The sequence below is a fragment of the Spiroplasma endosymbiont of Nomada rufipes genome (genome assembly GCF_964277355.1).
Taxonomy (GTDB): domain Bacteria; phylum Bacillota_I; class Bacilli_A; order Mycoplasmatales; family VBWQ01; genus Spiroplasma_E.
The window spans coordinates 57,672-115,342 of sequence record NZ_OZ195517.1 but is presented as its reverse complement, the minus strand read 5'-3'; the positions used below and the strand labels follow the sequence as shown (position 1 = coordinate 115,342).

Sequence of the window (57,671 nt, the reverse complement as noted above, 5' to 3'; positions counted from 1 at the left end):
GATTATCATTAAGGAGTTATTATGACAATAGAAAATACAGAAGTTGAAATTGAAAATGTTACTACTAATGTTGATAATGCTAAAAAATAACCTTATCAGTTAAGTAGTATTATTTCACCTATATTTGGTCTTAATCATCAAAAAATAACTACGATTCCAATTAATATTAAAAAAGCTGATAGCAGTTCTAGCACTATTGAGCAATATGTTGATAAAAAACTAAAGAAAATATTTTTCGTGAAAAAGAAGTAGCGTATAATAATTCTAGTAATCTTGATAATACTAGAATTGCACAAATTAAAAAAAATAGAGAACAACAACAAATATATGATAGTTTACCATCGCGCTATCTAGAATTTCGCGATAAAATATTTAAAGAAACTACATCTATTAATTACAATAATGCAAGTAATAATAACGATACAGTTATTACAACTATTGATTTGTTAGTTGATGATATTTTAGATGAAAATAAATAGGAGATGCTATGAATAATATAATAAAATCCAATATTATTGACGAATTAAAATGACGTAATATCTTAAAAGATATTAGTAGCATAGATAAAGTAATTAATGCAGGAAAATTAGGAAAAGGAATATATTGTGGTTTTGATCCAAGTAATGATTCATTACATTTGGGTAATTTACTACAAATTATTTTATTGCATCGTTTTGCTATATTTGGTTTTCAACCAATTGCTGTTATTGGTGGTACAACGGCAATGATTGGTGATCCAAGTGGTAAAAATAAAGAACGTAATTTATTAGATGAAAATGTGTTACAAACTAATGTTAGAAAAATAAAAGAGCAGTTAGTGACATTATTAAATTATGAAAATATTGATAATTTAACATCATTAAAATTAATTAAAACATGTAATTTATTAAATGATAAAGAATATGAAACATTAGAGATGATTATTAAAAGTATTAATCCAAATAATCAATATCAACAGACTTTAAGTAGTATTTTAAAAACATTGCCCTTACCTTGAGAAGAATTAGGATTATCAGCATCATTACTAAAAACTTTATATGAAATTTGTAATTTTGATCAAAAGTGAATTACTATGAAAAGTGATTTAAATAATCTTTCCTTTAAACAATTGTTAAATTATTGTGATAGTTATGTAGAAACTTGAATTACATTTTTAAAATTACCATTGGGAACATTAAACAATAAAATTAAACCAATTAAAATTATTAATAATCAAACATGATTAGACCCACTAACAATTACAACTTTTTTGCGTGATATTGGTAAGCATTTTAATGTTAATCAAATGTTAGGCAAAGAAATGATTGCTAATCGTTTAAATTCTGGAATTTCTTATACTGAATTTTCTTATATGGTATTACAAGCGTATGATTTTTATCATTTATATGAAAAAGAGCAATGTTATATTCAATCTGGTGGTAGTGATCAATGAGGAAATATTACTTCCGGTTTAGATTTAATTAGAAAACAAAAAGGTGATGAACATCATGCTGCCGGTATTACTATTAATTTATTAACTAAATCTAATGGTGAAAAATTTGGTAAAAGCGAAAAAGGTGCTATATTTTTAAATAGTGAAAAAAATTCGCCTTATGAGTTATATCAATTTTTATTTAATCAAGAAGATAAAGATTTGCCTACTTTTTTTAATTCTTTAACTTTATTTAGTGAAGAACAAATAGCAAAAATTTTAGTAATTCATAACAGTGATGTTAAGCAACATTATGGACAAAAGATTTTAGCAGCTTTATTAACAGTATTTATTCATAAATTAAATGGATATTTTAGTGCTATTAATATTACTAATGCTTTTTTCCACGACCGGATTCATCAAATGAAATCATCTGAGATTTTACAGGTTTTAAAAGATGTACCACATTTTAATCTTAATCATAATGAACAAATAATTGATTTTTTAGTTAATAATCAAATTTGTAATTCAAAAAGAATAGCAAGAGAACTAATTATTCAAGGTTCAATTGTTGTTAATGGTGAAAAAATTACCAATATAAATTTTCTTATTAGTAAAAAAAACGCAATTAATAATCAAGTAACAGTTATTAAAAAAGGTAAGCGTCATTATTTTATAGTTGTTCATAAATAAGGAAGGGTATTTAAATATGATATTTATTAATGTTTCTCCATTATTATGGGATATTATTATTTTTGCTATTATTATTTTTGGTATTGTTACTGGCTTTTTTATTGGGGGAAGAGCATTAACATTTATTAGCGCTGGTAATTTACTTAGTATTTGTTTAATGTTGGCATTTAAACCAATGTTAATAGATTCTTTTAAAAATATGGTATCACCATGGTTTAGTGACCTTAGCGGTAGTTTTGCTTCATTTAAGAATTTATTAACTGATAATATTGGATTTTTGATATATGCTATTGTTTGAATTATTGGTATTAATATTTTATTTTGAATAATCTATATTATTTTATATTTTGTACTTTTTAATAAAAATAAAATTGAACACAAAGCAATAAATGCTACAGCAGGAATTTTAATTAATTTTATTAGAATGAGTATTTTAGGTAGTATCATAATAATTATGATGGGTATTAGTGTTTTCGGTAATAAATTATTAAGTTATGGTGTTATTAAAAATGAAATACAAACAACTTCTGTTACTCATAAAATATTTAGTAGTATTGATAATAATCTTCCTTTTTTAAATGTTAATGTAACAGACATTAACACTGTTATTGATTTATATCAAAATAGTGAAACATTAAAGCAGAGTATAAATGAATTAAAAAATAATACAACTTATGAGGAATGTTACAGTACTGTTGAAAAGTTAAAAATGATAGGTATATTAAGAGTAGATGAAACCGATAAAATTGCTAATGCTCTAAAAGAAATGGAATCAACAGGTGATATCAATGCTAATAAAAAAATAATTATAGAACTCTTGCAACAACACGGAGTTGATAATTTTTTAGATGTTAATTATATGGTATTAGTTTTTAATGCTTATGCTAATATACTTAATTTATATTCGGAAGTAGTACAAGTATTTGATAATAATTTAAAAGATATGCCAAGAATAGATACTACACTTCCAAAAAATATGGGTCGTTATAATCTTTTAAAGCCTAAAATTTCTGCTTTTACTAATTCAATTAAAGATGTAATAGTAAGAGAACATATTATTCAAAATTTAAAAAATATTTATAATCCGTTTTAATAAAAATGCTAAATTGTAAAGGTAAGTGCAACTAAATTATTTTTCTATCCAAATATTCGATTGGTGAAAGATAATTTAATATTTTTCTCGGTCTTTGATTTAAAGACAATATAAATTTATGAACTTCATTTTTATTAGTTTTTGAAAAAATAAATTTTTTAGGAAATTTTTCTCTAATTAAACCATTAGTATTTTCATTAGTACCTCTTTGTCAAGGTTAATATGGATTGGCAAAATAAATTTTTACATCTAAATTTTTTTCAAGTTGTTGTCAATTTGAAAATTCTTTGCCACGATCAAAAGTAATAGTTTTAACAATGTTTTTAGGAAGAATTGATAAATAATAACTGACATTTTTATTAATAACTTTAGTAGTTCTGTTTTTAACTAATATTGCTAAAGTAAATCGTGATACTCTTTCAACTAAAGTTATTAAACATGATTTGCTTTTACCTCGTGATGATACTATAGTATCTCCTTCTCAATGACCAAGTGTTATACGATCATTAACATTTATATCTCGTTCTTTAATTGATTTACCATTAAACTTGCCACGATTTTCTTTAGATTTTCGTTTTTTACCTTTTCTTCTTAAATTTTTACTAGTAACTTTATCAAGCATTCCAAAATAAATTCAAGTATAAATTGTTTTAAAACTAATAACTCATTGTTTATGAAAATTTTTAATTCTGCCATAAATTTGTTCAGGTGATCAACCTAATAGTAATTTTTGTTGTACATATTTTACTAAATTCTTATTTTTAAACTTATGAAAACTAATATGTGATTGTTTTCGATTTTCAGCTTTATTTTGTGCAATTAATGAAAAATAATGATTATTATCTTTATTTCTATTAATTTCTCGAATAATAGTACTAATACTTCGATTAAGATTTTTAGCTATTTCACTAATTTTAAATTTAAATTTCAATTGATTCTCAATATAAATCCTTTCATCTATGCCAAGATGTTTATAACTCATATAAAAACTCCTTACTTTTTTCTAAACTAAATTTAGCATTATGAAATTTTTATATGAGAATTTTTTGCAATTTTATTTACTTGCACTTACAAGTATAATTCAGCAAAATAAAAAAATAGTTGAGGAATTTAATTTTTACTTATAACTGGAGTAGTAATTTTTCTTTGTGTTTTAAAAAAAATATGATATTATTACCTAGTAATTTAATAAATGTTCTTTCCTATTATAGATATTTTCTATATTAGGATTTTTATTAAGTTAATTTTAATAAACAAAGGAAGATAAAGAATATGTTAGATGATTTATTAATAAAAACATTAGAAAACACACCTAAAGAATATAAGAAAAATATGATTGACAGTTTCAGAATAAATATAGGTAAATTAATTAATAATATTAATGACTATATAGACGTTGAAGAGAAAATTTATAATGCAGAAAGTAAAGCAGGATATTCTGTTTCTTATAATCCTTTTTATATGTCACTTCAACATCGAATTAATATCCAACTATTAAAAGAAATAGTAAATGCTCTTAATAATGTTGATGAATTAGAAAAGTTTAAAAAATTAGAAGAAATATATAAAGAATTAGTTACTAGAAAAGAAGAAATTGAAACACCAAATTCAAGATGAAAGAATGCTAATAAATATAAAGAACCTAATAATCCTGACTTACAAACAAGAATTAATCAAATTTTAGAAAATGGTCCATTAACAAGACAACAAAATTTTATTGATGCAGCAAATCAAGAACATATTCCTAATAATGGTAATGGTTCAAATAGTTTTCATAATGTTATATAATATGAACCTATATTAAGTTCATTATTTATAGAGAACATATAAAAGTTACCCCAAAGGGTAACTTTTACAATATTTTATTTTTTATTAAATCAATAGTATTTTCTACTTGTTTATTATTACTTTCTTTTTTGTCTTTTGTTTTAATAAATCGATAAGTACTAATGATTAAAAAACCTATATAAATTAAATAAGATATCGTTAATACTGATATTAGTAAAATATTATCATAATAATTTTTAGTAAAAAATGAAAATATGTTACTAAAAATTAAAGGAATTATAGCTATTCATAAAATTAAATATTTCTTTTTGTTTTTACTAATTCCTAATCAGCCAATAGCTGTTATCATAACAGCTATCACAAAAGTAATACTAACTATTTTTTCAGAAATTTCATTTTTAATCATTTTTATTCTTCCTTTACTCATCTATAATTAAAATTATATCATTTAATTTAATTGACATAGTAGTTGTAGAAAATTAATTGTTACTTTTTTTTTAAGGAAATTGATTAATAGATAATTAATTTATATTTTATTTTTTCAAAAATAAAAAAAATAATAAATGCTTTTATTGATATTTACCATCTAAAAAATAAATCTGTTATCAATTGATAACAGATTTTAAATTAATTATTAATTTTAAGCACGTCCATATGATTCAACAACTAATGCTTCATTAATATCAGTATTTAGTTCGTCACGTAGTGGATGACGTACATATGTACCAATAAATGTTTTTTTATTGAATTCAATAAATGGTAATGTTGAAGCATTAGCGCTTAATGCTTCAATAATTTTTGCATTTTTTTGTGCTTTTTCAGTAATAGTAATTTTATCTCCTATTTTAACACGATATGAAGGAATATTAACTTTTTTACCATTAACTAAAACATGACCATGATTTACTAATTGACGAGCACCTTTTCTTGTTAAAGATAAACCTAAACGAAAAACAATATTATCTAATCTTGATTCTAAGAATACCAACAAGTTAGTACCAGTAACACCATGAGTTTTTTTTGATTCATCAAATAAATTTTTCATTTGACGAGAATTTAAACCATAAGTGAAACGAATTTTTTGTTTTTCTTGTAATTGTAATCCATAGTTAGAAAGTTTAATTCTTTTTTGACCGTGTTGTCCAGGAGCGAATGTTCGCTTTTTTCCTTTTGCAAATTCTTTACCAGATTCAAGAATTGAGAAGTTTAATCTTCTTGATTTTCTAAAAACCGGACCATTATATCTTGACATAATAAAAACCTCCTTGGAATGTATACAAACACAAAGAGACTTTAATAAGTTCTCATTAAGATAGTTTACAATTCGCCAGAACAGCACTGGTTACTATTAAGATTAATAGAAAATTCTACTAATAAAAAGAATAATCTTTGAGGGTAAACTATTTGCAACTTAATAATACTTATTTGCTGCTTTCGTGAATGCTTGTTAATTATAGGATAAGTAATGTTATTTGTCAAATATTATTTTTCATTTTTGCAATTAAATATCATTAAATTTTAGTTATTATTTTTTTAAAAAATAATTTAAATTTATATAATGAAATTTAGTATTTAATTTAAAAAAGTTAGTTATTGAATTTTGGTATTTTTTGTCATCAGTTATTCCTGAATTCCAGAAAAAGTCAATATATTCTATGACTTTTTCTGGAATTCATTGTGAAATATCTTGATTAAATTTTTTTGCGTCATAGAACATAAAATTCATATCTGTTACATTTGAAACATTTCAACCGGAAATGTTTTGATTAAATTTTTCGGCACCAGCAAACATACTACGCATGTCTGTTACTTTTTCTACATTTCATGTTGAAAGCTCTTTATCAAATTCAAGAGCGTTACAAAACATGTAACTCATATCTGTTACTTTAGAAGTATTTCAGTTTGAAATATTTCCATTAAAGTATTTTGCATAGTAAAACATGTAACTAATATTTGTTACATTAGAAGTATTTCACTTTGAAAGATCTTGATTGAATTTTGAAGCACCACCAAACATATTATGCATAGTTGTTACATTTGAAACATTTCATTTTGAAATATTTTGATTGAATGATTGTGTAAGAGAAAACATTGATGTCATGTTTGTCACTTTTGAAGTGTCTCAGTTTGAAATGTCTTGGTTGAATTTTGAGCTACCAGAAAACATTTCTTGCAATGATGTTATTTCTGATGGTAGTTTGTCAGGTACTTTTTCAATTATTCTTGACATTTTAACCACTTGAATTTCACCTTGTTGATTTTTATAAAAACCAATTTGAACAACCTCTTTACTTTCTATATTTGACAAATCTTCTATATTAGTTTTTATTTCTTCTCCATTTTTATTTTTGTAAATTGTATCTTGTTGTGTTTTGTATGTTTTTAATAATATTTTCATTAATAAAACCCCCTTTTTATTTACTTTTAATATTTTTTAGATAAATATAATTGATAGACTTATTATTTTAAACTTATATTTATGAATTTATATAACTTTTTATTATTATCTTAAGATTTATTTAAAAATATTTACTTTTAATTTATAATAATATTTTTATTTAAGTTCATAATTATGATATTAAAGATAAGTAATATAGTTTTGATAAATCTTAATTAAAGTTTATATGTGAAAAAATTAATATACAATAAAAAATATTTAATGTTAATTATTATGAGTAAACTTGATTAAAATTTTTAATTATTTATTTTTAATACCATTTTTTATTTATTGACTAAAAACACCCATACTATCATTTTTATCTCATGAACCAATTCTATTTGTAACAAGTCTTATTCCTTGATCTTCTGGTAGTCTTTTAAAAAAATTATTTATTTCTTGAAAATGATCAATAATAACTTTTATTTTTGTATAAATATCATCTTGACTTATACTACCACCCAATCCAGTATCGTCTTCTTTTGCAAATTTATTGATAATTTTAAAAAATAATTGTTTAAAATTTTCTTGTTTTTCAGTATTATAGATATTTTGGATATGTAAAAAGTTATCATAACTAATTTTTACTTTTATTCAATCATGTGCAGCAGGACGATAATCTACTTCAAATAGATTTTTATTATTAAATTTGTATAAAAATTTGTATAAATCATTAGCAATTTGTTCTTGAACTCATTTTGTTGGATGAAATTGATCTAAAAAAAATAGTTATCAATATTTTGTGAGTTTGCACCAGAAACATATTGAGTTTGTAATATTCCATTTTTTCCAAGAGTATTTATATCAATTTTAGTAGCATTTGAATCTTGGTATTGACTTCCTCTATTTTTGAATTGTTCAAATAGTTTATTAAATTTTGAAAAAACATCATACTCTTTAATATTTGTTTTTTCAAAGTTTTTATTTGCTTTTTTAATTTCTTCAGTTAATTTTAAGTTAAATTTATTTACAAGATTTGTCATTGGTTGTTGATTAATAGTTTCTTTATAGTTAGGAATTAATCCCATATCAGCAATATTTGTTATAACTATTTTTTTAATATTTTTATTAATTAATTCTGTTAAATCTTCATCAATTTTATTAATAATTTTATTAATAGCATTATCAATATCAGTAATGTTATGATCAATTATTCACATTAAATCATTAGTTCCAATGTTTATAAAAACTAAATCATCATTATAAAAATCACTATGTTGTTTTATTAATGATTTTATTTGCTCATCAAGTGAAAATTTATTTAAAAATAAACCTTCAAGACCATAAACTTTTTCTATAAATGTTCCACCAACAGCGTAGTTAGTACCTATTTGTGAAAAATGTTGACCATTTAATGCTATAAAGTCTCATCCAGCTGTAACTTTTTGTTTTAATTTTTTACTAATTAATTCGGTTGCAACAGGGCCATTACATCAAGATCGATTTTGATAATAAGGAGGTTTTAATTGTACATCATGAGATTTCATAAGTTCCTCTGGGAGGGGAATATTTTGAAAAAATTGACTTCCTGCACCAACCAATGCTCCTACATCTGATAAACTGTCTCCTAAAGTATAAAAATTATTTTGAAAATTACTTGTATTATAATTTGCATTACTTAATGTTGAGATTATGTTTGTCATTAGTTTTATTAAATTTTTCATAGTTATTTATTCTCCTTTTAATTTATTTTTAGTTTTTAATTTATTGTTTAAATAATGATATATTTTGGTATATATTTTTTAATTTGTATTTTTGTAGAATTAAATTAAGACTTATTTAAAAAGTATTTTAAATAAGTCTTAATTTAAGTTTATAATTGAAAAAAATAATATATAATAAAAAAATGTTTAATGTAATTATTTTTAGAAAATAATACTATATTTTTAAAAAATAAATATTTTTATAAGAGTTAGTTATAACTTTTAATTATTTATTTTGTAATCGATAATTTTGTGTAAAAATAATTATTAAATCTTTGATAATACTTGTTTTTTTAAATAAGTTTCTATATAATTATTAATGCTTTAAGCAATGTAGTCCCGGTAAAAATTACACTGTAAGGAGAAAAAAATGCGTCAAACAACAATGAATTTCAGTAACATTGAAAAAAAGTGATATGTTATTGATGCCAGTGGTTTAATTTTAGGACGTTTTGCAACTAAAGTTGCAATGATATTGCGTGGTAAAAATAAACCTTCATTTACACCACATTTAGATTGTGGAGATTATATCATTATTATTAATGCAAACAAAATTAAATTAACAGGTAATAAATTACAAGATAAGAAGTATTATAACCATTCACAATATCCTGGTGGATTACGTGTACGTAATGTACAAAGTATGATTGCTAAAGATGCTTCTGAATTAGTAGAGATAGCGATTAAAGGTATGCTACCAAATACTACCTTAGGTCGTAAGCAATTTACACATCTTCATGTTTATAACCATGATCAACATCAACATCAAGCCCAAAACCCCGAAGTTTTAATATTAGGCCAATAGGAGTAGACTTTTATGACAACATCTAATAAAACCGTAACTTATTCAAGTTCAGGCGGACGTAAAACGTCAACTGCCCGTGTTCATTTAAAAAATACTGGTCAATCAAAAATATTAATTAATGGTTTTGATCCTTTAAAATATTTAGAACAAGAAATCTTAGTTCAAGATATGTTATTACCTTTAAAAGTAACTAATACGTTAGAAAACTTTGAAATTAATATCAAAGTTGAAGGTGGCGGAAGAACTGGTCAAGCTGGTGCAGCACGTTTAGCTTTATCTAATGTTTTAGTTAAGGTGTCAGAAGATTATCGAGTATTATTAAGACAATTTGGATTATTAACTCGTGATGCACGTAAAAAAGAACGTAAAAAATATGGTTTAAAAGCAGCCAGAAAAGCACCGCAGTTTTCAAAACGTTAATATAACGCTAAATTGTAAAGGTAAGTGCAACTAAATTATTTTTCTATCCAAATATTCGATTGGTGAAAGATAATTTAATATTTTTCTCGGTCTTTGATTTAAAGACAATATAAATTTATGAACTTCATTTTTATTAGTTTTTGAAAAAATAAATTTTTTAGGAAATTTTTCTCTAATTAAACCATTAGTATTTTCATTAGTACCTCTTTGTCAAGGTTAATATGGATTGGCAAAATAAATTTTTACATCTAAATTTTTTTCAAGTTGTTGTCAATTTGAAAATTCTTTGCCACGATCAAAAGTAATAGTTTTAACAATGTTTTTAGGAAGAATTGATAAATAATAACTGACATTTTTATTAATAACTTTAGTAGTTCTGTTTTTAACTAATATTGCTAAAGTAAATCGTGATACTCTTTCAACTAAAGTTATTAAACATGATTTGCTTTTACCTCGTGATGATACTATAGTATCTCCTTCTCAATGACCAAGTGTTATACGATCATTAACATTTATATCTCGTTCTTTAATTGATTTACCATTAAACTTGCCACGATTTTCTTTAGATTTTCGTTTTTTACCTTTTCTTCTTAAATTTTTACTAGTAACTTTATCAAGCATTCCAAAATAAATTCAAGTATAAATTGTTTTAAAACTAATAACTCATTGTTTATGAAAATTTTTAATTCTGCCATAAATTTGTTCAGGTGATCAACCTAATAGTAATTTTTGTTGTACATATTTTACTAAATTCTTATTTTTAAACTTATGAAAACTAATATGTGATTGTTTTCGATTTTCAGCTTTATTTTGTGCAATTAATGAAAAATAATGATTATTATCTTTATTTCTATTAATTTCTCGAATAATAGTACTAATACTTCGATTAAGATTTTTAGCTATTTCACTAATTTTAAATTTAAATTTCAATTGATTCTCAATATAAATCCTTTCATCTATGCCAAGATGTTTATAACTCATATAAAAACTCCTTACTTTTTTCTAAACTAAATTTAGCATTATGAAATTTTTATATGAGAATTTTTTGCAATTTTATTTACTTGCACTTACAAGTATAATTCAGCATTCTCCTGAACAAAATATTTTGACACAAATATCAGAAATAACAGGAGAAGTTTATAGTTTAGTAGCTATGGGTAATAATGTATATGTTGGAACAAGAACTTCTGATTGTTATGGTAAGTTATTTATGATTGAATCTAATAAAAAAGTATCAGAAATTGAGGATTGAATTGAAACATATGGTGAAGTTAGAAGTTTAGCGGTTATTGATAATGATTTGTATATTGGTACTAAAACTGGTACATATACTGGAAATTTATTAATATTTAAGCCTAATGGAATATTAGAATTGTTAAAAAAATGAAATCAAAATAATGGTGAAGTTTGGAGTTTAATAGTTTTTGGTAATGATTTATATATTGGAAGTAGAAATCAACTATATGAAAGTAGACTATTTAAACTTTCTCTTAAAGGAGAAAAAATAACAGAAACTATTGGTTGAAGAAATAATAAAAATTATGGTGAGATTTGAAGTTTAGCTGTTGTTAATAATGATTTATATGTTGGAAGTAGAGTTAAAGTTATTGATAATAAATTTTTTAAAGGTGGATTATATAAGTCATCTGATGGTGGTATTACTTTTACTGAAGTATTTGGTTGAAATAAAGATTATGGTGCGGTAGTAAGTTTATTACTTGCAGATAATAATTTATATATTGGAAGCAAAAACTATAGTGATAAAACTAATCAAAATTATCAAGGGAAGTTATTTTTTAAAAGAATAAAATAAAATTATTAAAAAAAATAAAAAACATTATAATAAAAATATTATAATATTTAGAAAATATTTAGTTTTTAAATTATTAATAAGATAAAGTATATTAATAAAAATTAATGAACATAGTAATTATTAATAATTTCACAATTTTCGATTGAATCTCAAAAATTATTATTTTTTTCTTTTATTTTAAAAATAAAAATAATTACTATGAATAGAAATACTGTATATAATAAAATTGGAACGATAATTATACAAAAGATAACTCCAATCTGTAATTGAATTCAAGGATAGTAATTATCAGGAAAATGATTTAAGTTACAGAAAGAACTTGCCGAAGTGCTAATAGTATAATTTAAACTAAAATGTTTTAATATTGTATATCCATCTTTAAAATTTGAATGACATTGTTCCTTATTATCGAATTTAAAATAAAAGTTACTAAATCAAATTAAGTATAAACCAGTAATTGTAATTAAAACCGTGATTGCAAATAATATTATAGTTGTTAACTGTAATATTTTAACTTTTTTCATTTTGATACCTCTTTAAATATAAAAAAAAACATTTTTAGATAATAAAAATAATAAGTTAAGAAATATATTATTTTATGTAAAAATGATAACAAATTTATATTGTTTTTACAATTATTGATTGTATAAGCAAAGTTTTAATTAATTATATAAATGAATAATATTAAGAAAATATTTGAATATTTTCTTAATATTATTTTGATTTATTAATTTGATTCAATATTCTACTTGCATCTAAATTAAATGGTATTACAATAATTTCATAGTGAATAATTTCGCGATTAGGATATCCAAATTTTGTCACTATTTCTTTAAAACTTAGATGAAATAGTGTTGCTAATTCTAATGTTTCAAATGCTTTATATTTTATGTCATCACTTTGATTTGTTTTATATTTTAATAAATAAATTTCTTTGAGTTTTATTTTCATTTCATTTTTATTGCCATTCATTTTTTTACCTCTCAAACTTATATAATTTAACAAGTAAATTATATATAAATTATATCATTTTACTTAATTCATATTTAGTATTTTTTATTAAAAAATTTTAATAAATATACAATAAAAATATGATTATGAAAACGTAGGTGATTTTGCAATAATATCATCATTAATTTTCTCTATATTCTCATTCTCATTTATATCTTTTATATCATCATCATTTAGTGTTGCTTCTTTTCCTAAATTTTGATTTCATTTTTCAATTTTTAAGATATGTATTTTAATCTTTGTCATTCTGAATCCCCTCTTAATAAAAAAACTTGTATGAATAAATTATACAAAAAATTTTTTTTACTTTTAAAAATATAAATTTTTATTATAAGAATATTAAATAAAAATTAAATAAAATATTGTTATTATATATTGCAATCGTGCTTGAACAAATATATAATATCTCTGTTGCTCTTTTTGGGACTATAGCTCAGCTGGTTAGAGCGCACGCTTGATAAGCGTGAGGTCGATGGTTCAAGTCCATTTAGTCCCACCATTATATGTGAAATTATGAAATAAACAGTTTTGTTTATTTTTTTTATTTAAATCAAATTAAAAATTATAATAAAGATGTAAATCAATTGATTTATTAATAATATAAAAAGTTATATTAAAAACCTATGATTAATCAGATATTTTAATTAGTGATAGGTTTTTAGTAATTGCTGAATTATACTTGTAAGTGCAAGTAAATAAAATTGCAAAAAATTCTCATATAAAAATTTCATAATGCTAAATTTAGTTTAGAAAAAAGTAAGGAGTTTTTATATGAGTTATAAACATCTTGGCATAGATGAAAGGATTTATATTGAGAATCAATTGAAATTTAAATTTAAAATTAGTGAAATAGCTAAAAATCTTAATCGAATTATTAGTACTATTATTCGATAAATTAATAGAAATAAAGATAATAATCATTATTTTTCATTAATTGCACAAAATAAAGCTGAAAATCGAAAACAATCACATATTAGTTTTCATAAGTTTAAAAATAAGAATTTAGTAAAATATGTACAACAAAAATTACTATTAGGTTGATCACCTGAACAAATTTATGACAGAATTAAAAATTTTCATAAAGAGTGAGTTATTAGTTTTAAAACAATTTATACTTGAATTTATTTTGGAATGCTTGATAAAGTTACTAGTAAAAATTTAAGAAGAAAAGGTAAAAAACGAAAATCTAAAGAAAATCGTGGCAAGTTTAATGGTAAATCAATTAAAGAACGAGATATAAATGTTAATGATCGTATAACACTTGGTCATTGGGAAGGAGATACTATAGTATCATCACGAGGTAAAAGCAAATCATGTTTAATAACTTTAGTTGAAAGAGTATCACGATTTTCTTTAGCAATATTAGTTAAAAACAGAACTACTAAAGTTATTAATAAAAATGTCAGTTATTATTTATCAATTCTTCCTAAAAACATTGTTAAAACTATTACTTTTGATCGTGGCAAAGAATTTTCAAATTGACAACAACTTGAAAAAAATTTAGATGTAAAAATTTATTTTGCCAATCCATATTCACCTTGACAAAGAGGTACTAATGAAAATACTAATGGTTTAATTAGAGAAAAATTTCCTAAAAAATTTATTTTTTCAAAAACTAATAAAAATGAAGTTCATAAATTTATATTGTCTTTAAATCAAAGACCGAGAAAAATATTAAATTATCTTTCACCAATCGAATATTTGGATAGAAAAATAATTTAGTTGCACTTACCTTTACAATTTAGCATTGGATTTGGTATTGCTTCTTCGATGTTAATTGCCAATCGTTTAGGTGCCGATGATTTGATTGGTGCTAAATATAATGCTAAACATTTAATTAAGTTAGGCTTTTTTGTATCATTATTTTTTGCTGGCTTATTAGTTTTATCTTCATTTTTTTTACCACAATTATTATTTAATGCAACAACAGAAGCCTTACGAATTTCTAGTTGAATGATGCGTGTTGATGCTATAGTTTTTAGTGCTTATACTATTTTGTATACTTGTATTTATGCATTTCGTCCTGGTGGCTTAGCAATTACTGTTTTACTTGTTGATAGTTGTTTTACTTGATGTTTTTCAATATTAATTTTATTTATTGAGGTACATTATAGTCCTTTAGATATTGTTTATATTTATGCTATTATGCGTTCTTGTGATGTTATTAAAATGATTATTTCTTTATTTATTTATCATCGTGGTAAATGAGTAAGAAATTTAGCAAGTAGTATGAATAAAGTATATCCAGAATCTCCACCAGTAATTGATATACCAAAAGCAAAAGATAAAGTTGATATTGCTAATTTCTAAATATGTTTAATTTTTAAAATTTTATTATTCTTGAATTAGTTGGCTTTATTCTTTGCTTATAATTTTTTGTTGGAATATCATTTTCATATTTACGTAGTGTTTGTTCTCAAGGGATGTCTTTTTCTTTTTGTTTATTAATAGGGTTAGATATTTGTGGTTTTGGTTGTATTTTTAGAGGTACTGAAATATCTGAATTTAAAAAATCTGTTGATGTAGATTTTGAATTAAAGCCTTCATCACTACTGTTAGATAATAATTGATTTTCCAAATCACAAATTTTTTCACTAAGTTGAAATATTTCTGATTCAAATTGTTCAACCATTTGCTCATTGACTTCGACAATTGTTTCTTTTTCTTGCTGTTCTTTTTGATTTATTAAATCAATTAATAAATTATTATTATTATTTAACAAATTATTTTTATCTTCTAATAATTTGTTTTCATGTTCAGTTATTTGATTAATATTAGTTATTAAATTTGCGTATTTTGTTTGTTTTTCAATATAATTTGAATTTAAAATATTAATTTTTTGTTGATTATTTAATTTTGTTTTTTTAAATAATTCACAATTTATTTCTTCTGTTTCAATTAAATTATTAATACTTTTATTTTTATTTATTTTTCCAAATGAAAAAAGATTAATAAAAAAATTTTTAATTTTGTTAATTTTTTGTTCCTTTAATTTATAGATTTGAATATTAAATTGAAATACTTTATCTTCTATTTCTTTATTTTGTTTAATTCAAAATTGAATAGTTTTTTGATAATTATTAATTTCTTTTTCAATTTTCTCACTTTTTTCAATAAGTTTTATTTTTTCTCCTTTTAAATTTAGTAATTGTTTTTTAATTTTTTCTACAGTTTCATAATTTATTAAATATGCTTTGTTAGTAAATATTTGTTCTTTTTTAATTGTTTTCATTTTGTCCCCCTTTTAAAATAAAAACCTATTTGTTAAAAAATAAAACAATAGGTCAAAAACTATATCTTTAGTTTACAAGTATTATATCTAATATTTTTTTGTAAACGAGAAATTACTTTATTTGTAATATTTATTACAAGAAATTATTTTAGTAATAAAATGAAATGCTGAATTATACTTGTAAGTGCAAGTAAATAAAATTGCAAAAAATTCTCATATAAAAATTTCATAATGCTAAATTTAGTTTAGAAAAAAGTAAGGAGTTTTTATATTAGTTATAAACATCTTGGCATAGATGAAAGGATTTATATTGAGAATCAATTGAAATTTAAATTTAAAATTAGTGAAATAGCTAAAAATCTTAATCGAAGTATTAGTACTATTATTCGAGAAATTAATAGAAATAAAGATAATAATCATTATTTTTCATTAATTGCACAAAATAAAGCTGAAAATCGAAAACAATCACATATTAGTTTTCATAAGTTTAAAAATAAGAATTTAGTAAAATATGTACAACAAAAATTACTATTAGGTTGATCACCTGAACAAATTTATGGCAGAATTAAAAATTTTCATAAAGAGTGAGTTATTAGTTTTAAAACAATTTATACTTGAATTTATTTTGGAATGCTTGATAAAGTTACTAGTAAAAATTTAAGAAGAAAAGGTAAAAAACGAAAATCTAAAGAAAATCGTGGCAAGTTTAATGGTAAATCAATTAAAGAATGAGATATAAATGTTAATGATCGTATAACACTTGGTCATTGAGAAGGAGATACTATAGTATCATCACGAGGTAAAAGCAAATCATGTTTAATAACTTTAGTTGAAAGAGTATCACGATTTACTTTAGCAATATTAGTTAAAAACAGAACTACTAAAGTTATTAATAAAAATGTCAGTTATTATTTATCAATTCTTCCTAAAAACATTGTTAAAAATATTACTTTTGATCGTGGCAAATAATTTTCAAATTGACAACCACTTGAAAAAAATTTAGATGTAAAAATTTATTTTGCCAATCCATATTCACCTTGACAAAGAGGTACTAATGAAAATACTAATGGTTTAATTAGAGAAAAATTTCCTAAAAAATTTATTTTTTCAAAAACTAATAAAAATGAAGTTCATAAATTTATATTGTCTTTAAACCAAAGACCGAGAAAAATATTAAATTATCTTTCACCAATCGAATATTTGGATAGAAAAATAATTTAGTTGCACTTACCTTTACAATTTAGCATTTCATAATTGTCGTTAAACATGTTAATCATCATTTATGATAGAATTTAATATATGAGATTTTAGAGTTGTGAGGTTTTAGTATGGAAGTGTCAGCAGAGAATTATAGAAACATTAATTCTCATAATCGTTGAGGAATTGTTGTTAGTTCGGGATTAATGGCAATAACTTTGATTATAAGTTGAGTATTATGACTTATACTTTATCGTACTAATGTTAATGAGATTTTAGCAATTTTAACTGAAGTAATTAATAGTAAAGGCATTACATTTACTCTTACTTTTCAGATTTTAACAATTTTTACTTTAATTTTTTCGGTTATTACTCTAGTGTTTATTACAATTCCATTTATTTTTTTAAATAAATATGGAATAATAACTTTAGTATGAGCATTAATAGTAGTAGTAATTTCGCTTGTCTTACTTATTGGTTCAGGATTATTAATAAGTTATGGTTATAAAAAAATTTATAGTTATGTTATGGACAAAAAAATTATTAATGTTTTATTTTTTATTTTACCTTGAGGTTTTGCATTAATTTGTAGTTTCTTTTTAGTACTTTTTTCTTTATGATTAATAATGGCTAATTTAAGAAATAAATCAAAAAAAGCATTATCATTGACAAATAATAATGCTTTATCAGCAACAGAAATACCCGCAAGTGTTGAACAAAATTCTCTTTTTGGTGAACAAACTATTGGACCATCATTTACAGATCGATTTTTTAATGAAGATGATAAATCAATACAAGGTATAAATATAGTTATTAATAATACTGGTGGAGGTGCACTTCCACAATCAAAATTACTTGATAATCAAGTAACTAGTAATCCAAATCCTGTTCAAACTAATAACAGTAGTAATAACAGTAGTAATGTTGTTAATAGTGAAGTAACTTGAACACCACAACAAATTGAAGAAGTATGAAATAAAGGAGAAATTATTGATGATTATAATCCACAGTTATATCGAAAAGACTATGCGGGTGCGCTAATGTTTAAAAATAACTTTATTAGTAATGTTAAACTTAATGATGATCCTAAAAGTTATAATTGAACTATTATACATCAACGACCTTTATTTCATGGAGGCACTTCTGATATTAGTAATTTACAACCAATGAATAATACTAATGCTATTACTAAAGGTAATAATTATCCACGTTGAAAAACAGCTATTACTTTTAATGGAAAACAAAATTTTTTAAAACAAAAATCATGAAAAGATAAAAAATAGAGTATTAATCATTAATTTAACTGAAGATGATATTAAGCATATTATAAATATAATTGGTATTTTGCTTAGTTGTTAATAATTTAAATTTAATTACACTATTATCTTTTAAAATTTATTTGTTTATGGGAAAATGTATATAATAATTAAAAGATAGGAGCAATTAATCATGCAAGTTATTGTCCATGGAAAAAATATTAATATTACTTATGAAATTAAAAATGCTGTTGATAAAAATTTTAATTATTTACAAGAAAAGTATTCTAAATATATTAAAAAAGATATGATTGCTAAAGTTGGTATTGAAAGAAATAGTAATCATACATATAATATTTCCGTTCATATTCAGTTATTAAATAATAATTTTTTACAGTGTTTAGTAGAAAATAACGATCTTTATGTTGGCATTAATAAAACATTAGTTCCGTTGGAAAAACAATTAAGTCGTTTAAAAACGGTTGCTGATAAAACTGGTGCTGAAAGCGTTGGTCAATTTATAACTAAAGAAATTCTTGATGATAATAGTGAAGTTATTATTGACGTAACAGAAAATAAAGATTAAAGAAAACGTTTATGAAAGTATACAATTATTAGCATTAGTTTTTTTATGTAAATATGATGCATCATATTTTTCATTTTCTGCATCTTGTGCTTTTTTTTGTAAATTTTCTTCTGGTGTTATTTTTAAATTTCGCTTATAAATATTTGTATCAATTTTGTTTATTATTAAAATGGCATATTCAAGACTTTTTTTTATTTATTTAATTAATTGTATATTTAAATTATCTTGATATTTTTTTGTTGAAATATGTTTCTTTTTTTTGTTATCTCTAATTCTAAAATGTTTGATATAGTTATAGTAATAAAAAATATAATAGAGATTTTTAAAAGTATTAATAATTTTTTTTGTATATTTTTCAATAAAAAAATCACTAATATCACTATTAGTTGCGTTATCTTTTATACAAATTTTATAAAAAATTATAGTTAAAGTAGTTGTATTATTAAATACTTCACTTACTTCTTTTTCAATTTCTTTTGTTAATTTTTTATTTATTGTTATTAGTGGAATTTTAATTTTATGATGTGTATCATAAAATTCTTTTATTAATGTTTATAAATCCATATTTTTTGTTTTATTAAATTCATTAGCAATTTTTTCATTAGTCAAAAATGTAATAAATTTTTGATCTAGAAACCCATTGACTGTTGTATAAAAATATATAATTTTTTCTATTAAAGTTTTGAATATATATTCACAAAAAACTTTAGCATATTCAGTGGGATCTGGTAAATAATTAGTAGATATTTTTAACATATTATTGTTCCTTTCAAAATCATTAAATTTTATGTATATAAAATTTCAATACTTATTATATTTAACACTTTTGAATGTTAACAATTAAATATTATTTTATATTATATAAAATTACAATTGTTAATAAGTGATTGAACATTAAATTTAGTTATTAAGAAGTTAATATATTTTCGTTATCATTAAATTAATTTTTATTTTAAAAAGTGATAATCTTTTTATATAAAATAGGAGGTAATTTATTGAAATATGTAATTGTTATTATGAAAATTGTAATTGAAATTTCTGCAAAAAATAAGATTACGATTAAAAACACAAAAATTCCTAAAATTTATATAGTAAATTTTTGAAGTATAGTTTAATTATTAATTATACTTTTGGTTAGTTAGTATTTTATATATTTTAAATTTTATTATTTTCTATTATATAATGTTTAAGTATAAAAATAAGACAGTTAAGAATAAGTAATTATTTAATTATTATTGTATTACTTTACTAAAAGTAATATTAATATTACTTTTTAAAATTATAGATAGTATTTTATATTTAATAATTAGGTAGTTTAGTTTTTCTTAATTATGTTTTTATATAGAAAAAACCATTATCAATATATAATATCTTTATCTTTAAGATTATTATTGTCTTGATATATTATATTAGGTATAATATAAAAGATTATAAAAATTATAAGAGATTTTATTTTATATAAATTTAATTTATTATTAATATAATAGGGGTGATTATGTGGAGAAAGATAAAGATATTATGAACATTATTAAAAAAGCATTATCAGAAAGTATTTTATCTGTACCAGGTGTTGCCAATATTTATGAAAAAGATAATAATTATGGAATTAAAGTTAACAAGTCTGATTTAGGTTGAATTATTGATATTAATATAGTTTGTTTTTTTAATAATAATATTTGAAATATTATGAATCAAACTCAGAAAAATTTAAAATATATTGTTGAAAAGATTATTAAACATCAAGACTATATAGTACTTAACATTTTTGTTCATGATTTAATTGAAGAATAAAAGAAAATATAAGGTGAAATTAAATGAAAAAAATTGATATTAAAACCTTAAAAGTTATGCTTATTAGCGGTGCTAATAATCTTTATAATCATCATTTTGAAGTTGATAAATTAAATGTTTTCCCAGTACCTGATGGTGATACTGGAACAAATATGAATTTAACAATGATGAATGGTATAAAAGAATTAAATGGCAAAGAATATGATAGTTTAAAAACATTTGCTACTACTTTTTCTCGTGGTTTAATGATGGGTGCGCGTGGTAATTCTGGAGTTATTTTATCTCAAATTTTTCGTGGTTTTTTTCAAACTATAAAAACAAAAGATTTAAAAAATGATTTCATTAATAATGAGGATTTATTAAAATTTTGAAAAAGTGCGCAAGATTATGCATATCGTGCAGTTATGAAACCAGTAGAAGGTACTATTCTTACTATTATTAAAGATGGTGCTAATTATATTAATGAATTAGAAATAACAGGCAAAGATTCGCTTTATATTTTTGAAAAATTACTAGAAGGAATGAATGAATCATTAAAAAGAACACCTGATTTATTGCCAATTTTAAAAAAAGTAGGAGTTGTTGATTCGGGTGGTGCTGGTTTAGTTTATATTGTTGAAGGTATGGTGTATGGTTTAAAGCATGGTAAAGCTATTTCACCAAAGAAAAAATTAGAACAACAAGATACAGCAAAATTAGAAATGGTTTTAAATCAAGAAAACTTTGGTTATTGTTCAGAAGTGATTGTAAAACTAAATAAAGTTAGTAAGTTAGACTTTAATTTAAGCAAAACACGAACTGATTTAGAAACAATGGATGGTCAATCAATAGTTTTAGTAGATGATGAAGATTTAATCAAAGTTCATGTTCATACTTTAAAACCAGGTCAAATTTTAAATTATTTTCAGAAATTTGGTGAAATTTTAAAAGTAAAAATTGAAAATATGACCGAACAGGCAAAAGCACATACACAAACTATTAAACCAATTCGTAAATTAAATAATAAATTTGCTTTAATTGCTGCTGTTCCTGGTAGAGGAATTGAAGCCTTTTTTAGAGATGAATTAAAGGTTAACAATATTATTATGTATTCAAAAAGAATTAATCCATCAACAGATGACTTTTTAAAGGCAATTGAAATTGTCGATGCAAAAAATGTCTTTATTTTGCCAAATGATAGTAATTTATTTTTAGCAGCAGAACAAGCAAGAAAATTAGAAAAAAAATCAAAAGTTTTTGTATTACCTGCTAAAAATATTGCTCAAGGTATGCGTGCCGCTTTAAATTTCAATCCTGAATTAAGTGCAAAAGAAAATAATAAAAATATGTGAAGTGAAATTAAATATGCTGCTTTTGGTTATGTAACAGTTGCTGATCGTGATGTTGAAATAGATGGTATTAAAATTGGAAAAAAACACTTTTTTTCTGCTGTTAGTTTTCGTAATAAAGATGGTAAAGAAAAAATTATTGCTTCAAATGAAAATTTATTTAATGTAATTAAAGTATTGTTTACTAAATTAATTTGAGATGGTGCAGAAATAATTACTATTTTTAAAGGTAAAGGTTATTCAAAAGATCAAATTAATTTTATGAAAAAAATTTTAGATGAAGATTATGATATTGAATATGAAATTGTTGATGGTGATCAAGAAGTTTATAACTTTCTTTTCGTGGTGGAATAATACTATGTTATAATATTGTAGACTCTATTCAAATAGTTAGAAAGGATAAGATTATGACTAATTTATTATTATCCTCAGTTAATCCAAATGATCCAACTAGTTTAATTGTTTTAGCAAGCTTATTAGCTATTGTTGGTGTAATTTTGTTTGTTGTTACTATGATTTGATTTTTCACTTGAATTAAGTATTCTTGATTCCATCGTGAAAATAGTGCTAATTTAACTGGTGGCGAGTTATCTCAAAAATATTTAAAAACATACGGTATTAATGCAAAAAGAATAAAATTTAAGGGATTTGGTAATATTAATAGTATTACTGTTGAACCTAGGTTTTTTTATTTAAGGCCATATTTATTTAATAATGGTAATTTTACTTTAAGACTATTACCATGAACTTATCACCGTCGTTCTATTTATACTTTAGCAATGGCAATGGAAAGTACTTGGACAGTAAGTAGTTCAAATAGTAGTCGTTTTAATACTTTTTGATGAGATTTTTCTCGTAAAATAACATTATTTTTTGTTTTAATTCCTTTTGCACTTGCTATTCTATTTGCTCTTTCACCTGCTAATTCTTGAATTACTTTATCAGCAGCGAGCGCAAATATACTTTCAATTGTTTTATCAATTTTAGGTAGTATTTTATTAATTCTTTTTTCTTCAATGCAAATAATTTTTTATGCTAAATCAAGAAAAGAAATTTGTCAAAATCTTGTTGGTATTTTAAATGAAAAAGAAATACGTGCTATTAGTTGAATTTTCCAAATTAAGTTTATTTATTACTTGATTCGTATGATTTATGAAATATTACAACTTATTTTACGTATTGTGATGTACACACAGCAAAATGAGAAATAATAAAAATTTGTACCTAAATTATAGGTACAAATTTTAAATTTAAAATTATATTAAGTTTTATTGATAAAACATTATTTTCAAAACTTTTATAAAATATTCTATTTTAGTAAGTTTTAAAGTTTTGTTTTTTTAATTTTACATTTAATTACTAAACTAATATTTTTCATTTTCATTTATTATTGTATATTTAAAATTTTATTTTGATAGTTTTAAATTTTAAATATACAATAAAATACACTTATTAATTTAATATATACATATTCATTAGTAATTTTTTGTATATTTATTGCAAAAATATAAAAAAAGGTTTTAAATGTTAACTATGAGAGAGAAAAAAGAATATTTTAAGTTAAGGAGAATACTGAATGCAAAGTAAGTCTGCTATTAATATATATTCAGAAATTAATAAATTAAAAATAGTTTTATTACTTGCTAAAATTTTTATCAGAAATGGTATTGGAGTATTTTATATTAAAAAGTTTGTTGTAATGAGTATTATCCAAGATAAAAAAATATGTTCTTACTTAATCAATCAAATTTTAAAAGAATGGAATTCTAAAAAAGAATATATTATTTCACTAGAAAAATATTTAAAACAACTTTCAGTTCAATAATTTATTAACAAAATAATTACTTGCTGTTAATAAATTTGAGTTAAAAATTAAATATAATAATACATATCCATGTTTATGAAATTACTAATTCTGAATTGTCATGTGGCCAGAGTGTTGCCCATATTGTATATTAATGTTAAATTAAATAAAGATATTAGGAACTGAAAGGAAGAAAACATATCATGGCTATTAATTTAAAAGGCAGAAATTTTATTTGTTTATTAGATTTTACTTCAGAAGAAATTTATTACTTATTAGAATTAGCTGCTACTTTAAAAATTGCAAAACAAAAAGGAATAGAAAAACAGCCATTAAAAGGCTATAGTGTTGCTTTATTATATCGAAAAGATTCATTAAGAACAAGAAGCGCGTTTGAAGTTGCTGCTTGTGATTTAGGAATGCATTCAACATATTTTGATCCAACTAGTAGTAAATTAGGAGTTAAAGAATCAATTATTGATACCGCTAAATTTCTTGGTAGAATTTATAATGGTATTCAATTTCGTGGATATAAACAAACTGATGTTGAAGAATTAGCTGAAAATGCCGGTGTTCCGATATGAAATGGCTTAACTGAATTATATCATCCAACACAAATGCTAGCTGATATTATGACAATTCAAGAGTGTAAAAAAAATAAAGATGTTAAAGGTATTAAATTTGTTTATTTTGGAGATGCTCGTTTTAATATGGCTAATAGTTATATGATTATTAGTGCAAAATTAGGAATGAATTTAGTAATCTGTACTAATAAAAATTTATGACCATATCCTCAACTATTAAAACAATGTCAAGAAATTGCTCAAGAAACGGGTGGTTCTATTATTTTAACAGAAGATTATAAAACAGCAAGTAAAGATGCTGATGTAGTTGCTACTGATGTTTGAACATCTGTATGTGAAGATAAAATTTTATTAAAACAACGAATTAAAGAATTAATGCCATATCAAGTTAATGATGAAAAAATGAAAATTGCAAAATCAGATGTTATATTTTTACATTCTTTACCAAGTTTTAATGATGGTAATACACAAATTACTCAAGATATTGTTAAACAATATGGTGGAACAGGTGAATTAGAAGTTACTGATGAAGTATTTCGATCTTCTGCATCAAAGGTATTTCAACAATCAGAAAATTGTTTACATACTATTAAAGCTGTAATGTTAGCAACTTTGAAAGGATAATATATGAGAGTATATTAATAATGAAAAGAAGCTTTAATTATTTTATTATTTAATAAACTTATTTACATTAATTAGTTTTTATTATTCTTATTTTAGAATATTAAATATATTAATTAATTGTTTAATAAAATATTAATGTTAGTTTTTATGTGCTAAATTGTAAAGGTAAGTGCAACTAAATTATTTTTCTATCCAAATATTCGATTGGTGAAAGATAATTTAATATTTTTCTCGGTCTTTGATTTAAAGACAATATAAATTTATGAACTTCATTTTTATTAGTTTTTGAAAAAATAAATTTTTTAGGAAATTTTTCTCTAATTAAACCATTAGTATTTTCATTAGTACCTCTTTGTCAAGGTGAATATGGATTGGCAAAATAAATTTTTACATCTAAATTTTTTTCAAGTTGTTGTCAATTTGAAAATTCTTTGCCACGATCAAAAGTAATAGTTTTAACAATGTTTTTAGGAAGAATTGATAAATAATAACTGACATTTTTATTAATAACTTTAGTAGTTCTGTTTTTAACTAATATTGCTAAAGTAAATCGTGATACTCTTTCAACTAAAGTTATTAAACATGATTTGCTTTTACCTCGTGATGATACTATAGTATCTCCTTCTCAATGACCAAGTGTTATACGATCATTAACATTTATATCTCGTTCTTTAATTGATTTACCATTAAACTTGTCACGATTTTCTTTAGATTTTCGTTTTTTACCTTTTCTTCTTAAATTTTTACTAGTAACTTTATCAAGCATTCCAAAATAAATTCAAGTATAAATTGTTTTAAAACTAATAAATCACTCTTTATGAAAATTTTTAATTCTGCCATAAATTTGTTCAGGTGATCAACCTAATAGTAATTTTTGTTGTACATATTTTACTAAATTCTTATTTTTAAACTTATGAAAAATAATATGTGATTGTTTTCGATTTTCAGCTTTATTTTGTGCAATTGCTAAATTGTAAAGGTAAGTGCAACTAAATTATTTTTCTATCCAAATATTCGATTGGTGAAAGATAATTTAATATTTTTCTCGGTCTTTGATTTAAAGACAATATAAATTTATGAACTTCATTTTTATTAGTTTTTGAAAAAATAAATTTTTTAGGAAATTTTTCTCTAATTAAACCATTAGTATTTTCATTAGTACCTCTTTGTCAAGGTGAATATGGATTGGCAAAATAAATTTTTACATCTAAATTTTTTTCAAGTTGTTGTCAATTTGAAAATTCTTTGCCACGATCAAAAGTAATAGTTTTAACAATGTTTTTAGGAAGAATTGATAAATAATAACTGACATTTTTATTAATAACTTTAGTAGTTCTGTTTTTAACTAATATTGCTAAAGTAAATCGTGATACTCTTTCAACTAAAGTTATTAAACATGATTTGCTTTTACCTCGTGATGATACTATAGTATCTCCTTCTCAATAACCAAGTGTTATACGATCATTAACATTTATATCTCGTTCTTTAATTGATTTACCATTAAACTTGTCACGATTTTCTTTAGATTTTCGTTTTTTACCTTTTCTTCTTAAATTTTTACTAGTAACTTTATCAAGCATTCCAAAATAAATTCAAGTATAAATTGTTTTAAAACTAATAAATCACTCTTTATGAAAATTTTTAATTCTGCCATAAATTTGTTCAGGTGATCAACCTAATAGTAATTTTTGTTGTACATATTTTACTAAATTCTTATTTTTAAACTTATGAAAAATAATATGTGATTGTTTTCGATTTTCAGCTTTATTTTGTGCAATTAATGAAAAATAATGATTATTATCTTTATTTCTATTAATTTCTCGAATAATAGTACTAATACTTCGATTAAGATTTTTAGCTATTTCACTAATTTTAAATTTAAATTTCAATTGATTCTCAATATAAATCCTTTCATCTATGCCAAGATGTTTATAACTCATATAAAAACTCCTTACTTTTTTCTAAAATAAATTTAGCATTATGAAATTTTTATATGAGAATTTTTTGCAATTTTATTTACTTGCACTTACAAGTATAATTCAGCAATTTAAATATTATCAAAAAATATAGGTTCTTAAAATTTACGATAATTTTAACGTTTCAACGTAAATATAGTTTGCAATAATACCACAAGCAACGCTAGCATTAAATGATTCTATTTTTGGATTTATTGGTATTTGAACAATATAATCTGTATGTTTTAATAACTTTGGACTTATCCCTTCACCTTCATTACCAATAATTAATGCTAAGTTGCTACTACAATCAATAGTAAAATAATCAATTGCTTTTGCTGTTTTAGCAGCAGCCAAAATTCAAAATTTATATTTTTCTTGTAAATTATTAATTGCGGAAGTTAAGTTATTAACTTGACAAATTGGAATAATACTTAGAGCACCGGCTGCAGCCTTTGCAACTGCACCGTTTATTTCAGATTGATTACGATTTAAAACAATTACACCATCAAAGTCATTACCCGCTGCAATTCTTAACATTGAACCAAAATTATGTGGATCAGAAATACGATCTAAAATTAAAATTCTTAAAAATCTAGATGTTGAACCAATATTAATTAATTCATCAAAAGAAAAATATTGATAGTCTTTAACATTAGCAGCAATATTTTGATGTTTAGTAGTACCTAATAGATTATTCATGGCTTGTAAACTAATAATTTCATAAGGAATATTTACGCTTTTTAAATCTTTTTTCAATTCTTGGTACTTATCTTGAACTAAAAAAACTTTTTTAATTTTTATTAATGATGATGTTGATAATGCAGCAATAATAGGGTGATAACCATAAATATATTGTAATGCCATAATTTTGCTCCTTTAAATAATATTCAAATCTTTTAATTCTTGACGAATTTTATCAGCTTCTTGGTATTGTTTTTCCTTTTTTAGTTGTTCTCATATTTTAATTTTATTTTTAATCTTTTCAGAATAATTACCAACTTTAAAATCAAATCCTAATATTTTTAAAGCAAAGGTAAAAGTATAAAAAATTTCTTGAAATTCTTCATTAAAATTTTTTTTAATAAGTGCTTCATTTAATTTTTTAATCATATTTTCAATTAAAGTAATAGTATTAGTTGTATCAATATTATTTGATAAATTTTTAATAATTTGTTTATAATAAATTGAATGATGATTATTATTACATATTATATTGTTAATAAATATTTGATATGTTCATTGTTTTAAAACATTTTCATATTTTTTTGTTGACACTAATCCATTTTCAATTGTTTCATTATTGAAATCAATTGGTTGTTGATGATCACGATTTAATATTAAATATCGCAATACATTCGGGTGATGTTGCTGACAAAATTCTTTAACCAGAATAAAATTATTTAAAGATTTTGACATTTTTTCATTAGCAATATTAACATGACCATTATGTCATCAAATATTTGACATTTTTTTATTATTAGCTGCAACAAATTGAGCTCGTTCATTTTCATGATGAGGAAATTTTAAATCAACACCACCACCATGTAAATCAATAGTTTGACCATTAAATAAATCCTCAACAAAACAAGCACACTCAGTATGTCAACCAGGTCTTCCTTTTCCTCACGGACTATTTCAACTAATACCTATTGTTGTTGATTTTCACAAAGCAAAATCTAGATTATTTTCTTTAGTAACTAAATTTTTAATTCTAAAATTTGGAATTAAATCTTCAATATTTTTATGTGTCAAACTTCCATAATCTTTTAACTTATTAACTTTAAAATAAACATCACCAGCCGTAAAATATGCATAATCTTTAATAATTAATTTATTAATAAATTCAATAATCTTTGAAATATATTCACTTACTTTTGGTAATTTTGTAGGAAAAATAATATTTAATTTTTCTAAATCTTCATAATATGCTAACGTATATTTTTCAGTAACTTGTTGTTCTGTTATTTTTAAATCCGCAGCTTTCTTAATAATTTTATCATCAATATCAGTAATATTATGAACATAATTTATTTTATAATTTTGATGAATTAACAAACGATGTAAAACATCAAAAACAAGCACACCACGAATATTGCCAACATGAATATAGTTATAAACAGTAGGACCACATAAATACATATTAACTTGCTTTTTATTAGGGGCAAGCAGCTGCAATCTTTGTGAAAAACTATCATAAATTTTAATCATTTAATTAACCCTTCTTAATAAAGTTTAGTTTTCATATACTCTATTATACTGTAAAGAATATCAATCTGTAACAAAATAATTTTTTAAATTTAAAACTCTCTTTAACAAAGAAAATGCTAAATTGTAAAGGTAAGTGCAACTAAATTATTTTTCTATCCAAATATTCGATTGGTGAAAGATAATTTAATATTTTTCTCGGTCTTTGATTTAAAGACAATATAAATTTATGAACTTCATTTTTATTAGTTTTTGAAAAAATAAATTTTTTAGGAAATTTTTCTCTAATTAAACCATTAGTATTTTCATTAGTACCTCTTTGTCAAGGTTAATATGGATTGGCAAAATAAATTTTTACATCTAAATTTTTTTCAAGTTGTTGTCAATTTGAAAATTCTTTGCCACGATTAAAAGTAATAGTTTTAACAATGTTTTTAGGAAGAATTGATAAATAATAACTGACATTTTTATTAATAACTTTAGTAGTTCTGTTTTTAACTAATATTGTTAAAGTAAATCGTGATACTCTTTCAACTAAAGTTATTAAACATGATTTGCTTTTACCTCGTGATGATACTATAGTATCTCCTTCTCAATGACCAAGTGTTATACGATCATTAACATTTATATCTCGTTCTTTAATTGATTTACCATTAAACTTGTCACGATTTTCTTTAGATTTTCGTTTTTTACCTTTTCTTCTTAAATTTTTACTAGTAACTTTATCAAGCATTCCAAAATAAATTCAAGTATAAATTGTTTTAAAACTAATAAATCACTCTTTATGAAAATTTTTAATTCTGCCATAAATTTGTTCAGGTGATCAACCTAATAGTAATTTTTGTTGTACATATTTTACTAAATTCTTATTTTTAAACTTATGAAAAATAATATGTGATTGTTTTCGATTTTCAGCTTTATTTTGTGCAATTAATGAAAAATAATGATTATTATCTTTATTTCTATTAATTTCTCGAATAATAGTACTAATACTTCGATTAAGATTTTTAGCTATTTCACTAATTTTAAATTTAAATTTCAATTGATTCTCAATATAAATCCTTTCATCTATGCCAAGATGTTTATAACTCATATAAAAACTCCTTACTTTTTTCTAAAATAAATTTAGCATTATGAAATTTTTATATGAGAATTTTTTGCAATTTTATTTACTTGCACTTACAAGTATAATTCAGCATATTTATCAAAAAAAAATAAAAAAGAAGTAAAATTTAACAAATAAAAGTTGCTTTGTTTTGAAAGTAAATATAAAAATATTTACTTTCAAAGGAGAACAAAATTATGAAATATTTTAGTCCAAGTTATTGATTTAAATTGTGAGTATTAACTGCTCCACTTTTAAATAATAAAATACAAGGTATTAATGGTAAGTCAATTGATAATTCAAATATTAAAAATTGAGTTAGAAAAAATACGACTAGTTTAGATTTAGTAAATCAACAATTAAATTTTGCAAGTAATAATCAAACAGATTTTATTATTAACAACCCAACAACAAATAGCAAAATAAATATGAATAAACATCGTCATGAAAAACACAGAAATCGATTAAAAAGAACATTAAATGGTAAAAACGAAATAAGGGGTAGTTGAGGTAAAGTAACTTGTTCATTTACACCAAAAACTTTTGAAGGAATAATAGCTGATTATCATTATTGAAAAGATAATCCTGCATGAGAACTTGGCGAAAAATTTAAAGAGGATATGATGCAACGATATAATTCTAATGATATTTCAATTACTGCAATTTTTCCATGAACATGAAAAGAAATACAACAAGTAGGTAAAACAATTTGAGATAATTTTTCAAAAATTGAAAAAGTATATACAGATAGTTCTAGAAAAGAACGTATAGAAATTGTACTTTATGAAAAACCATTTAATTGATTTGATTTTGAATCAGTAAGAATAATAACAGAAGATGAGAAATATTATCCAAATAATCGTCTTGATAATTTAGAAAATGATTTTCCAGATTGAAATAAAGATATAAAAATTAATTTAGGAAAAATTAATCATAACGTTGATAACGAAATTAAAAGTGCCATAAAGAAAAAATATCATAATTTTAAATTATCAGAAGTTTATTTATTGGATAAATCTAATTACTCACACTTTATTGGCTATTTTGAAAAAAAATAATTGTTGGTACTTTTAGTCCCTATTCTTATGGTTTGACAAAACCAACTTTTACCTATGTAACACAAGATAAATTTAATGAAATTTCAAATATTATAGCAAATGATTCAAAAGTTAAACAATGATTTGCACATATAAATGAATGAAATTCTACTTTACCACAAGCAATCAATAATTCTAAAACATTTAATTCTCAAGCATTATATAATTGAAAAAGACAAGAAAAAGAAATAATAAAAGGTTATATAAGAGATTGAAGTTATATTTCAACTTTAATTGAACATGAATTAAAGTTAGATGAATTAAACAAAAATATTCAAGGAATCAAAGCAGATTTTGAAACTTTAAAAAAACAAGTTAATGAACTTGACAAAAGACTTCTAAATCTAGAAAATAAATAAAATTTAAATTGTGAAAACACATTAACTATTGTTAATGGTGCTTTAAATACTATTCCCATAATTGGTAATGTTGTTGGTGGTATTACAACAATGGCTTCTGGTGCTTGTGCTATTGGTGGTGTATAATTTTATTTTTTTATATCTTTAAAATCAATTTTAAGGCATCAACTTTGCTGCTCGACAAACGATTTAAAATTTTATATAGTTAATTATTCACAAAAATAATCTTTTATAAAAAGAATTTTATCTAATTTTAATTTGGTATTATTAGTATCCATATCTTCAAGGATGGTTTTTATTTGGTATATAAACCTTTTTAGTTTTTATCAACTCTTCTTTGATAATTGGTTTTGGTGCTATTTCTTTTAATTCATATATTTGATGATTATAACTAAGATATAACTCATTAATAAACGATTTAAGTACAATTACATCAGTTCTAGGTTGTATGTATTGAACTTTGCTATTTTTATAAGGAAAATACTTTTTACCATAATATGTTATAGTTGAACCACTATCCGTTTTTCTTTTAGAAAATCTTGAAAGATAAATATTTATTTCTTCTTGGTTTGGAGCTTTAATCATAGCAGATTTATTATTATCAATAGGTAAGGCAAATTGCTTATTAAAAATACTTATATATATTTTAAGAAATTGATTAGCTTCTTCTAAATTTTTAATTTTATTAAGTCTAAGTTCACTAATTAAGCGACTTTGAAGTGTTCCAAATAAGCGTTCGATTCTACCCTTAGCTTGTGGAATGGAAGTTCTAATAATTTCAACACCTAAATCATTACAAGACTTTTGGAATTGAGTATAAGTATCATTTTCCGTGTTTATTTTGCCAGCATCGATTTGTTTTTTATATCCAAAAACTGTTCTGTTATCAGTATAAAATGTTTTTGGTATGCCATATTTAGTTAAAATTTGATAAAAAACATTATAATAACCATCTAATGTTTCTTGATGATCAAATCATAGTCCGACAATATTGCCTGTAGCATCATCAATTGCAGCATGTAAAAAAGCTTTTGATTTATCCTTACCAAATCAATGATGATTACTTACATCCATTTGAATTAATTCACCAAAATTTGTTCTTCGGTTTCTTGTAGGATGCAAGTTATTTTTCTTATTTTTATGTCTTTTTGGTGAAGTAATTTTTTCTTTAATTAATATAGTATAAAGTGTACTATATGAAATTTTAATTTTTTCTTCATTGTTTAATTTCTCATGGAAATGTTGAAAATTAAAATTATAATATTTGGTTTTATATAAATTCATAATCTTAATTTTGATTTCAAAATTTGTTGTTTTATTAGAAATTTTATTTCGGGATTTATGAATAAAACCAACTTTACCTTCTCTATTGAAAATTTGAATTAATTGGTTAATTCTTCTAATAGTTAGTGTAAATATTTTTAAAAAGCATTGTATTGATTTAAAAAGAGATTATATAAATATTTTTTTACCTTATACAAAAACTGTTACAAGTAAATATTCATTACGATTATATGAATATTTGCGTAGTTATTTGTATATGAATGCAAAAACTAAAGGTACCCCAACTTATGCACATGAATGAAATTTTGAAAAGTTTGCTAAAATTTTAAATTTAAGTTTAAAAAGTAGTTATTTTAAGTATGTTTCAAAACTTAAAAATAATATTTTAGAACCAGTGAAAAAAGACTTAGAAAATACTGATATTATTTTTACTTATGAATTAATTAAGGTAGGTAGAAAATATAACAAAATAATTTTAAATACACATTTGGATTTAGAAAAATTTAATGCTCAAAATCCTGAACTTGAAAAAGTACCAACTAAAAAAGAATATAAAAAGTATGCTAATAAACCAAAATTAATGGCAAATAATTTTAAAAAACATTTTGTAAATCAAGTAATTGAAAAATCAATTTTAAGTGATGAACAAGTACAAAGTATTTTAGATAATATTGATAATAATTAAAATATCATATTTTATTAATTTTACATATTTTGCAAATATAAAATAAAGTTATATTTATTATTGTAAAATATATTTTACTAATAAAATATATAAAATAATATACAATCAATATATAAAGGAGTGAAAAGAATGCCAATTGAAACCAAAAATGGTATAAAAAATAAAATATTGGAACGTGTAGAAAATACTGCAGCTTTTTCAAAAGAAAATTCAAAAGTGAAAGATAAAAGAATTACAACAGATATGATACCTAATATTTATTGTGAAAAAGAACTTGTTGAAGCTTTTAGAAAAGAAGCAAAAGAAAAAAAGTGACTATATACAACTCTAATGAATGAAATTCTTAGAGAACGTTATGGGAAAGGAAACAAAAAAATGAAAATGATTAGTTTTTGTAACAAAAAAGGTGGGGTTGGTAAAACTACCCTTTGTAAAAACATTGCTTATAAATTGGCTTTAGAAAATAAAAAAGTTTTGGTTATTGATTTAGATAGTCAAGATACTATAACATTAGAATTACAACAAGATAATACAGACATTAAGAAAACAATGGCGAAAATAATTGCTTCTGTTGAAGATATAAGTATTGATAAAATTATTCAAAAATCTAAGTATAAAAATATAGATATTATTGCTTCTAGTGAAAATGTTAGAAAATCAATTTTTTTAATAAAAGATTTATATAAAGAAAAAGAAAAATATTTAATTGGAGACTTAATATATAAAATTAATAAAAATATTTTTGATAATTATGATTATGTGTTAATTGATTATCCACCAACAGTAGATGAATTAAGTTTAAATTATTTATTAATTAGTGATTTAATATTAATTCCAATAAATAGTGGTATAGGTAGTTATAAAGGTATAGTTGATTTAAAAAATACTTTGAATTATATTACTAATATTGATAAAAGAGATATGCCTGTAATTAAATTAGTTTTTAATAATATAAAGGATAATGAAAATACATCTAATATATTAGATTGACTAAAAGAAAAAAAATATAGCAATTATTTAGTAACTACCAATATTAAGAATTCTGATACATTTATTAAAACTGAAAATGATTTAAGTAGTATTTGAGATAGTCAATACTATTGACGTCAAAAACAAGCATATGAAGAACTTATTAAAGAAATTATATAAAATAATAATGTATCTTCATTTCAATAAGTTAGTTAAGTAGCAATTAAAACTACAATATTATGTATTGTAGTGGAAAGTGTTATCAAAATTTATACATGATTTTACAAATTTTTAAAAAAATAAAATGTTAAAAAATAATTTAAAAAATATTAATTTAAAGGAAAACATAATGTCAAAATTTAATCTTGAATTTATTAAAGAACAAGTTTCAAACTCTATTTTTAATCGTGGCTTAATTATGTATAAAAATAACAGTATTAAAATAATAAACAAAAAGATAAATAATATTGCAAAAAATCAATCATTAATAATTGAATGTAAAGTATTATCTTCACAAAGTCAGGAAGAATACGAAGTAAATTTATATTTTGACTTTTATGATGGTGATATTATTTTTACTAACAAATATTGTGATTGCATGTATTTTCAAATTAATAATGCAACTTGTAAACATATCATTGCTTCGTTAATTTATTGTTATCATAAATCATCAAATCAATTTTTAATTTGATCAGGTTTAGAAAATGAACACAAAAATTTAATTTCTTTTTTTAAAAACCAAGAAAAACAAAACGAAAATCCAATGATGCCTATAGTAAAATGTAATATTAGAATTACTATTGAAAATATGTCATTAGCAAAATTACAACTTAAAGTTGGTATTAATCAATTATTTGAAGTTAAAAATATTTTTGAATTTATTAAATTGATTACTGATACTAACCCTACTATTTTTGAACAAAAAACATTTTTTAAAAAATATGGCTTTTCATTAAATAAACAAGAACAAAAATTATCTATTAATTTAGAAAAAATTGTTAATTTTTTGTATGATGAATTTGAAATATTTAATATGAAATTACCTAATGGTAACATTATTAATTTTTATAATTTTGAGGATAATAATAGTAAATTTAGGTTATTATCAGTTCAATTGGAACGCCTTTTAAAAAAAATAAAAGGCGAAACAATAGACTTAATATATTTAAGAACAATATATAATGACATTTTAATTACTGAAGAAAACTATGAATCAAAATTAAATATTAATTTAGTTAATAACCAGATAATTATTAGTAATCAAAAAGAAAAACCTTTATTTTTAACCTCAAAACTACAAAGTATTTTAGAAAATAAAAAAGTTTTATTTTTAGCAAATAATCAAAAAAATAATTGTAAAATTTTACAAACTATGAATTCTCAAAATCAAATATCATTTGATGAAAATGATAAACAAGATGTTATACAATACATAATTTCACCGTTATTAAAACGTAATAATAATATTGTTATTGATCCAATAATCACTAATAATATTATTAATACTAAACTAATTATTGAAAGTTATTTTGATTTTGATGGAGAATATATTATTTTAAAATCTGTTTTCAAATATGATGATATTATTTTTGATATTAATGATAATAGTAGTAATCCAAATAAAATTGTTCTTCGGGATTACATAAAAGAGAAAAATTATTTATATCTTTTTTCTACACTACCTTTTGAAAAAAATGGTGATAAATTGGTATTAAATGATTTAGAATCAATTATTAAATTGGTATCTAACCTTTTACCTGTAATAGAACAGCAATCAATTATTTACTATACTGAAAATTTTCAAAATGTGCGATTAATAAAAACAAAAATCAATAATTCAAATATTAGTATTAATGAAAATCAACAACTTTTAGAATTTAATTTTAGTTTAGAAAATATTGCACAAGATGAACTTAAATCAATTTTTATTTCAATAAAAAATGAAAAAAAATATCACCGTTTTGAAAATGGCAATATTTTTGATTTACAAAATAAAACATTAATAAACTTCGTTAAATTATCAGATAAATTTGATATACCATTAGAAAATTTTGCAACTGGTAAATTTTTAATTCCTAAATATCATGCTCCTTTTTTGAATGAAGAACTTTCTAATTTTAAAGATGTATCTCTTAATAAGAGTTTATACTTTACTGAGTTAATTACAAAAATTACAAATTTTAATGATAATGATATTACTGTTTCGTCTTCATTAAATGCTGTTCTTCGTGATTATCAAATTAAAGGACATAAATGATTAAAAACATTAGCATTATTTGGTTTTGGTGGTATTTTAGCTGATGAAATGGGTCTTGGAAAGACTTTACAAACCATTAGTTATATTGTTAAAGAATATGAGTTAAATTCACATATGGAGCCAATCCTTATTATCGCTCCTGCTTCGATTATTTATAATTGAAAAAATGAATTTAAAAAGTTTGCTCCACAATTAAAAAAAATTATCGTTGATGGAACTAAACAAATACGTAAAGAAATTTTGAAAAATTATAAAAATTACCAAATATTAATTACTTCATATCCGTTATTACGTCGTGATTTTATTGAATATGATAGTTTATCATTTTCACATTGTTTTATTGATGAAGCTCAACATATTAAAAATCCTGCTTCATTAAATGCTAAAGTAATAAAAGGTATTAATTCTACAATTAAATTCGCTTTAACTGGAACCCCAATTGAAAATAATTTAACCGAATTATGATCAATTTTTGATTTTGTACTACCAGGGTTATTACTTTCACACCATAAATTTCAAAAACAATATGAAATACCTATCACTCGTAAACAAGATAAAGTATTATTAACACAATTAATTAAAAAAATAAAACCATTTATTTTACGTCGTTTAAAAAATGAAGTTATTACTGAATTACCTAACAAAATAGAAAATAAAGTTATTATTGAAATGACTTCTCGTCAAAAAAAGATCTATGCGGCTTATGCTATGGCAGCACGTAAGGAATTAGAAGATTCTATTAATAATAAAAATTTTAATAAAAACAAAATTCAATTTCTTACTGCATTAATGCGCTTGCGACAAATTTGCTGTGATCCAAGCATTATTGATAACAATTATGAACAAGAAAGTGCTAAACTTAATATTTTACATGATATTTTAGAAGAACTTATTTCTTTTAAACATAAAATTTTAATTTTTTCTCAATTTACTAAAATCTTAAAAAAAATAATACCAATTTTAAAAAAATTAAAAATTAATTATTTATATTTAGATGGTAAAACGGATTCTAAATCACGAGTATTATTGGTTGAAGAATTTAATAATAATAGTAATATTAGTGTTTTTTTAATTTCTTTAAAAGCTGGGGGAGTTGGTTTAAATTTAACATCAGCAGATGTTGTTATTCATTTTGATCCTTGATGAAATCCTTCCATTGAAAATCAAGCAACAGACCGTGCTCATCGTATTGGACAGAAAAAGGTTGTTCAAGTAATAAAATTAATTACTAAAGGAACAATTGAAGAAAAAATCATTACTATTCAAAATCAAAAATTAGACATTATTAATTCAGTATTTGATGGTAATAATGATACACAATTAATTACTAATTTAACAGAAACGGAATTAATGAATTTATTAACACCTATTTAAATTTAAGAAATATGAAACATTTAAAATTATATAAAAAAGCCCAACAGCTAGGGTTGGTAATTCGAGAGCTATACTCTCTTGCACAGCGTTAACTGTACTAACAAATTAATTATATAATTAATTTATAAATATGTCAAATTTGAAAGTGGAAAAAATATGCAACAAAAGTACTGATGAAAGTTACAAAAAGGAACTGGCATTAAAGTTCAAATTCCTGATGATATTGATAAAGTGACTGGTAAGCAAAAGTATCGTCCAGCAATAGTTATTAAGTCCTATCCAAGTCATGTAAAAGTTCAGTTAATGACTACTTAATCTAGTAGTCATGATTATTTTAAAATAAAAATTGATAATCAAATTCAATATATAAGACCAATTTATTATAGGACTATACCGATTGGGTGAGTTAATAGGAATTGAAAAGATAAAAATAATAAATTGATAGTACTTAATAAAACAAATAAGTTTTTTCAAAATATTGCTGAAAAAGAATATATAGAAATTCTTGGTCAAAAATTAAATTTTGCAAAAATTAAACAGTTAAAAAAAGAAAATCAGGAACTTAAAAAACATATTTGTATGCAATCATTAAAGTTGAAAAATCGTAATCGCGGATAATTTTTATATTTGGTTAAGTGAATTTTCAAATTAATTATATTAAAAATTAATTGCAAAAATATTAGCTAAATTGTAAAGGTAAGTGCAACTAAATTATTTTTCTATCCAAATATTCGATTGGTGAAAGATAATTTAATATTTTTCTCGGTCTTTGATTTAAAGACAATATAAATTTATGAACTTCATTTTTATTAGTTTTTGAAAAAATAAATTTTTTAGGAAATTTTTCTCTAATTAAACCATTAGTATTTTCATTAGTACCTCTTTGTCAAGGTGAATATGGATTGGCAAAATAAATTTTTACATCTAAATTTTTTTCAAGTTGTTGTCAATTTGAAAATTCTTTGCCACGATCAAAAGTAATAGTTTTAACAATGTTTTTAGGAAGAATTGATAAATAATAACTGACATTTTTATTAATAACTTTAGTAGTTCTGTTTTTAACTAATATTGCTAAAGTAAATCGTGATACTCTTTCAACTAAAGTTATTAAACATGATTTGCTTTTACCTCGTGATGATACTATAGTATCTCCTTCTCAATGACCAAGTGTTATACGATCATTAACATTTATATCTCGTTCTTTAATTGATTTACCATTAAACTTGCCACGATTTTCTTTAGATTTTCGTTTTTTACCTTTTCTTCTTAAATTTTTACTAGTAACTTTATCAAGCATTCCAAAATAAATTCAAGTATAAATTGTTTTAAAACTAATAACTCACTCTTTATGAAAATTTTTAATTCTGTCATAAATTTGTTCAGGTGATCAACCTAATAGTAATTTTTGTTGTACATATTTTACTAAATTCTTATTTTTAAACTTATGAAAACTAATATGTGATTGTTTTCGATTTTCAGCTTTATTTTGTGCAATTAATGAAAAATAATGATTATTATCTTTATTTCTATTAATTTCTCGAATAATAGTACTAATACTTCGATTAAGATTTTTAGCTATTTCACTAATTTTAAATTTAAATTTCAATTGATTCTCAATATAAATCCTTTCATCTATGCCAAGATGTTTATAACTCATATAAAAACTCCTTACTTTTTTCTAAACTAAATTTAGCATTATGAAATTTTTATATGAGAATTTTTTGCAATTTTATTTACTTGCACTTACAAGTATAATTCAGCAAATGAAAAAAATATTTTATAAAAATATTGGTTTATACAAATTACATCGTTCTAATTAATTAGACCATGAACATGGTAGACCTGCAATCTTATTAAAGTATAAATTTAAAAAATCATGAATTTGATGTGGCACTAGTAAAAAAGATTTAGTTACAAAAGAAAAACCTTTAACAATTAATTTGAGTAAAACTAAAACATACTTTTATTCTACTGGAATAGAAAGAGTAAATACAATTGATTTAAAAGATAAATGAGTTAATTATTCAACAAACAACGTTTATGAACTTTCTTCGTTTGAACAACAAGAATTAATTTCTAAATTTGTTAGTTTTACTTTAGAACAAAATCCATATGTAAAAATTAAAAATTTAGAAATTAATAACAAAGAATTAGAAACAAAAATACAAAAATTAGAAACAGAAATTCAACAACTGAAAAAGAAATTAGTGCAAGATTTAAAGTTAAAAAATCGTAATCATGGATAAATTTAATTAATTATGGAATAAGTCTTATGAAAAAATATATGAAAGTGAAACTCAAAAATAAGTATCTTAAATTTACTTAAAAAAAGCCTAATTAGGCTTGTTTATTTTTTGAATACTTATAAAAAACATATAAATTTTTAAATCGTTTGTATATGACCTAATTAGGAGTCTTAAAAATTGATTTTAAAAAGATAAGATATTATACTTGCAATATCTTATCTTTTTTTTACATTTGTGATGAACTTCGTTTATATCCGCTTGTTGAAGGTTGATTTTGCAAATCTATAGAATTGATTTCATTTTTTTCAAATATTAACTTAGGTAATTTTGAACTTGTTGAATTAATTAATTCGTTTTCAAAAAACTTTCTTTTGATATTTTTCATATCACTTGGGTTGTCAGAAACATATACAAAATTCAATTGTTTGAATAATAATTCACTTATTTCTCAACTAATATCATATTTTTTTAATACCACATCTAAAGGAATAAACCCTCCAACATCTTTAATATTTGGATCTGCACCATTTTCAAGTAATAATTTAACCATTTCAATATTATTTGTATATATAGAAAGATATAAGGTAGTAGCCAAATTTTCATCTTGTGCATTAATATCAGCACCATTTTCAAGTAATAATTTAACCATTTCAATATTATTACATTCTACAGCTCAATGTAAAGGTGTACATCCATTTATATCTTTTAAATTTACATCAGCATGATTTTCAAGTAATAATTTAACCATTTCAATATTATTACATTCTACAACTAAATGTAAAGGTGTACATCCATCTACATCTTGTGCATCAATATCAGCATGATTTTCAAGTAATAATTTAACCATTTCAATATTATTATTTTTTACTGCAATTTGTAAAGGAGTATAACGACTTTTTTTATCTTCAATATTAGCATTAATTTTAAAATTTTCATTTAATCACCTAAATGACAATATGTCATTATATTTTGAAAAATAAATCAAAAGTATGTCAATATATATTTTTTTATTAATATCATTAATATTATCATATTTTAATATTTCCTTAATAATTTCAATTCGATTATTATTAAATGCATAATCTAAGATTGTACAATTATTTTCATCTTGTACATTAATATCAGCACCATTTTCAATAAGCAATTTTACTATTTCAATATCATTATCAGAATTTGCTACAGCAATTTGTAAAGGTGTACATCCATTTATATCTTTTAAATTTACATCAGCATCATGTTGAAGTAAATATTCAACTATTTCAAAATAACCATTATCTACTGCATAATGTAGAAGAAAAACTAAAGGTTCATTCTTATTATATTTTTCATTTTTTTCATTATTTTTTATCAAGCAATCATCGATATTTTTATGTTCAAAAAAATTTTTTAATTTTTGTTCTTTATTTCAAAGTATTGATTCATTTATATTTTGAATTTTATTTTTAAAATTATTGAAATGAAAATCATTTATTTCTTTTTTAATTGTTGCTTTTCCTTTAATAGAAATAGATAGTAAATCATTAGAATTGATTAATGATTCGTTAGTAACAAATTTACCATGAATTCCTTTTTCAAAATTAGTACCATCTCCACCTTTTCCATAATAAATTTTATTGATATCTAAATTTAAATTAGTTAAATTAATGGCATATAAAAATCATTTTTTATTGCTTGATTTATTTGAAAAAGAATGATTAAATCTATTAATTAATACATTATTTCCACTAATATCAATGCCTACTTCTTCTCACATTTCTTTTACAACTGTTGTATAATAATCCATACTCTCAAGTCCACCGGTAATAGTACTATACTGACTAATTTTAGATACTATTTCATGAGCTGGGTTTTTTTCTTTATGTATTTGCAAATAATAATATTGATTGTCTTTTAAAACATAGGGCAAAATGGCAACTCCTTGGTTGTTACATCAAGGTTCTTCAACATAGATAAAACCATTCTTTATTTTTACTCCAATAAATTTAGAATCAAACAATACTTTTTCGTTATTTATATTTAACATAATTTATTTTACTTCCTTTTAAAAATAGAAATCCGTAATGAATTATAAAATTTAATATAAAATTTTATAAATTGATTATACAATAAATTTTATTTTTGTTTAAATTTTCGGAAGTGAAAATATGTCAAATAAAATCAAAAGACCAATGAATGTGCTTATATGCTTTTTAGTAAAGAAAAGAGAGCAGAAATTATTCAACAAAAACCAGAACTTAAATCAAAAGTTGCAGAAATTGCAAAATTGATTGGTAATCATTGAAAAAATGCTTATTACGATACAATTATCTAGTTACCGGTGTGGTCTTGGACGATGGCGCTGGTAACGATTATATTTAATTTAAAGATTTGTAAGGTAGTACAAACATTTTGGACTATTTTCCATATAATAAAAGTTTATCAAAATAATCCATAGGAGTCATTAATCCTAATGATTTATGTGGTTTAGAATTGTTATAATATTCTTGAAAAGAATTCACTAATTTTTGAAATAAACTAAAATCACTATTTAAATATGGTTTTATTTCAAATAAATTACTTCCATTTCTGTGAAATCTTTCAATCTTACCATTACTCTGTGGTGATCTAAACGGTGTAGTTTCATATTTATTGATAAAATTACAATTAGTGCTTTTTTAGTTACAATCGGTATTGGAAGTAAAATATTTTCATCATTATTTTCACCTATAACAAAAAAAGTTGAATCATGAATTTCTAACAAAATATATAAAAATGAAGAACTTAAAGAAAAAAACAAAAAAGAACGTGATTCAATAATTAAAAATTTAATAAGTGATAAACTAAAAACTAAATTACAAACTCAATATGATATTTTAAAACAAGAATTAGACAATAGAAAAGATAAAACTATAAATGAACTCTTAAATAATAAAACCATAAATAATAGTTCAAATATTGAACCATTAAACGTCAGTGATTTTGATTCAGATATAAAAAATACAGTAAATAATCAAGGTCCACAATCTTCAATAAGTTCAAATCATAACTGAAATAAAGTAAAATGTTTATTAACATAAACAATAAAGTTCTAATCGCTATTTTCAAAAAATAGCGATTTTTTATTATTTTTTACACATTTTTCGTTTTAAAAATATATAATTTTTCTTGGATATTTTAAGGATAGAAAAAAATATTCAAAAAAATTGAGAGGAATTTTATAATATGGAAAAATGAAGCCAAGCAGATAAAGACAAGTGAAACAAAAGAGTTGATGAAACAAATAAAGTTTGAGGAGAAAAAAACGAACGTGAAAGACGAGAAAGAGTTGCTAATGCTCTTGGATTTGAAAAAGAAAAATCAAAAGTAAATAGCGAAGCTTCAACAAGCAAAGGACAAAGTTCTAGTAGTAAATCACAAAAAATGTAAATTTTAATACATGACTATTGTAATAACTAAATTTTTATTTTAAAATTTTTAATATTTATGCTAAATTGTAAAGGTAAGTGCAACTAAATTATTTTTCTATCCAAATATTCGATTGGTGAAAGATAATTTAATATTTTTCTCGGTCTTTGATTTAAAGACAATATAAATTTATGAACTTCATTTTTATTAGTTTTTGAAAAAATAAATTTTTTAGGAAATTTTTCTCTAATTAAACCATTAGTATTTTCATTAGTACCTCTTTGTCAAGGTGAATATGGATTGGCAAAATAAATTTTTACATCTAAATTTTTTTCAAGTTGTTGTCAATTTGAAAATTATTTGCCACGATCAAAAGTAATAGTTTTAACAATGTTTTTAGGAAGAATTGATAAATAATAACTGACATTTTTATTAATAACTTTAGTAGTTCTGTTTTTAACTAATATTGCTAAAGTAAATCGTGATACTCTTTCAACTAAAGTTATTAAACATGATTTGCTTTTACCTCGTGATGATACTATAGTATCTCCTTCTCAATGACCAAGTGTTATACGATCATTAACATTTATATCTCGTTCTTTAATTGATTTACCATTAAACTTGCCACGATTTTCTTTAGATTTTCGTTTTTTACCTTTTCTTCTTAAATTTTTACTAGTAACTTTATCAAGCATTCCAAAATAAATTCAAGTATAAATTGTTTTAAAACTAATAACTCACTCTTTATGAAAATTTTTAATTCTGCCATAAATTTGTTCAGGTGATCAACCTAATAGTAATTTTTGTTGTACATATTTTACTAAATTCTTATTTTTAAACTTATGAAAACTAATATGTGATTGTTTTCGATTTTCAGCTTTATTTTGTGCAATTAATGAAAAATAATGATTATTATCTTTATTTCTATTAATTTCTCGAATAATAGTACTAATACTTCGATTAAGATTTTTAGCTATTTCACTAATTTTAAATTTAAATTTCAATTGATTCTCAATATAAATCCTTTCATCTATGCCAAGATGTTTATAACTCATATAAAAACTCCTTACTTTTTTCTAAACTAAATTTAGCATTATGAAATTTTTATATGAGAATTTTTTGCAATTTTATTTACTTGCACTTACAAGTATAATTCAGCAATTTTTAAATTCTTCAATTGTAATAAACATTAATGGGTCTTTAATAGCTATAATAATTTACTCCTTAATGTAAAATAAAGGGTATTTAAACCCTTTAAATTTTAACTTTAGTTGCTTTTTTCTTATCTTTTTCAGTTAATTCTTTTCTAGATGCTCTTTGACTAATAATAGTATTTTTAAATACTTCATCTTTTTCTTCATCATTATTAAAACTATCAAGTAATTTTGCAACTGATGTAGTTTCTAATTGTAATTGAGAATTTATTTGTTTAATATTTGCTTTAATAAATTCTAATTCTTTATTATTTTTTAATTCTTTTGCTAAATTTGATTGTTTTGTTTTTTTAATAATTTTTGATAAAAATAATAAAACAATAGTAACAATTACTCCACTAGCAACTGCTCCACTTAATACTGATGAAATTACTGTTGTAGATAAATTCATTTTTTATTCCTCCAATTGAATTTTATTTGAATGTTGTTTACATAATTGACATTCTTTTTTATGTTTTTTAATATTTTTATATTGATATATTAAATATGGACTTGTAATAATAATTGGTATTTTTATTAATACATATTTAATCAATTTTCCATAATTACCTAATTTAGTTACTAAATTTAGTCCAATATGACCAAACATAGGAAATAAAGTTAATATTAAATGGTCAGGTCAAGTAAAATTATATTGATTATTATAACTACCTATTCCCATTTCTATTGGTATTTTAGGTATTAATCATGGTGTTATTGTAAAAAATAATGTTATTAACATAACAAGACTATGACTTGTTATTTTTAAAATATTTGATATTAAAATTTTAATTTTATCAATATGAGTACTATTTTTATTAAATCAAATCTTATTTAATCTTTTATATTATTTATTATCTTTACTTAATGGATTAATAGTATTTCATATACCAATTGGTTTAATTGGTTTATCTAATTCAATAATAATTATCACCTACTTTCATGTTTTATAAAAATTAGAATTTTGTTTAATTTTTATATATTTATTTGTATGTAAAGAATTTTTTAATAATTGTTTTCTTTCATATCTTCATTGATTACTTCCTATTTCATTTTTAGATAAAGTTTTATATTCTTTTAATTTAAAAAAACCTTTTTCTAATCTATTAATAAAATTCATAGTTTTTTGTACATTAATATTATTTGGATAAATTACATTTGTATCTTGTGAACCATAATATTTACCTTTTTTTGCTAATTCACTTTTAACATATTTTCTTAATTGACTTGGTAATCATTTTCTATTTCAAAATTTTCAAAATATAGTTCCAGCACCAGTACCATTTTTACCTTTTGCTTGTGTCATTAATATTCATATTTCTTGTGGAAATGCTGGATAAGTATAAGGACCATATCATATTTTTCTTTTATCATTATCACTTTGAAATAATGTTGTTAATGTTCCAATTTTTAAATTTTTATTGTCAACAGTAAATCTACCTTTTTTAAATCATGAACTTGATAATACTTCTCATGCATTATTTGATATTTCTTCTTCATTTTCTTTAAATAAATTATTAAATTTATTTACATAATTTTTAACTGTTCTAATTTCTGTTGGCATAATAGATTTTTTTAAACTATTTACTGGCTTTTTAAATTTATTAATTTCATGTTGAAGTATACTTAATTCATTTGGTTTTAATATACTTATTAATTTTTTAAGTATATTTGGATTTAAAAATGAATAAGGTTGATGTATTTCATTTTCATTAACATTTTCACTATCAAATACTGCTTTTAATGATTGATTTTTATAATATTGTTTTAAAACATTTATTAATGCTAATTTAATATCATTAGTTGCTAAAGCATAGTATATTCATTCAATAATTAAAGGGTTCATATGGCTTACAAACCGTTATATACAGTTGCTCTATATATTGGTTGTGTTCTCTCTAAAACATCATTAATTAATCTTCTATTTTCGCTAGTAAATGTTGTTTCTTGCATTTCTTCACTATTATGATTTGTTTCCATAGGTAATAAATTATGAATAATTTCAGATGCACCAGCAACAATAGTCGGAACTGCATAAGCATTCATAAAATCATTATTAATACCCATTGCAACACCACTTGAAATCAAACATCCACCAGTAGCCATATTTGCTATTTTACGTATATTTTCAAACTTGCTAGGTATTAATTCAGTAATACCAGCAAGTAAATTGGCAATACCATATTAATTTAAAGATATATAAGTATCTCAATCCATTAAATGATTATTATCAATATTAGTAGTATTTAATAATAAATCTGGAAAAGGATTAACTGTAGTTGTACTAGTAGTAGTTATAGGAATAGGTGTAGTTGTTGGTTCTATAGGATTTATATTATTAGTAAATTTAGCATAATTAACTAAACCTATTGTTCCTAATCCTAGTAATATTTTTTTAGAACTATTTAATAATTTAGTTTTAGTATTTGGCATTTGATTTAAATTTCAAATATCAATCCCTAATTTTTTTGAAAAAAATAAAGCATTTATACTTCCTAAAATAGGATTACCTATTAATTGGCGATAATAAGCACTTGTACCTATCATTGCTGATAATGGTGATAATCCAGTTCTTATTAATTTTAATAAAGTATAATTACTCAATTGTGTAGTCTCAGCATGTTGTGGCATGTTTATTTTCTCCTTTTAATAATTTAGTAACTTTTTTAATTTGAATAAGTATTTTACCTTTGTAATGAATATTATCTCCAACACAAACAGCAAAACTTTCATGTGGATTTGATACAATAACATAATTTGGATTTAAATTAGGATATTCATAAAGTAATATTGCTAATATATCTTTTTCAGCACTACAACCAATATTTCAAATAGCATTTTGATTTCTAATTCCTTCTTTATTATTTTTAAAATATTCATATATTTTTTCATCAGCATTATTTTCTTTTAAATAATCTAATAATTTATAATAACAACCATTTGAAAATAATTCATAATAAGCGTAATTTAATTTTTTATTATTTTCTTTTGTTCTTTTACCTTTTCCTACAATAAATACTTGTTTTAATTTTTGTAATGGATGTCATTTATCTACAGCATAATCAATTTTTAAATAATTAGCAGTAGATTTAAGATAAGTTGCACCATCACCAGTTAATTTTAAATTTCTATTATTATAACCAATAAAAAGATTATCTAAATTAGTTATTATTGATTTAGCAAATTCTTTTTTACTAATTCTTTGACCTTTTCTAGTTGATAAAACATAAATATATTTATTTTCTAAAACATGTCTGTTATCAGTAGATTTTTCTAAATCAAAACCTAAACTAATACTTACTGTTCGATGTCTAAATTTTCTTTTTTTCTTATTATCAATTAAATTATTATATGATTCATCTGATTGAATATAAATAAAATCAGTAGGTAATATTTGCCTTTTTTCTTGTGGTAAATCTTGTACAAATATAGTTGTTTTCTTTACTCTTCTACAAATAGTTGATAAAGATATATCAATTTTTAAATTATGTTTAATTATAGGATATGTAATATTATTTAAATCTGCTTCATAAATTATTAATTTATTAACTCAATTTGTATAATTTTTATATTTATCAATATCAATATATGTTCTTGTTGGATTTATAATTTCATTTGTTAATTTATTTTTATATGTTCTTAATGGTAAATAAGATACTCCAAATTCGCTTTTTATTAAATATTTTCTACGTTTTATTACTTTATATTTGCTTCTATCATATTGATTTAAAAATCAATCATTATCATATTTTAATATTTTATTATCGTAATCTAATAACATTTGTTTTTCATGATTAATTTTATGTTGATAATTATCAAGTTTTTCGGACATTAAAATCATAATATTACTAATCCCTTCTTTAAACTACAAATGATTATATATAGATACATTAGGAAATGTTATAATATACTTAATGATAATAATGATTTTAAAGGTGATAATATGCCAAAACAAAGAAAAGAATTAGGAAATTATGATGTTACAATTAGTAATTATTTAAGAACTAAAAATAAAACATTAACACCACAAGGATTAAATAATGAACTTGGAATTGATAGAAAATTTATATTTGATTGCCGACGCAGAAGCAATCCATGACAACGTAATTTTTTAAAAAGTTATGATAAAGCACGTAGTATTATTTCAACTCATATGTTAGAAAAAGCATTAGTAAAACCAGAATTAATTTATACACATTGATTAAAATCTCATCCAAATGAATTTGATATTAATGAAGAAGATAATACTATACAAAGTAATATAATTATTAATATTTGTGAACCAAGAAAAATAGAAAATAATGATTAAAGGTCTATATTATATATAGATTTTTTCTTTATTTTAAAGGATAAAAATGATATAATTAAGTAAAGTGAATATGTTAAATAACATATATAAAAGTGACCTATTAACCAAGTTAATTATCAAAAATTAATAAAGGGAGATTAAAAGTATGAGCGATTTTACTTTTGATGAAAAATAGAATTATAGTTTAGATGATGTTAAAAATTTATTAAAACAACATAGAAATGTAGTATATGCTGAAAGTAAAAAAGATATTGAACCTAAATTAAATGAATATCAAACTAAATTAAAAGAATATGAAATAAAAGTAAATGAATATCAAGAAAAAGAATTATTTACTAATTTTAATGATAAACAAGTAAAACTTGCTAAATTATTAATGAATAGTGAATATAAATAATTTGATAAACATTCTGCTTTAAATAAAATAAAAGAAGATTATGCAGAATTATTTAATAATAATGAAATTAAACCAGAAATAAAACAAGAAGAAATTAAAATATTTAATCCAAAAATTATTTCTGATTTAGACAAAATAGCAGATACTAATAAAATTAATCAACTTAAAGAAAAAGCAAAAACTACTGGTATTACTGACCAAAGAGAATTAGCTACTTTAATTAGTGTTGCACGTGGTAATAAATAATATAAATTAAATAATTAAATATTTTCTGCTTAATTTTTATTAAGGAGAGAAAATAATGGCTTTACCAGATTTACCAAAGGCTTTAGTTACTGGTGGTAATAGTTCAACAGAAAAAGCAATTTTAAGTGTAATGGAAGCACAAATACGTGGTGTTTTAACTAATGAAATGACATCAGTATATTTAAGAACAACTATTACACCAAATCAAATTAGTAATTTAACTGGTGTAGGAATCGCTATTTATCGAGCAATAGCACGATTAGTATGAGTTTCTATATGAGATGATAATACTGGAACTAAAAAACAAGTAGGAACAGTAAAAACAACTAGTGTTATTTTAGACCAAATATTAGTTATTGATTGAAAAGTAACCGAATTTGATATTGAAAGATTTTTAAGTTCAACACCAGAGGTTGCAGCATCTATGGTTAGTGGATGAGTTTCAAGTATGACAGATAATTTATTTTATAATTTAGAATTAAGTTTTTTACAAGGTATTAAAGATTATGCTATTGCTAAATCATTAGTATTACCTATTAATTTATTAAATTTAACTCCAGAAACTGCAAAAGAAGCATTTTATAAAATTGGTTATAAAAATAATAAACAATTAATTAAAAAAATTACAGATATTATGGTTGGTGGTAATAAATCAGATATTACTGGTGTATTTGGAATTGATGGAACATTACAAATGACAAAAGCATTTGCATTATTAAATTATTCACAAATTGCTGCTGATACTGTAAAAACTGGAAAATTGTATAAAACATCAGTAATGGGTGTAGAAATATATGAAAGTTTCTTTTTAGAACAAGATTTTATTCATAGTACAGAAGAACAAAAATCATTAACTGCTATGCATTTAGAAAAAGATTATATTTTAAATGATATGTTAGGTGCAATGATTAATAGATATATGTTAGGTATGCCTATTTCATTTGAAAAAATTAGACAAATTCTTGACCCAAATACTGGAAATATGAAATGATTAGGAAAATGTTTATATTCAGCACCTACTGCTATTAGACCAGATTTAATGTATATTATTATGTCTAAAATGCCTACTGTACTACTGTACAAGAAATTCAAAGTGCACGTGCTAAAGAATGAAGTAAAGTTGAGAAAAAAACTGATGCTACTTTTAAAAAGACTGATTATGATGATTTTCTTTTAGATTTAGAAAATGTAATTTATTATAAAGATTTAGGAAAAATTACTATGGCTGGTGATAAACCTACTAATGCTGAATTGGATACTGCAATAGTAAAGGCTGGTAATGTTGGATTTGCTGCAACTAAAGCAAAATATGATGTTATTACCGATACATCTGCTACTATGACTGGTAATGGTACTGATTATATTGGAATAGTTAAATTAACTTATACTAAGGCGTAATTATGAATTATATTTATGAAGTTTTTAATAATAAATCACATATTATTATAAATTCACAAAAACCAGAAGATTTAAATAGTTCAAGTGATGTATATCATTTAATAAAATCTATATCTAATAATAATGCTAAAATTTATTCAAAAGAAGCATTTTTTAATTTATTAAAATTAAAACAAGCAAGAATTAATAAATTAAAAGTGTTTGTTTAAATTTATAAAATTTAATAAATCTAAACCTAAGTAGTTAGGAATTTTTGTTGTAAAATAGTAAAAATAAAAAATATATTTTGTTGAAAAAAATATAGAAAAGATATATAATAATAGCAACAATTAATAATTTATTTTATCTTTTATTTAAAGAAAATTAAATTATATCCACATTTGAAATACGTCCAATATTCGATTGGTGAAAGATAATTTAATATTTTTCTCGGTCTTTGATTTAAAGACAATATAAATTTATGAACTTCATTTTTATTAGTTTTTGAAAAAATAAATTTTTTAGGAAATTTTTCTCTAATTAAACCATTAGTATTTTCATTAGTACCTCTTTGTCAAGGTGAATATGGATTGGCAAAATAAATTTTTACATCTAAATTTTTTTCAAGTTGTTGTCAATTTGAAAATTCTTTGCCACGATCAAAAGTAATAGTTTTAACAATGTTTTTAGGAAGAATTGATAAATAATAACTGACATTTTTATTAATAACTTTAGTAGTTCTGTTTTTAACTAATATTGCTAAAGTAAATCGTGATACTCTTTCAACTAAAGTTATTAAACATTATTTGCTTTTACCTCGTGATGATACTATAGTATCTCCTTCTCAATGACCAAGTGTTATACGATCATTAACATTTATATCTCGTTCTTTAATTGATTTACCATTAAACTTGCCACGATTTTCTTTAGATTTTAGTTTTTTACCTTTTCTTCTTAAATTTTTACTAGTAACTTTATCAAGCATTCCAAAATAAATTCAAGTATAAATTGTTTTAAAACTAATAACTCACTCTTTATGAAAATTTTTAATTCTGCCATAAATTTGTTCAGGTGATCAACCTAATAGTAATTTTTGTTGTACATATTTTACTAAATTCTTATTTTTAAACTTATGAAAACTAATATGTGATTGTTTTCGATTTTCAGCTTTATTTTGTGCAATTAATGAAAAATAATGATTATTATCTTTATTTCTATTAATTTCTCGAATAATAGTACTAATAATTCGATTAAGATTTTTAGCTATTTCACTAATTTTAAATTTAAATTTCAATTGATTCTCAATATAAATCCTTTCATCTATGCCAAGATGTTTATAACTCATATAAAAACTCCTTACTTTTTTCTAAACTAAATTTAGCATTATGAAATTTTTATATGAGAATTTTTTGCAATTTTATTTACTTGCACTTACAAGTATAATTCAGCATTTTGTTAGAAATTCATGATTCAATTTTTTTTGTTATAGGTGAAAATAATGATGAAAATATTTTACTTCCAATACCGATTGGAAGTAAAAAAGCACTAATTGTAATTTTATCAATAAATATGAAACTACACCGTTTAGATCACCACAGAGTAATGGTAAGATTGAAAGATTTCACAGAAATTGAAGTAATTTATTTGAAATAAAACCATATTTAAATAGTGATTTTAGTTTATTTCAAAAATTAGTGAATTCTTTTCAAGAATATTATAACAATTCTAAACCACATAAATCATTATGATTAATGACTCCTATGGATTATTTTGATAAACTTTTATTATATGGAAAATAGTCCAAAATGTTTGTACTACCTTACAAATCTTTAAATTAAATATAATCGTTACCAGCGCCATCGTCCAAGACCACACCGGTAACTAGATAATTGTATCGTAATAAGCATTTTTTCAATGATTACCAATCAATTTTGCAATTTCTGCAACTTTTGATTTAAGTTCTGGTTTTTGTTGAATAATTTCTGCTCTCTTTTCTTTACTAAAAAGCATATAAGCACATTCATTGGTCTTTTGATTTTATTTGACATATTTTCACTTCCGAAAATTTAAACAAAAATAAAATTTATTGTATAATCAATTTATAAAATTTTATATTAAATTTTATAATTCATTACGGATTTCTATTTTTAAAAGGAAGTAAAATAAATTATGTTAAATATAAATAACGAAAAAGTATTGTTTGATTCTAAATTTATTGGAGTAAAAATAAAGAATGGTTTTATCTATGTTGAAGAACCTTGATGTAACAACCAAGGAGTTGCCATTTTGCCCTATGTTTTAAAAGACAATCAATATTATTATTTGCAAATACATAAAGAAAAAAACCCAGCTCATGAAATAGTATCTAAAATTAGTCAGTATAGTACTATTACCGGTGGACTTGAGAGTATGGATTATTATACAACAGTTGTAAAAGAAATGTGAGAAGAAGTAGGCATTGATATTAGTGGAAATAATGTATTAATTAATAGATTTAATCATTCTTTTTCAAATAAATCAAGCAATAAAAAATGATTTTTATATGCCATTAATTTAACTAATTTAAATTTAGATATCAATAAAATTTATTATGGAAAAGGTGGAGATGGTACTAATTTTGAAAAAGGAATTCATGGTAAATTTGTTACTAACGAATCATTAATCAATTCTAATGATTTACTATCTATTTCTATTAAAGGAAAAGCAACAATTAAAAAAGAAATAAATGATTTTCATTTCAATAATTTTAAAAATAAAATTCAAAATATAAATGAATCAATACTTTGAAATAAAGAACAAAAATTAAAAAATTTTTTTGAACATAAAAATATCGATGATTGCTTGATAAAAAATAATGAAAAAAATGAAAAATATAATAAGAATGAACCTTTAGTTTTTCTTCTACATTATGCAGTAGATAATGGTTATTTTGAAATAGTTGAATATTTACTTCAACATGATGCTGATGTAAATTTAAAAGATATAAATGGATGTACACCTTTACAAATTGCTGTAGCAAATTCTGATAATGATATTGAAATAGTAAAATTGCTTATTGAAAATGGTGCTGATATTAATGCACAAGATGAAAATAATTGTACAATCTTAGATTATGCATTTAATAATAATCGAATTGAAATTATTAAGGAAATATTAAAATATGATAATATTAATGATATTAATAAAAAAAAATATATTGACATACTTTTGATTTATTTTTCAAAATATAATGACATATTGTCATTTAGGTGATTAAATGAAAATTTTAAAATTAATGCTAATATTGAAGATAAAAAAAGTCGTTATACTCCTTTACAAATTGCAGTAAAAAATAATAATATTGAAATGGTTAAATTATTACTTGAAAATCATGCTGATATTGATGCACAAGATGTAGATGGATGTACACCTTTACATTTAGTTGTAGAATGTAATAATATTGAAATGGTTAAATTATTACTTGAAAATCATGCTGATGTAAATTTAAAAGATATAAATGGATGTACACCTTTACATTTAGTTGTAGAATGTAATAATATTGAAATGGTTAAATTATTACTTGAAAATCATGCTGATTTAAATTTAAAAGATATAAATGGATGTACACCTTTACATTGAGCTGTAGAATGTAATAATATTGAAATAGTAAAATTGTTTATTGAAAATGGTGCTGATATTAATGCACAAGATGAAAATTTGGCTACTACCTTATATCTTTCTATATATACAAATAATATTGAAATGGTTAAATTATTACTTGAAAATGGTGCAGATCCAAATATTAAAGATGTTGGAGGGTTTATTCCTTTAGATGTGGTATTAAAAAAATATGATATTAGTTGAGAAATAAGTGAATTATTATTCAAACAATTGAATTTTGTATATGTTTCTGACAACCCAAGTGATATGAAAAATATCAAAAGAAAGTTTTTTGAAAACGAATTAATTAATTCAACAAGTTCAAAATTACCTAAGTTAATATTTGAAAAAAATGAAATAAATTCTATAGATTTGCAAAATCAACCTTCAACAAGCGGATATAAACGAAGTTCATCACAAATGCTGAATTATAATTGTAAGTGCAAGTAAATAAAATTGCAAAAAATTCTCATATAAAAATTTCATAATGCTAAATTTAGTTTAGAAAAAAGTAAGGAGTTTTTATATGAGTTATAAACATCTTGGCATAGATGAAAGGATTTATATTGAGAATCAATTGAAATTTAAATTTAAAATTAGTGAAATAGCTAAAAATCTTAATCGAATTATTAGTACTATTATTCGAGAAATTAATAGAAATAAAGATAATAATCATTATTTTTCATTAATTGCACAAAATAAAGCTGAAAATCGAAAACAATCACATATTAGTTTTCATAAGTTTAAAAATAAGAATTTAGTAAAATATGTACAACAAAAATTACTATTAGTTTGATCACCTGAACAAATTTATGGCAGAATTAAAAATTTTCATAAAGAGTGAGTTATTAGTTTTAAAACAATTTATACTTGAATTTCTTTTGGAATGCTTGATAAAGTTACTAGTAAAAATTTAAGAAGAAAAGGTAAAAAACGAAAATCTAAAGAAAATCGTGGCAAGTTTAATGGTAAATCAATTAAAGAACGAGATATAAATGTTAATGATCGTATAACACTTGGTCATTGGGAAGGAGATACTATAGTATCATCACGAGGTAAAAGCAAATCATGTTTAATAACTTTAGTTGAAAGAGTATCACGATTTACTTTAGCAATATTAGTTAAAAACAGAACTACTAAAGTTTTTAATAAAAATGTCAGTTATTATTTATCAATTTTTCCTAAAAACATTGTTAAAACTATTACTTTTGATCGTGGCAAAGAATTTTCAAATTGACAACAACTTGAAAAAAATTTAGATGTAAAAATTTATTTTGCCAATCCATATTGACCTTGACAAAGAGGTACTAATGAAAATACTAATGGTTTAATTAGAGAAAAATTTCCTAAAAAATTTATTTTTTCAAAAACTAATAAAAATGAAGTTCATAAATTTATATTGTCTTTAAATCAAAGACCGAGAAAAATATTAAATTATCTTTCACCAATCGAATATTTGGATAGAAAAATAATTTAGTTGCACTTACCTTTACAATTTAGCAAATCAACAAGAAAGTTTAGGACAATTTTGTAAGTTAATAGGTCATATGTTTAATGGTACTATGTATTTGATTGAACAACATCCTAATAGAATAACAGTACAAGCAAAAGAAAAAGTAGAGTATGTTGTGCAAGTTAAAAGAATGCGTTTTTTGGGCTTTGTTGTTATATTTAATCTTAATTTATATACTAATATTGATGATTATAATAAAGTAGTGTTTTCACGACGTAGAACAAAGAAAATGATTAAAAAGGCATTATGCCTCCAAGTTATAGTGGTGAAGCAATGGCTATGACTTTATTTTTTCCTAGACACTGGTTAAAAAGGTATAATTCACGTGCTTTACATTATGTGCATGAACTTAAAAGTGAATTGTCACCTAGAAAATACCTTAAAGAAGCAAGTAGTATTGATATGACTTATACTGATATTAAGTCTGCTGGTTTAGATAAATTAGATAATATTTTAAAGAAAAAAGATAAACCTAAAAATAAAGATAAATAAAAATAG

General features: G+C 22.3%; 63 protein-coding genes, 1 tRNA gene and 2 pseudogenes. 36 read left to right on the top strand and 30 right to left on the bottom strand.

Annotation, left to right across the window (positions count from 1 at the left end; genetic code table 4):
- Nucleotides 1–487 precede the first annotated feature (487 nt).
- Nucleotides 488–2,104, top strand: a complete 1,617-nt coding sequence (gene tyrS / locus ACICQF_RS00625) for a tyrosine--tRNA ligase (RefSeq protein ID WP_395473298.1) — start codon at nucleotides 488–490, stop codon at nucleotides 2,102–2,104.
- Nucleotides 2,105–2,120: 16 nt separating this feature from the next.
- Nucleotides 2,121–3,197 (top strand): hypothetical protein, encoded by a 1,077-nt coding sequence (locus ACICQF_RS00620; RefSeq protein WP_395473297.1) that lies wholly within the window; start codon nucleotides 2,121–2,123, stop codon nucleotides 3,195–3,197.
- 217 nt (nucleotides 3,198–3,414) lie between these two features.
- On the opposite strand, the gene ACICQF_RS00615 is transcribed toward ACICQF_RS00620, so the two are convergent.
- On the bottom strand, nucleotides 3,415–4,179 hold the full coding sequence (locus ACICQF_RS00615; protein ID WP_395473289.1) for an IS30 family transposase: 765 nt from the start codon (nucleotides 4,177–4,179) through the stop codon (nucleotides 3,415–3,417).
- A gap of 290 nt (nucleotides 4,180–4,469) precedes the next feature.
- On the opposite strand from ACICQF_RS00615, the gene ACICQF_RS00610 reads away from it, so the two are divergent.
- On the top strand, nucleotides 4,470–4,985 hold the full coding sequence (locus tag ACICQF_RS00610; RefSeq protein WP_395473296.1) for a hypothetical protein: 516 nt from the start codon (nucleotides 4,470–4,472) through the stop codon (nucleotides 4,983–4,985).
- A 64-nt stretch (nucleotides 4,986–5,049) separates the two neighbouring features.
- Here ACICQF_RS00610 and ACICQF_RS00605 read toward each other — a convergent pair whose 3' ends face one another.
- From ACICQF_RS00605 to ACICQF_RS00585, 5 genes are all read right to left on the bottom strand, one after another.
- The gene (locus ACICQF_RS00605; protein ID WP_338958972.1) at nucleotides 5,050–5,391 is read right to left on the bottom strand and encodes a hypothetical protein; all 342 of its coding nucleotides are present in this window, start codon (nucleotides 5,389–5,391) and stop codon (nucleotides 5,050–5,052) included.
- A 234-nt stretch (nucleotides 5,392–5,625) separates the two neighbouring features.
- Nucleotides 5,626–6,237: a 30S ribosomal protein S4 gene (rpsD, locus tag ACICQF_RS00600; RefSeq protein WP_395473295.1), complete on the bottom strand. Its 612-nt coding sequence runs from the start codon at nucleotides 6,235–6,237 to the stop codon at nucleotides 5,626–5,628.
- 273 nt (nucleotides 6,238–6,510) lie between these two features.
- Entirely contained in the window at nucleotides 6,511–7,383 is an 873-nt protein-coding gene (locus ACICQF_RS00595; protein ID WP_395473294.1) for a BspA family leucine-rich repeat surface protein, read from the bottom strand.
- 327 nt (nucleotides 7,384–7,710) lie between these two features.
- The gene (locus ACICQF_RS00590; protein WP_395473293.1) at nucleotides 7,711–7,887 is read right to left on the bottom strand and encodes a hypothetical protein; all 177 of its coding nucleotides are present in this window, start codon (nucleotides 7,885–7,887) and stop codon (nucleotides 7,711–7,713) included.
- Between the two features lie 251 nt (nucleotides 7,888–8,138).
- Nucleotides 8,139–9,086 carry an SGNH/GDSL hydrolase family protein gene (locus ACICQF_RS00585; protein ID WP_395473292.1) on the bottom strand — a complete coding sequence of 316 codons (948 nt, stop codon included), beginning with the start codon at nucleotides 9,084–9,086 and terminating at the stop codon, nucleotides 8,139–8,141.
- A gap of 409 nt (nucleotides 9,087–9,495) precedes the next feature.
- Here ACICQF_RS00585 and rplM point away from each other — a divergent pair, with 409 nt between their 5' ends.
- Both rplM and rpsI read left to right on the top strand, forming a co-directional pair.
- Nucleotides 9,496–9,930 carry a 50S ribosomal protein L13 gene (gene rplM, locus ACICQF_RS00580; protein WP_395473291.1) on the top strand — a complete coding sequence of 145 codons (435 nt, stop codon included), beginning with the start codon at nucleotides 9,496–9,498 and terminating at the stop codon, nucleotides 9,928–9,930.
- A 12-nt stretch (nucleotides 9,931–9,942) separates the two neighbouring features.
- The gene (gene rpsI / locus ACICQF_RS00575) at nucleotides 9,943–10,350 is read left to right on the top strand and encodes a 30S ribosomal protein S9 (RefSeq protein ID WP_395473290.1); all 408 of its coding nucleotides are present in this window, start codon (nucleotides 9,943–9,945) and stop codon (nucleotides 10,348–10,350) included.
- 216 nt (nucleotides 10,351–10,566) lie between these two features.
- On the opposite strand, the gene ACICQF_RS00570 is transcribed toward rpsI, so the two are convergent.
- A complete protein-coding gene (locus tag ACICQF_RS00570; RefSeq protein ID WP_395473289.1) occupies nucleotides 10,567–11,331 on the bottom strand; it encodes an IS30 family transposase in 765 nt (254 codons plus the stop codon).
- Nucleotides 11,332–11,371: 40 nt separating this feature from the next.
- Between ACICQF_RS00570 and ACICQF_RS00565 the strand changes: the two genes are divergently transcribed.
- The gene (locus ACICQF_RS00565; RefSeq protein WP_395473288.1) at nucleotides 11,372–12,163 is read left to right on the top strand and encodes a hypothetical protein; all 792 of its coding nucleotides are present in this window, start codon (nucleotides 11,372–11,374) and stop codon (nucleotides 12,161–12,163) included.
- A 714-nt stretch (nucleotides 12,164–12,877) separates the two neighbouring features.
- On the opposite strand, the gene ACICQF_RS00560 is transcribed toward ACICQF_RS00565, so the two are convergent.
- Both ACICQF_RS00560 and ACICQF_RS00555 read right to left on the bottom strand, forming a co-directional pair.
- Nucleotides 12,878–13,135, bottom strand: coding sequence for a hypothetical protein (locus tag ACICQF_RS00560; protein ID WP_281748997.1), 258 nt, complete (start codon nucleotides 13,133–13,135; stop codon nucleotides 12,878–12,880).
- A 123-nt stretch (nucleotides 13,136–13,258) separates the two neighbouring features.
- Nucleotides 13,259–13,420: a hypothetical protein gene (locus ACICQF_RS00555; RefSeq protein WP_252319474.1), complete on the bottom strand. Its 162-nt coding sequence runs from the start codon at nucleotides 13,418–13,420 to the stop codon at nucleotides 13,259–13,261.
- A 176-nt stretch (nucleotides 13,421–13,596) separates the two neighbouring features.
- Here ACICQF_RS00555 and ACICQF_RS00550 point away from each other — a divergent pair.
- The 4 genes from ACICQF_RS00550 to ACICQF_RS00535 all read left to right on the top strand — a co-directional run bounded on the left by ACICQF_RS00550 (nucleotide 13,597) and on the right by ACICQF_RS00535 (nucleotide 15,484).
- Nucleotides 13,597–13,673 (top strand) — tRNA-Ile (locus ACICQF_RS00550).
- A 272-nt stretch (nucleotides 13,674–13,945) separates the two neighbouring features.
- Complete coding sequence (locus ACICQF_RS00545; RefSeq protein WP_395473096.1) at nucleotides 13,946–14,068, top strand: hypothetical protein; 123 nt, start codon at nucleotides 13,946–13,948, stop codon at nucleotides 14,066–14,068.
- The gene (locus ACICQF_RS00540) at nucleotides 14,069–14,896 is read left to right on the top strand and encodes an IS30 family transposase (RefSeq protein WP_395473682.1); all 828 of its coding nucleotides are present in this window, start codon (nucleotides 14,069–14,071) and stop codon (nucleotides 14,894–14,896) included. It begins immediately after the preceding gene.
- Between the two features lie 48 nt (nucleotides 14,897–14,944).
- Entirely contained in the window at nucleotides 14,945–15,484 is a 540-nt protein-coding gene (locus ACICQF_RS00535) for a hypothetical protein (RefSeq protein ID WP_395473287.1), read from the top strand.
- A gap of 13 nt (nucleotides 15,485–15,497) precedes the next feature.
- On the opposite strand, the gene ACICQF_RS00530 is transcribed toward ACICQF_RS00535, so the two are convergent.
- Both ACICQF_RS00530 and ACICQF_RS00510 read right to left on the bottom strand, forming a co-directional pair.
- Complete coding sequence (locus ACICQF_RS00530) at nucleotides 15,498–16,406, bottom strand: hypothetical protein (protein WP_395473286.1); 909 nt, start codon at nucleotides 16,404–16,406, stop codon at nucleotides 15,498–15,500.
- A gap of 3,591 nt (nucleotides 16,407–19,997) precedes the next feature.
- Nucleotides 19,998–20,201 carry a hypothetical protein gene (locus tag ACICQF_RS00510; RefSeq protein ID WP_395473285.1) on the bottom strand — a complete coding sequence of 68 codons (204 nt, stop codon included), beginning with the start codon at nucleotides 20,199–20,201 and terminating at the stop codon, nucleotides 19,998–20,000.
- A gap of 741 nt (nucleotides 20,202–20,942) precedes the next feature.
- Here ACICQF_RS00510 and ACICQF_RS00505 point away from each other — a divergent pair.
- The 5 genes from ACICQF_RS00505 to argF all read left to right on the top strand — a co-directional run bounded on the left by ACICQF_RS00505 (nucleotide 20,943) and on the right by argF (nucleotide 25,576).
- Nucleotides 20,943–21,236, top strand: a complete 294-nt coding sequence (locus ACICQF_RS00505; protein ID WP_174481144.1) for a hypothetical protein — start codon at nucleotides 20,943–20,945, stop codon at nucleotides 21,234–21,236.
- A 23-nt stretch (nucleotides 21,237–21,259) separates the two neighbouring features.
- Nucleotides 21,260–22,918, top strand: coding sequence for a DAK2 domain-containing protein (locus ACICQF_RS00500; protein ID WP_395473284.1), 1,659 nt, complete (start codon nucleotides 21,260–21,262; stop codon nucleotides 22,916–22,918).
- Between the two features lie 53 nt (nucleotides 22,919–22,971).
- The gene (locus ACICQF_RS00495) at nucleotides 22,972–23,775 is read left to right on the top strand and encodes a hypothetical protein (protein ID WP_395473283.1); all 804 of its coding nucleotides are present in this window, start codon (nucleotides 22,972–22,974) and stop codon (nucleotides 23,773–23,775) included.
- A gap of 365 nt (nucleotides 23,776–24,140) precedes the next feature.
- Nucleotides 24,141–24,389, top strand: a complete 249-nt coding sequence (locus ACICQF_RS00490) for a hypothetical protein (protein ID WP_174481147.1) — start codon at nucleotides 24,141–24,143, stop codon at nucleotides 24,387–24,389.
- A 182-nt stretch (nucleotides 24,390–24,571) separates the two neighbouring features.
- Nucleotides 24,572–25,576, top strand: coding sequence for an ornithine carbamoyltransferase (gene argF / locus ACICQF_RS00485; RefSeq protein ID WP_395473282.1), 1,005 nt, complete (start codon nucleotides 24,572–24,574; stop codon nucleotides 25,574–25,576).
- 175 nt (nucleotides 25,577–25,751) lie between these two features.
- On the opposite strand, the gene ACICQF_RS00480 is transcribed toward argF, so the two are convergent.
- The 5 genes from ACICQF_RS00480 to ACICQF_RS00460 all read right to left on the bottom strand — a co-directional run bounded on the left by ACICQF_RS00480 (nucleotide 25,752) and on the right by ACICQF_RS00460 (nucleotide 30,832).
- Nucleotides 25,752–26,540, bottom strand: a complete 789-nt coding sequence (locus ACICQF_RS00480) for an IS30 family transposase (RefSeq protein ID WP_395473681.1) — start codon at nucleotides 26,538–26,540, stop codon at nucleotides 25,752–25,754.
- Nucleotides 26,541–26,565: 25 nt separating this feature from the next.
- A complete protein-coding gene (locus tag ACICQF_RS00475; RefSeq protein ID WP_395473281.1) occupies nucleotides 26,566–27,516 on the bottom strand; it encodes an IS30 family transposase in 951 nt (316 codons plus the stop codon).
- Nucleotides 27,517–27,657: 141 nt separating this feature from the next.
- A complete protein-coding gene (rlmB, locus tag ACICQF_RS00470) occupies nucleotides 27,658–28,398 on the bottom strand; it encodes a 23S rRNA (guanosine(2251)-2'-O)-methyltransferase RlmB (RefSeq protein ID WP_395473280.1) in 741 nt (246 codons plus the stop codon).
- A 12-nt stretch (nucleotides 28,399–28,410) separates the two neighbouring features.
- Entirely contained in the window at nucleotides 28,411–29,742 is a 1,332-nt protein-coding gene (gene cysS / locus ACICQF_RS00465; protein ID WP_395473279.1) for a cysteine--tRNA ligase, read from the bottom strand.
- Nucleotides 29,743–30,067: 325 nt separating this feature from the next.
- On the bottom strand, nucleotides 30,068–30,832 hold the full coding sequence (locus ACICQF_RS00460) for an IS30 family transposase (RefSeq protein WP_395473278.1): 765 nt from the start codon (nucleotides 30,830–30,832) through the stop codon (nucleotides 30,068–30,070).
- Between the two features lie 209 nt (nucleotides 30,833–31,041).
- Between ACICQF_RS00460 and ACICQF_RS00455 the strand changes: the two genes are divergently transcribed.
- Both ACICQF_RS00455 and ACICQF_RS00450 read left to right on the top strand, forming a co-directional pair.
- A complete protein-coding gene (locus tag ACICQF_RS00455) occupies nucleotides 31,042–31,902 on the top strand; it encodes a hypothetical protein (protein WP_339038780.1) in 861 nt (286 codons plus the stop codon).
- 32 nt (nucleotides 31,903–31,934) lie between these two features.
- Complete coding sequence (locus tag ACICQF_RS00450; RefSeq protein WP_395473277.1) at nucleotides 31,935–32,300, top strand: hypothetical protein; 366 nt, start codon at nucleotides 31,935–31,937, stop codon at nucleotides 32,298–32,300.
- A 267-nt stretch (nucleotides 32,301–32,567) separates the two neighbouring features.
- On the opposite strand, the gene ACICQF_RS00445 is transcribed toward ACICQF_RS00450, so the two are convergent.
- Nucleotides 32,568–33,704: an ISNCY family transposase gene (locus tag ACICQF_RS00445; RefSeq protein WP_395473680.1), complete on the bottom strand. Its 1,137-nt coding sequence runs from the start codon at nucleotides 33,702–33,704 to the stop codon at nucleotides 32,568–32,570.
- 136 nt (nucleotides 33,705–33,840) lie between these two features.
- On the opposite strand from ACICQF_RS00445, the gene ACICQF_RS00440 reads away from it, so the two are divergent.
- The 5 genes from ACICQF_RS00440 (at nucleotide 33,841) to ACICQF_RS00420 (ending at nucleotide 39,487) form a co-directional block, all read left to right on the top strand.
- The gene (locus ACICQF_RS00440) at nucleotides 33,841–34,269 is read left to right on the top strand and encodes a hypothetical protein (RefSeq protein WP_395473276.1); all 429 of its coding nucleotides are present in this window, start codon (nucleotides 33,841–33,843) and stop codon (nucleotides 34,267–34,269) included.
- Nucleotides 34,270–34,398: 129 nt separating this feature from the next.
- A complete protein-coding gene (locus tag ACICQF_RS00435) occupies nucleotides 34,399–35,418 on the top strand; it encodes an AAA family ATPase (protein ID WP_395473275.1) in 1,020 nt (339 codons plus the stop codon).
- Between the two features lie 124 nt (nucleotides 35,419–35,542).
- The gene (locus ACICQF_RS00430) at nucleotides 35,543–38,869 is read left to right on the top strand and encodes a DEAD/DEAH box helicase (protein WP_395473274.1); all 3,327 of its coding nucleotides are present in this window, start codon (nucleotides 35,543–35,545) and stop codon (nucleotides 38,867–38,869) included.
- Nucleotides 38,870–39,025: 156 nt separating this feature from the next.
- Entirely contained in the window at nucleotides 39,026–39,184 is a 159-nt protein-coding gene (locus tag ACICQF_RS00425) for a hypothetical protein (protein WP_395473273.1), read from the top strand.
- A gap of 123 nt (nucleotides 39,185–39,307) precedes the next feature.
- On the top strand, nucleotides 39,308–39,487 hold the full coding sequence (locus ACICQF_RS00420; RefSeq protein WP_395473272.1) for a hypothetical protein: 180 nt from the start codon (nucleotides 39,308–39,310) through the stop codon (nucleotides 39,485–39,487).
- 88 nt (nucleotides 39,488–39,575) lie between these two features.
- Here the strand turns inward: ACICQF_RS00420 and ACICQF_RS00415 are convergent, their stop codons facing one another.
- On the bottom strand, nucleotides 39,576–40,526 hold the full coding sequence (locus tag ACICQF_RS00415; protein ID WP_395473271.1) for an IS30 family transposase: 951 nt from the start codon (nucleotides 40,524–40,526) through the stop codon (nucleotides 39,576–39,578).
- Nucleotides 40,527–40,566: 40 nt separating this feature from the next.
- Here ACICQF_RS00415 and ACICQF_RS00410 point away from each other — a divergent pair, with 40 nt between their 5' ends.
- Both ACICQF_RS00410 and ACICQF_RS00405 read left to right on the top strand, forming a co-directional pair.
- Nucleotides 40,567–40,689 carry a hypothetical protein gene (locus tag ACICQF_RS00410; RefSeq protein ID WP_395473270.1) on the top strand — a complete coding sequence of 41 codons (123 nt, stop codon included), beginning with the start codon at nucleotides 40,567–40,569 and terminating at the stop codon, nucleotides 40,687–40,689.
- Nucleotides 40,690–40,809: 120 nt separating this feature from the next.
- Nucleotides 40,810–41,115, top strand: a complete 306-nt coding sequence (locus ACICQF_RS00405; protein WP_395473269.1) for a hypothetical protein — start codon at nucleotides 40,810–40,812, stop codon at nucleotides 41,113–41,115.
- Between the two features lie 226 nt (nucleotides 41,116–41,341).
- On the opposite strand, the gene ACICQF_RS00400 is transcribed toward ACICQF_RS00405, so the two are convergent.
- Entirely contained in the window at nucleotides 41,342–43,138 is a 1,797-nt protein-coding gene (locus ACICQF_RS00400; RefSeq protein WP_395473268.1) for an ankyrin repeat domain-containing protein, read from the bottom strand.
- Between the two features lie 150 nt (nucleotides 43,139–43,288).
- On the opposite strand from ACICQF_RS00400, the pseudogene ACICQF_RS00395 reads away from it, so the two are divergent.
- Nucleotides 43,289–43,426 (top strand): annotated as a pseudogene (locus tag ACICQF_RS00395) (hypothetical protein); the annotation flags it as partial.
- A gap of 82 nt (nucleotides 43,427–43,508) precedes the next feature.
- Here ACICQF_RS00395 and ACICQF_RS00390 read toward each other — a convergent pair.
- Nucleotides 43,509–43,667 (bottom strand): integrase core domain-containing protein, encoded by a 159-nt coding sequence (locus ACICQF_RS00390; protein WP_395473679.1) that lies wholly within the window; start codon nucleotides 43,665–43,667, stop codon nucleotides 43,509–43,511.
- A gap of 15 nt (nucleotides 43,668–43,682) precedes the next feature.
- Between ACICQF_RS00390 and ACICQF_RS00385 the strand changes: the two genes are divergently transcribed.
- Both ACICQF_RS00385 and ACICQF_RS00380 read left to right on the top strand, forming a co-directional pair.
- Nucleotides 43,683–44,171, top strand: coding sequence for a hypothetical protein (locus ACICQF_RS00385; RefSeq protein WP_342257709.1), 489 nt, complete (start codon nucleotides 43,683–43,685; stop codon nucleotides 44,169–44,171).
- A gap of 145 nt (nucleotides 44,172–44,316) precedes the next feature.
- On the top strand, nucleotides 44,317–44,520 hold the full coding sequence (locus ACICQF_RS00380) for a hypothetical protein (protein WP_395473267.1): 204 nt from the start codon (nucleotides 44,317–44,319) through the stop codon (nucleotides 44,518–44,520).
- 335 nt (nucleotides 44,521–44,855) lie between these two features.
- Here ACICQF_RS00380 and ACICQF_RS00375 read toward each other — a convergent pair whose 3' ends face one another.
- On the bottom strand, nucleotides 44,856–45,554 hold the full coding sequence (locus ACICQF_RS00375; protein ID WP_395473266.1) for an IS30 family transposase: 699 nt from the start codon (nucleotides 45,552–45,554) through the stop codon (nucleotides 44,856–44,858).
- Nucleotides 45,555–45,594: 40 nt separating this feature from the next.
- On the opposite strand from ACICQF_RS00375, the gene ACICQF_RS00370 reads away from it, so the two are divergent.
- Nucleotides 45,595–45,732: a hypothetical protein gene (locus ACICQF_RS00370; RefSeq protein ID WP_395473265.1), complete on the top strand. Its 138-nt coding sequence runs from the start codon at nucleotides 45,595–45,597 to the stop codon at nucleotides 45,730–45,732.
- 21 nt (nucleotides 45,733–45,753) lie between these two features.
- Here ACICQF_RS00370 and ACICQF_RS00365 read toward each other — a convergent pair whose 3' ends face one another.
- From ACICQF_RS00365 to ACICQF_RS00340, 6 genes are all read right to left on the bottom strand, one after another.
- Nucleotides 45,754–46,104 carry a hypothetical protein gene (locus tag ACICQF_RS00365; RefSeq protein WP_395473116.1) on the bottom strand — a complete coding sequence of 117 codons (351 nt, stop codon included), beginning with the start codon at nucleotides 46,102–46,104 and terminating at the stop codon, nucleotides 45,754–45,756.
- 3 nt (nucleotides 46,105–46,107) lie between these two features.
- The gene (locus ACICQF_RS00360) at nucleotides 46,108–46,434 is read right to left on the bottom strand and encodes a hypothetical protein (protein ID WP_395473264.1); all 327 of its coding nucleotides are present in this window, start codon (nucleotides 46,432–46,434) and stop codon (nucleotides 46,108–46,110) included.
- 192 nt (nucleotides 46,435–46,626) lie between these two features.
- Complete coding sequence (locus ACICQF_RS00355) at nucleotides 46,627–47,538, bottom strand: hypothetical protein (protein ID WP_395473263.1); 912 nt, start codon at nucleotides 47,536–47,538, stop codon at nucleotides 46,627–46,629.
- 5 nt (nucleotides 47,539–47,543) lie between these two features.
- The gene (locus tag ACICQF_RS00350; protein ID WP_395473262.1) at nucleotides 47,544–47,798 is read right to left on the bottom strand and encodes a hypothetical protein; all 255 of its coding nucleotides are present in this window, start codon (nucleotides 47,796–47,798) and stop codon (nucleotides 47,544–47,546) included.
- A 78-nt stretch (nucleotides 47,799–47,876) separates the two neighbouring features.
- The gene (locus ACICQF_RS00345) at nucleotides 47,877–48,323 is read right to left on the bottom strand and encodes a hypothetical protein (RefSeq protein ID WP_395473261.1); all 447 of its coding nucleotides are present in this window, start codon (nucleotides 48,321–48,323) and stop codon (nucleotides 47,877–47,879) included.
- Nucleotides 48,289–49,533 carry a hypothetical protein gene (locus ACICQF_RS00340; RefSeq protein WP_395473260.1) on the bottom strand — a complete coding sequence of 415 codons (1,245 nt, stop codon included), beginning with the start codon at nucleotides 49,531–49,533 and terminating at the stop codon, nucleotides 48,289–48,291. Before ACICQF_RS00340 ends, ACICQF_RS00345 begins: the two co-directional genes overlap by 35 nt.
- Before the next feature lie 102 nt (nucleotides 49,534–49,635).
- Between ACICQF_RS00340 and ACICQF_RS00335 the strand changes: the two genes are divergently transcribed.
- The 4 genes from ACICQF_RS00335 to ACICQF_RS00320 all read left to right on the top strand — a co-directional run bounded on the left by ACICQF_RS00335 (nucleotide 49,636) and on the right by ACICQF_RS00320 (nucleotide 52,251).
- Nucleotides 49,636–50,001, top strand: coding sequence for a hypothetical protein (locus ACICQF_RS00335; RefSeq protein ID WP_395473259.1), 366 nt, complete (start codon nucleotides 49,636–49,638; stop codon nucleotides 49,999–50,001).
- Between the two features lie 698 nt (nucleotides 50,002–50,699).
- Entirely contained in the window at nucleotides 50,700–51,821 is a 1,122-nt protein-coding gene (locus ACICQF_RS00330; RefSeq protein ID WP_395473258.1) for a hypothetical protein, read from the top strand.
- 44 nt (nucleotides 51,822–51,865) lie between these two features.
- On the top strand, nucleotides 51,866–52,042 hold the full coding sequence (locus ACICQF_RS00325; RefSeq protein WP_395473257.1) for a hypothetical protein: 177 nt from the start codon (nucleotides 51,866–51,868) through the stop codon (nucleotides 52,040–52,042).
- Between the two features lie 2 nt (nucleotides 52,043–52,044).
- A complete protein-coding gene (locus tag ACICQF_RS00320; RefSeq protein ID WP_395473256.1) occupies nucleotides 52,045–52,251 on the top strand; it encodes a hypothetical protein in 207 nt (68 codons plus the stop codon).
- 140 nt (nucleotides 52,252–52,391) lie between these two features.
- On the opposite strand, the gene ACICQF_RS00315 is transcribed toward ACICQF_RS00320, so the two are convergent.
- The 3 genes and pseudogenes from ACICQF_RS00315 to ACICQF_RS00305 all read right to left on the bottom strand — a co-directional run.
- On the bottom strand, nucleotides 52,392–52,811 hold the full coding sequence (locus ACICQF_RS00315; RefSeq protein WP_395473678.1) for an IS30 family transposase: 420 nt from the start codon (nucleotides 52,809–52,811) through the stop codon (nucleotides 52,392–52,394).
- Between the two features lie 12 nt (nucleotides 52,812–52,823).
- A complete protein-coding gene (locus ACICQF_RS00310) occupies nucleotides 52,824–53,366 on the bottom strand; it encodes an IS30 family transposase (protein ID WP_395473255.1) in 543 nt (180 codons plus the stop codon).
- Nucleotides 53,367–53,902: 536 nt separating this feature from the next.
- Nucleotides 53,903–54,040 (bottom strand): annotated as a pseudogene (locus ACICQF_RS00305) (hypothetical protein); the annotation flags it as partial.
- Between the two features lie 150 nt (nucleotides 54,041–54,190).
- Between ACICQF_RS00305 and ACICQF_RS00300 the strand changes: the two are divergent.
- From ACICQF_RS00300 to ACICQF_RS00285, 4 genes are all read left to right on the top strand, one after another.
- Complete coding sequence (locus tag ACICQF_RS00300; protein ID WP_395473254.1) at nucleotides 54,191–56,110, top strand: ankyrin repeat domain-containing protein; 1,920 nt, start codon at nucleotides 54,191–54,193, stop codon at nucleotides 56,108–56,110.
- Nucleotides 56,111–56,186: 76 nt separating this feature from the next.
- Entirely contained in the window at nucleotides 56,187–57,137 is a 951-nt protein-coding gene (locus tag ACICQF_RS00295; RefSeq protein WP_395473253.1) for an IS30 family transposase, read from the top strand.
- 91 nt (nucleotides 57,138–57,228) lie between these two features.
- Nucleotides 57,229–57,483, top strand: a complete 255-nt coding sequence (locus ACICQF_RS00290; RefSeq protein WP_395473252.1) for a hypothetical protein — start codon at nucleotides 57,229–57,231, stop codon at nucleotides 57,481–57,483.
- The gene (locus ACICQF_RS00285; RefSeq protein ID WP_395473251.1) at nucleotides 57,447–57,665 is read left to right on the top strand and encodes a hypothetical protein; all 219 of its coding nucleotides are present in this window, start codon (nucleotides 57,447–57,449) and stop codon (nucleotides 57,663–57,665) included. The genes ACICQF_RS00290 and ACICQF_RS00285 overlap by 37 nt, the downstream gene beginning before the upstream one ends.
- Nucleotides 57,666–57,671 lie beyond the last annotated feature (6 nt).